49 protein-coding genes, 2 tRNA genes, 1 rRNA gene and 1 pseudogene are annotated in these 53,238 nt (G+C 63.1%); 19 read left to right on the forward strand and 34 right to left on the reverse strand.

Annotation, left to right across the window (positions count from 1 at the left end; translation table 11 throughout):
- Nucleotides 1–220: ribosomal RNA gene (locus HHL15_RS22215) — 16S ribosomal RNA — on the reverse strand; the annotation flags it as partial.
- 525 nt (nt 221–745) lie between these two features.
- Nucleotides 746–1,945, reverse strand: coding sequence for a tyrosine--tRNA ligase (gene tyrS, locus HHL15_RS22220; RefSeq protein ID WP_169148011.1), 1,200 nt, complete (start codon nt 1,943–1,945; stop codon nt 746–748).
- 73 nt (nt 1,946–2,018) lie between these two features.
- On the opposite strand from tyrS, the gene HHL15_RS22225 reads away from it, so the two are divergent.
- Entirely contained in the window at nt 2,019–3,344 is a 1,326-nt protein-coding gene (locus HHL15_RS22225; RefSeq protein ID WP_169148012.1) for a M23 family metallopeptidase, read from the forward strand.
- 78 nt (nt 3,345–3,422) lie between these two features.
- On the opposite strand, the gene erpA is transcribed toward HHL15_RS22225, so the two are convergent.
- The 4 genes from erpA to rplM all read right to left on the reverse strand — a co-directional run bounded on the left by erpA (nt 3,423) and on the right by rplM (nt 5,857).
- Nucleotides 3,423–3,773 carry an iron-sulfur cluster insertion protein ErpA gene (gene erpA, locus HHL15_RS22230; protein WP_169148013.1) on the reverse strand — a complete coding sequence of 117 codons (351 nt, stop codon included), beginning with the start codon at nt 3,771–3,773 and terminating at the stop codon, nt 3,423–3,425.
- A gap of 100 nt (nt 3,774–3,873) precedes the next feature.
- On the reverse strand, nt 3,874–4,902 hold the full coding sequence (gene argC / locus HHL15_RS22235; RefSeq protein WP_169148014.1) for an N-acetyl-gamma-glutamyl-phosphate reductase: 1,029 nt from the start codon (nt 4,900–4,902) through the stop codon (nt 3,874–3,876).
- A gap of 121 nt (nt 4,903–5,023) precedes the next feature.
- The gene (gene rpsI, locus HHL15_RS22240) at nt 5,024–5,416 is read right to left on the reverse strand and encodes a 30S ribosomal protein S9 (protein ID WP_169148056.1); all 393 of its coding nucleotides are present in this window, start codon (nt 5,414–5,416) and stop codon (nt 5,024–5,026) included.
- A gap of 12 nt (nt 5,417–5,428) precedes the next feature.
- On the reverse strand, nt 5,429–5,857 hold the full coding sequence (gene rplM, locus HHL15_RS22245) for a 50S ribosomal protein L13 (protein WP_169148015.1): 429 nt from the start codon (nt 5,855–5,857) through the stop codon (nt 5,429–5,431).
- A 521-nt stretch (nt 5,858–6,378) separates the two neighbouring features.
- On the opposite strand from rplM, the gene HHL15_RS22250 reads away from it, so the two are divergent.
- Nucleotides 6,379–6,795 (forward strand): OsmC family protein, encoded by a 417-nt coding sequence (locus tag HHL15_RS22250; protein WP_169148057.1) that lies wholly within the window; start codon nt 6,379–6,381, stop codon nt 6,793–6,795.
- 29 nt (nt 6,796–6,824) lie between these two features.
- On the opposite strand, the gene coq7 is transcribed toward HHL15_RS22250, so the two are convergent.
- The 4 genes from coq7 to HHL15_RS22270 all read right to left on the reverse strand — a co-directional run bounded on the left by coq7 (nt 6,825) and on the right by HHL15_RS22270 (nt 9,359).
- On the reverse strand, nt 6,825–7,445 hold the full coding sequence (gene coq7 / locus HHL15_RS22255; protein ID WP_169148016.1) for a 2-polyprenyl-3-methyl-6-methoxy-1,4-benzoquinone monooxygenase: 621 nt from the start codon (nt 7,443–7,445) through the stop codon (nt 6,825–6,827).
- A 29-nt stretch (nt 7,446–7,474) separates the two neighbouring features.
- Nucleotides 7,475–8,008, reverse strand: coding sequence for a CNP1-like family protein (locus HHL15_RS22260; RefSeq protein ID WP_169148017.1), 534 nt, complete (start codon nt 8,006–8,008; stop codon nt 7,475–7,477).
- Between the two features lie 72 nt (nt 8,009–8,080).
- Nucleotides 8,081–8,674, reverse strand: coding sequence for a CBS domain-containing protein (locus HHL15_RS22265; RefSeq protein ID WP_169148018.1), 594 nt, complete (start codon nt 8,672–8,674; stop codon nt 8,081–8,083).
- Nucleotides 8,675–8,804: 130 nt separating this feature from the next.
- On the reverse strand, nt 8,805–9,359 hold the full coding sequence (locus tag HHL15_RS22270) for an RNA pyrophosphohydrolase (RefSeq protein ID WP_169148019.1): 555 nt from the start codon (nt 9,357–9,359) through the stop codon (nt 8,805–8,807).
- 154 nt (nt 9,360–9,513) lie between these two features.
- On the opposite strand from HHL15_RS22270, the gene HHL15_RS22275 reads away from it, so the two are divergent.
- Nucleotides 9,514–11,232 carry a proline--tRNA ligase gene (locus tag HHL15_RS22275; RefSeq protein WP_169148020.1) on the forward strand — a complete coding sequence of 573 codons (1,719 nt, stop codon included), beginning with the start codon at nt 9,514–9,516 and terminating at the stop codon, nt 11,230–11,232.
- 5 nt (nt 11,233–11,237) lie between these two features.
- The gene (locus HHL15_RS22280) at nt 11,238–11,867 is read left to right on the forward strand and encodes a lytic transglycosylase domain-containing protein (protein ID WP_169148021.1); all 630 of its coding nucleotides are present in this window, start codon (nt 11,238–11,240) and stop codon (nt 11,865–11,867) included.
- A 70-nt stretch (nt 11,868–11,937) separates the two neighbouring features.
- Here HHL15_RS22280 and mnmA read toward each other — a convergent pair whose 3' ends face one another.
- Genes mnmA through HHL15_RS22295 form a run of 3 tightly spaced genes read right to left on the reverse strand, consistent with a single transcriptional unit; the run spans nt 11,938 to nt 14,065 of the window.
- Nucleotides 11,938–13,050: a tRNA 2-thiouridine(34) synthase MnmA gene (gene mnmA, locus HHL15_RS22285; protein WP_169148022.1), complete on the reverse strand. Its 1,113-nt coding sequence runs from the start codon at nt 13,048–13,050 to the stop codon at nt 11,938–11,940.
- Complete coding sequence (locus tag HHL15_RS22290) at nt 13,040–13,597, reverse strand: hypothetical protein (RefSeq protein WP_169148023.1); 558 nt, start codon at nt 13,595–13,597, stop codon at nt 13,040–13,042. The genes mnmA and HHL15_RS22290 overlap by 11 nt, the downstream gene beginning before the upstream one ends.
- Nucleotides 13,598–13,612: 15 nt before the next feature.
- On the reverse strand, nt 13,613–14,065 hold the full coding sequence (locus HHL15_RS22295; protein ID WP_169148024.1) for an NUDIX hydrolase: 453 nt from the start codon (nt 14,063–14,065) through the stop codon (nt 13,613–13,615).
- A gap of 117 nt (nt 14,066–14,182) precedes the next feature.
- On the opposite strand from HHL15_RS22295, the gene HHL15_RS22300 reads away from it, so the two are divergent.
- The 5 genes from HHL15_RS22300 (at nt 14,183) to HHL15_RS22320 (ending at nt 18,273) form a co-directional block, all read left to right on the forward strand.
- Entirely contained in the window at nt 14,183–15,103 is a 921-nt protein-coding gene (locus tag HHL15_RS22300) for a branched-chain amino acid transaminase (protein WP_169148025.1), read from the forward strand.
- 23 nt (nt 15,104–15,126) lie between these two features.
- Complete coding sequence (locus HHL15_RS22305; protein ID WP_169148026.1) at nt 15,127–15,327, forward strand: zinc-finger domain-containing protein; 201 nt, start codon at nt 15,127–15,129, stop codon at nt 15,325–15,327.
- Between the two features lie 78 nt (nt 15,328–15,405).
- Nucleotides 15,406–15,837, forward strand: coding sequence for a nuclear transport factor 2 family protein (locus HHL15_RS22310; RefSeq protein WP_169148027.1), 432 nt, complete (start codon nt 15,406–15,408; stop codon nt 15,835–15,837).
- On the forward strand, nt 15,834–16,808 hold the full coding sequence (locus HHL15_RS22315; RefSeq protein ID WP_169148028.1) for a hydrolase: 975 nt from the start codon (nt 15,834–15,836) through the stop codon (nt 16,806–16,808). The genes HHL15_RS22310 and HHL15_RS22315 overlap by 4 nt, the downstream gene beginning before the upstream one ends.
- Before the next feature lie 82 nt (nt 16,809–16,890).
- Nucleotides 16,891–18,273, forward strand: coding sequence for a phosphomannomutase/phosphoglucomutase (locus HHL15_RS22320; RefSeq protein WP_169148029.1), 1,383 nt, complete (start codon nt 16,891–16,893; stop codon nt 18,271–18,273).
- 69 nt (nt 18,274–18,342) lie between these two features.
- Here the strand turns inward: HHL15_RS22320 and HHL15_RS22325 are convergent, their stop codons facing one another.
- Both HHL15_RS22325 and alaS read right to left on the reverse strand, forming a co-directional pair.
- Nucleotides 18,343–18,894 (reverse strand): NUDIX domain-containing protein, encoded by a 552-nt coding sequence (locus HHL15_RS22325; RefSeq protein ID WP_169148030.1) that lies wholly within the window; start codon nt 18,892–18,894, stop codon nt 18,343–18,345.
- A gap of 5 nt (nt 18,895–18,899) precedes the next feature.
- Nucleotides 18,900–21,524, reverse strand: a complete 2,625-nt coding sequence (gene alaS, locus HHL15_RS22330; protein WP_169148031.1) for an alanine--tRNA ligase — start codon at nt 21,522–21,524, stop codon at nt 18,900–18,902.
- 147 nt (nt 21,525–21,671) lie between these two features.
- Here alaS and HHL15_RS22335 point away from each other — a divergent pair, with 147 nt between their 5' ends.
- Nucleotides 21,672–22,223 (forward strand): cob(I)yrinic acid a,c-diamide adenosyltransferase, encoded by a 552-nt coding sequence (locus tag HHL15_RS22335; RefSeq protein WP_169148032.1) that lies wholly within the window; start codon nt 21,672–21,674, stop codon nt 22,221–22,223.
- A 45-nt stretch (nt 22,224–22,268) separates the two neighbouring features.
- Here HHL15_RS22335 and murI read toward each other — a convergent pair whose 3' ends face one another.
- The 3 genes from murI to queG all read right to left on the reverse strand — a co-directional run bounded on the left by murI (nt 22,269) and on the right by queG (nt 25,023).
- Nucleotides 22,269–23,078, reverse strand: coding sequence for a glutamate racemase (murI, locus tag HHL15_RS22340; protein ID WP_169148033.1), 810 nt, complete (start codon nt 23,076–23,078; stop codon nt 22,269–22,271).
- Between the two features lie 63 nt (nt 23,079–23,141).
- Nucleotides 23,142–23,966 (reverse strand): N-acyl amino acid synthase FeeM domain-containing protein, encoded by an 825-nt coding sequence (locus tag HHL15_RS22345; protein ID WP_169148034.1) that lies wholly within the window; start codon nt 23,964–23,966, stop codon nt 23,142–23,144.
- Entirely contained in the window at nt 23,938–25,023 is a 1,086-nt protein-coding gene (gene queG / locus HHL15_RS22350) for a tRNA epoxyqueuosine(34) reductase QueG (protein ID WP_169148035.1), read from the reverse strand. The genes HHL15_RS22345 and queG overlap by 29 nt, the downstream gene beginning before the upstream one ends.
- On the opposite strand from queG, the gene tsaE reads away from it, so the two are divergent.
- Both tsaE and HHL15_RS22360 read left to right on the forward strand, forming a co-directional pair.
- Complete coding sequence (gene tsaE, locus HHL15_RS22355; RefSeq protein ID WP_328825076.1) at nt 25,006–25,512, forward strand: tRNA (adenosine(37)-N6)-threonylcarbamoyltransferase complex ATPase subunit type 1 TsaE; 507 nt, start codon at nt 25,006–25,008, stop codon at nt 25,510–25,512. The two genes, queG and tsaE, sit on opposite strands and share 18 nt — an antisense overlap.
- Complete coding sequence (locus tag HHL15_RS22360; RefSeq protein WP_169148036.1) at nt 25,479–26,849, forward strand: N-acetylmuramoyl-L-alanine amidase; 1,371 nt, start codon at nt 25,479–25,481, stop codon at nt 26,847–26,849. Before tsaE ends, HHL15_RS22360 begins: the two co-directional genes overlap by 34 nt.
- A 32-nt stretch (nt 26,850–26,881) precedes the next feature.
- Here HHL15_RS22360 and HHL15_RS22365 read toward each other — a convergent pair whose 3' ends face one another.
- Nucleotides 26,882–28,447 (reverse strand): diguanylate cyclase domain-containing protein, encoded by a 1,566-nt coding sequence (locus HHL15_RS22365; protein ID WP_169148037.1) that lies wholly within the window; start codon nt 28,445–28,447, stop codon nt 26,882–26,884.
- Nucleotides 28,448–28,678: 231 nt separating this feature from the next.
- Here HHL15_RS22365 and HHL15_RS22370 point away from each other — a divergent pair, with 231 nt between their 5' ends.
- Nucleotides 28,679–29,071: an MbcA/ParS/Xre antitoxin family protein gene (locus HHL15_RS22370; protein WP_169148038.1), complete on the forward strand. Its 393-nt coding sequence runs from the start codon at nt 28,679–28,681 to the stop codon at nt 29,069–29,071.
- Entirely contained in the window at nt 29,068–29,769 is a 702-nt protein-coding gene (locus HHL15_RS22375) for an RES family NAD+ phosphorylase (RefSeq protein ID WP_169148039.1), read from the forward strand. The genes HHL15_RS22370 and HHL15_RS22375 overlap by 4 nt, the downstream gene beginning before the upstream one ends.
- A 114-nt stretch (nt 29,770–29,883) precedes the next feature.
- Here HHL15_RS22375 and HHL15_RS22380 read toward each other — a convergent pair.
- The 8 genes from HHL15_RS22380 to HHL15_RS22415 all read right to left on the reverse strand — a co-directional run bounded on the left by HHL15_RS22380 (nt 29,884) and on the right by HHL15_RS22415 (nt 37,116).
- Nucleotides 29,884–29,968: transfer RNA gene (locus tag HHL15_RS22380), tRNA-Tyr, on the reverse strand.
- 60 nt (nt 29,969–30,028) lie between these two features.
- Nucleotides 30,029–30,104: transfer RNA gene (locus HHL15_RS22385), tRNA-Ala, on the reverse strand.
- A gap of 71 nt (nt 30,105–30,175) precedes the next feature.
- On the reverse strand, nt 30,176–31,156 hold the full coding sequence (locus HHL15_RS22390) for an L-threonylcarbamoyladenylate synthase (protein WP_169148040.1): 981 nt from the start codon (nt 31,154–31,156) through the stop codon (nt 30,176–30,178).
- Nucleotides 31,157–31,167: 11 nt separating this feature from the next.
- Complete coding sequence (locus HHL15_RS22395; protein ID WP_169148041.1) at nt 31,168–32,322, reverse strand: 5-(carboxyamino)imidazole ribonucleotide synthase; 1,155 nt, start codon at nt 32,320–32,322, stop codon at nt 31,168–31,170.
- Nucleotides 32,323–32,349: 27 nt separating this feature from the next.
- The gene (purE, locus tag HHL15_RS22400) at nt 32,350–32,847 is read right to left on the reverse strand and encodes a 5-(carboxyamino)imidazole ribonucleotide mutase (RefSeq protein ID WP_169148042.1); all 498 of its coding nucleotides are present in this window, start codon (nt 32,845–32,847) and stop codon (nt 32,350–32,352) included.
- Nucleotides 32,848–32,850: 3 nt separating this feature from the next.
- Nucleotides 32,851–33,720 carry a bifunctional methylenetetrahydrofolate dehydrogenase/methenyltetrahydrofolate cyclohydrolase FolD gene (gene folD / locus HHL15_RS22405; protein ID WP_169148043.1) on the reverse strand — a complete coding sequence of 290 codons (870 nt, stop codon included), beginning with the start codon at nt 33,718–33,720 and terminating at the stop codon, nt 32,851–32,853.
- 74 nt (nt 33,721–33,794) lie between these two features.
- The gene (locus tag HHL15_RS22410; RefSeq protein ID WP_235943610.1) at nt 33,795–34,427 is read right to left on the reverse strand and encodes a response regulator transcription factor; all 633 of its coding nucleotides are present in this window, start codon (nt 34,425–34,427) and stop codon (nt 33,795–33,797) included.
- Nucleotides 34,402–37,116, reverse strand: a complete 2,715-nt coding sequence (locus tag HHL15_RS22415; RefSeq protein ID WP_169148045.1) for a PAS domain-containing sensor histidine kinase — start codon at nt 37,114–37,116, stop codon at nt 34,402–34,404. The genes HHL15_RS22410 and HHL15_RS22415 overlap by 26 nt, the downstream gene beginning before the upstream one ends.
- A 211-nt stretch (nt 37,117–37,327) precedes the next feature.
- Here HHL15_RS22415 and HHL15_RS22420 point away from each other — a divergent pair, with 211 nt between their 5' ends.
- The 4 genes from HHL15_RS22420 to lpdA all read left to right on the forward strand — a co-directional run bounded on the left by HHL15_RS22420 (nt 37,328) and on the right by lpdA (nt 45,049).
- Nucleotides 37,328–38,521: an ABC transporter substrate-binding protein gene (locus HHL15_RS22420; RefSeq protein ID WP_169148046.1), complete on the forward strand. Its 1,194-nt coding sequence runs from the start codon at nt 37,328–37,330 to the stop codon at nt 38,519–38,521.
- A 387-nt stretch (nt 38,522–38,908) separates the two neighbouring features.
- Nucleotides 38,909–41,584 carry a pyruvate dehydrogenase (acetyl-transferring), homodimeric type gene (aceE, locus tag HHL15_RS22425; RefSeq protein ID WP_169148047.1) on the forward strand — a complete coding sequence of 892 codons (2,676 nt, stop codon included), beginning with the start codon at nt 38,909–38,911 and terminating at the stop codon, nt 41,582–41,584.
- A gap of 20 nt (nt 41,585–41,604) precedes the next feature.
- Nucleotides 41,605–43,257 carry a dihydrolipoyllysine-residue acetyltransferase gene (gene aceF, locus HHL15_RS22430; protein ID WP_169148048.1) on the forward strand — a complete coding sequence of 551 codons (1,653 nt, stop codon included), beginning with the start codon at nt 41,605–41,607 and terminating at the stop codon, nt 43,255–43,257.
- A gap of 10 nt (nt 43,258–43,267) precedes the next feature.
- Nucleotides 43,268–45,049: a dihydrolipoyl dehydrogenase gene (gene lpdA / locus HHL15_RS22435; protein ID WP_169148049.1), complete on the forward strand. Its 1,782-nt coding sequence runs from the start codon at nt 43,268–43,270 to the stop codon at nt 45,047–45,049.
- Between the two features lie 153 nt (nt 45,050–45,202).
- On the opposite strand, the gene HHL15_RS22440 is transcribed toward lpdA, so the two are convergent.
- From HHL15_RS22440 to HHL15_RS22450, 3 genes are all read right to left on the reverse strand, one after another.
- Nucleotides 45,203–46,069: an AraC family transcriptional regulator gene (locus HHL15_RS22440; protein WP_169148050.1), complete on the reverse strand. Its 867-nt coding sequence runs from the start codon at nt 46,067–46,069 to the stop codon at nt 45,203–45,205.
- 149 nt (nt 46,070–46,218) lie between these two features.
- Nucleotides 46,219–47,322: an amidohydrolase family protein gene (locus HHL15_RS22445; RefSeq protein ID WP_169148051.1), complete on the reverse strand. Its 1,104-nt coding sequence runs from the start codon at nt 47,320–47,322 to the stop codon at nt 46,219–46,221.
- A gap of 43 nt (nt 47,323–47,365) precedes the next feature.
- Nucleotides 47,366–48,520 carry an MFS transporter gene (locus HHL15_RS22450; protein WP_235943611.1) on the reverse strand — a complete coding sequence of 385 codons (1,155 nt, stop codon included), beginning with the start codon at nt 48,518–48,520 and terminating at the stop codon, nt 47,366–47,368.
- A 152-nt stretch (nt 48,521–48,672) separates the two neighbouring features.
- Between HHL15_RS22450 and HHL15_RS22455 the strand changes: the two genes are divergently transcribed.
- Nucleotides 48,673–49,620, forward strand: coding sequence for a LysR family transcriptional regulator (locus HHL15_RS22455; protein WP_169148053.1), 948 nt, complete (start codon nt 48,673–48,675; stop codon nt 49,618–49,620).
- Nucleotides 49,621–49,827: 207 nt separating this feature from the next.
- Here HHL15_RS22455 and HHL15_RS22460 read toward each other — a convergent pair whose 3' ends face one another.
- From HHL15_RS22460 to HHL15_RS22475, 4 genes and pseudogenes are all read right to left on the reverse strand, one after another.
- Entirely contained in the window at nt 49,828–50,160 is a 333-nt protein-coding gene (locus tag HHL15_RS22460) for a hypothetical protein (RefSeq protein WP_169148054.1), read from the reverse strand.
- A 617-nt stretch (nt 50,161–50,777) separates the two neighbouring features.
- Complete coding sequence (locus HHL15_RS22465; protein ID WP_169148055.1) at nt 50,778–51,533, reverse strand: HNH endonuclease; 756 nt, start codon at nt 51,531–51,533, stop codon at nt 50,778–50,780.
- A 285-nt stretch (nt 51,534–51,818) separates the two neighbouring features.
- Entirely contained in the window at nt 51,819–52,751 is a 933-nt protein-coding gene (locus HHL15_RS22470; protein ID WP_206198926.1) for a TIR domain-containing protein, read from the reverse strand.
- A 220-nt stretch (nt 52,752–52,971) separates the two neighbouring features.
- Nucleotides 52,972–53,238: pseudogene (locus HHL15_RS22475) on the reverse strand (IS3-like element ISAzo10 family transposase); the annotation flags it as partial.

Genomic DNA, 53,238 nt, shown 5'->3' on the forward strand with positions numbered 1-53,238 from the left:
ATATAGCGTGAGGCCTTGCGGTCCCCCACTTTCCCCCTCGGGGCGTATGCGGTATTAGCGTAACTTTCGCTACGTTATCCCCCACTACACGGTACGTTCCGATGCATTACTCACCCGTTCGCCACTCGTCAGCGGAGCAAGCTCCCTGTTACCGTTCGACTTGCATGTGTAAAGCATGCCGCCAGCGTTCAATCTGAGCCAGGATCAAACTCTTAAGTTCAATCCAAAAACTCCAGAAACTTGACGTTTCTGCAGATACTTCAATTTCTTCGTAGCTTCTGGTATAAAGCCCGAAAGCCCTACCAGACGCCCCTCAGAACCGAGTACCCACACCTATCGGTTGTTCATCTTTTTAAAGAACTGCTGCATCAGCAGCGAAGAGGTGCGCATTATACAGAGCTTTTTGTCTCCGTCAAGAACTTTGTTTTTCCAGGCATTTCGCCGAACAACAAAGCCTTGATTCGCAGGACCCGGAAACTTCTTCCAGAACCCCTCTCCACCACTCCAGCGCTACGTTTCCGTTTGCACTGCAGCGAAGAGGTGCGCATTCTACAGAGCTTTAAAACCCTGTCAAGCATTTGTTTCCAGCAGAAAACCGCTCAAAAACAAAACCGCTCAACGCAGATTCCAGATCACATCCGGAACCCCCTCACCGCCTCAGCACTACGTTGCCGTTTGTGCTGCAGCGAAGAGGCCGAATTATATACAGCTATCAAATGGCGTCAAGGGGATTGGAAAAATATATTCAATTCACCGTAACGCGAGCGAACTTGCGCTTGCCGACTTGCAGAACCACCACGGCGCCCGCCTTCACGATCGCCGCCCTGTCGGTGAGCTTCTCGCCATCAATGCGAACACCACCCTGATCGATCATCCGCAACGACTCAGACGTACTGGACGTAAGGCCTGCCTGCTTGAGCACCGCGGCAACGCCGAGCCCCCCATCGACCGCGGCCAGAACCACTTCCGGAATAACATCCGGGATTGCATTGCGCTGGAAGCGGGCCTCAAAGTCCTCCAGCGCAGCAACCGCGGCAGCCTGGCCATGAAAGCGGGCGACTAACTCCTGGGCGAGCAGCACCTTGATATCACGCGGATTCCGCCCCCCCTCAATGGACACCCGCAGAGCACGCACTTCGCTGATCGGCTTGAACGAAAGCAGATCGTAGTAGCGCCACATCAACTCGTCCGAAACGGACATCACCTTTCCAAAGATCTCGGTCGGCGGCTCGTAGATCCCGATGTAGTTCCCCAGGGACTTGGACATCTTGTTAACGCCATCCAGCCCTTCCAGCAAGGGCATGGTGAGAACACACTGGGGCGCCTGCCCGTAATGCTTCTGCAACTCGCGCCCGACAAGCAGATTGAAGCGCTGATCGGTACCACCCAGTTCGATATCCGCCTTCATGGCAACAGAGTCATAGCCTTGACAGAGCGGGTAAAGAAACTCATGGATGGCGATCGGCTGCTGGCCTGCATAGCGCTTGGCAAAATCATCGCGCTCAAGCATACGGGCCACGGTGTGCTGGGCAGCAAGCCGAATCATCCCAGAAGCCCCAAGCGCCTCCATCCAGGTCGAGTTGAAGCAGACCTCGGTCTTTGACGGGTCCAGAATCTTGAACACCTGTTCCTGATAGGTACGGGCATTCTCCAGAACCTGCTCGCGGGTCAGGGGCGGACGGGTCGTGTTCTTGCCCGACGGATCGCCAATCATCCCGGTGAAGTCACCAATCAGGAACAACACCTGATGACCCAGCTCCTGAAAATGGCGCAGCTTGTTGATGAGCACTGTATGCCCCAGATGCAGATCGGGCGCAGTCGGATCAAAGCCAGCCTTGACGCGCAGAGGCTGCCCCTTTTTAAGCTTCTCCACCAGCTCGGCTTCGATGAGGAGCTCGTCGGCCCCACGCTTGATCAGCTCGAGAGCCGCAGTGATATCGGTCATATTTGTCCTTGCACAAGTCCAGACTCGCATCGTTTTTGTTAGACTTCGCGGCTTATTTTGCTTGGAAAGTCCGATGCTTGGAGAAAAGTGGCTGATTCTAGCGCATCTGAAAATGCTGCGCGAAAGCACCCCCGCCAGGCGCTGGAGCCTGTCCGGGCTTGCCCTGGCCTCGGCAGCCGGCATGGCCACCGCCATTGCAGTCGTCCCCGGAGGCGACGAACGGTCCATCAAGACCGAGACAGTCGTCCAGGCTCTGGGCACGCCCGCAATTCAGATCGAACAAACAGACCCCCGCCCCTTCATCAGGGAAGATCGCATCAGACCCGGCGAGAGCCTTGCCGGCGCGTTACGACGACTCGGCGTCAGCAACACACTGCTCAGCTCCCAGATCAACGCCCTGGCGGCCAGCAACCAGCTTAAGGGCATCACCGCACCAGGAACGCTCATCACGGTCGCCACCAGTGCTGAAGGAAGCCTGCACTCCGCCTCGCTGCACCGCCCGGGATCGGAGATCATCCATACACTGGAAAGCACTGACGGCAAGCTGCGCATCACCCCACAGACGGCCAGCCTAGACGTACGCACACACATGCAGGGCGGCGTAGTGCAGTCATCCCTGTTCGCCGCCATGGACAACGCCGGCCTGCCTGACAGCATCGCGGAAGAACTATCGCGAATCTTCGGTGACGACATCGACTTTCATACGGACGTCCGCCGCGGCGATCGCTTCAACGTAATCTACGAAGTGCTCTACCACCAAGGCCGTGCCGTCAAGACGGGGCGCATTCTCGCCGCCGAATTCATCAACCAGGGCCAGCGCCACTCGGCCTTCCTGTTCACTCACCCCAACGGGGACACGGACTATTACAACACCGACGGACGCAGCCACAAGGCCGGCTTCCTGCGCTCACCACTCGAGTTTTCGCGGGTAAGCTCCGGCTTCTCGATGCGACTTCACCCAGTCTTCGGCACCTGGCGGGAGCACAAGGGAGTCGACTATGCCGCCCCCCACGGCACCGCGGTAAAGGCAACATCGGACGGCACCGTCGAATTTGTCGGACGCCAGAATGGCTACGGCAATTTCGTAGTCCTGCGCCACGGTGATCGCTACACGACCGCTTACGGGCACCTCAGCAGCTTTGCCGCAGGCCTCCGGCAAGGCAGCAAGATCAGTCAGGGCGAAACGATAGGACGGGTTGGCAGCACGGGCTGGGCCACCGGCCCCCATCTGCACTATGAGCTCCGGATCAACAACATCCACCAGGATCCGCTCACGGTACGCCTGCCCGACGCAATGCCGCTGTCGGGCAGTTCGTTGACGCGCTTCCGCAGCCAGATGGAGCCTCTCGCTGCCAGCCTGACGCGCATTCAGGCGATTCAAGCAGCCCAGCTCGACTGAGCCAGAATCCGCCAGGCAAAAGAAACGGGGGCCAAGGCCCCCGTTGTCCATTCAAAAACCTGCGGTCGCAGATTCCGATCAGGCAGAGAACGACGAACCGCAGCCACAGGTGCTGGTTGCATTCGGATTGCGGATGACGAACTGGGAGCCTTCAAGCCCCTCGGAGTAATCGATCTCGGCGCCCACCAAGTACTGGTAGCTCATCGGATCGATCAGCAGCATCACGCCATCCTTCTCCATCACCGTGTCGTCGTCGTTGCGGATCTCGTCAAAGGTGAAACCGTACTGGAAGCCGGAGCACCCACCACCGGTAACGAACACCCGGAGCTTCAGATCCGGATTGCCTTCTTCAATGATCAGGTCCTTGACTTTGCTTGCAGCGCTATCGGTAAAAACGAGCGGCACGGGCATCTCGGTCACGGCGTTCATTGGACTACTCCTTCAGATGTATCTCAAAATTATGGTCAGGGCCCCGACAGCGGTCAAGCCACCCCGATGCGTATAGTTGACTAAAATACTCGATTTTAGTTCAAGGCATCAAGGGGATCTGCTCAAGCCCGGTCGTTTCAGGCAAGCCGAACAGAATGTTCATGTTCTGTACGGCCTGACCAGCCGCGCCCTTGACGAGATTATCGATCACCGACAACACTACAACCACGTCCCCCCCCTGGGGACGATGCACTGCGATCCGGCACATATTCGCCGACCGCACAGAACGGGTGGAGGGATGCGCGCCCTTAGGCATCACATCGACAAACGCCTCGCCGGCATAGCGCTCTTCAAAGAGCGCCTGCAGATCCACATCCTTTGTCAGACGGCCGTAGAGCGTAGCATGAATGCCGCGGATCATCGGGGTCAGATGCGGAACGAAAGTCAGACCAACAGGCTGACCGGCCGCGCGTGACAACCCCTGGCGGATCTCGGGAAGATGGCGATGCCCCGCCACGCCGTAGGCCTGGAAGTTGTCGGCAGACTCGGAGAACAGGATATGGGTTTCGGCCTTCCGGCCAGCGCCCGACACGCCGGACTTTGCATCCGCAATCAGGCCGCCTGCATCAACGATCCCGGCTTCCACGAGCGGCAGAAAACCGAGTTGGACCGCGGTCGGATAGCACCCCGGATTCGCCACAACCCGCGCCGACTTCACCGCTTCGCGATTCACCTCAGGGAGGCCATAGACCGCTTCACCAACCAGATCGGGGCATGCATGCGTCATGCCATACCACTTTTCCCACTCGGCGATATCGGTGATACGGAAATCCGCCGCGAGATCGATCACCTTGACTCCGGCATCGACGAGAGCACGCGCCTGCTGCATAGCAATGCCATTCGGGGTCGCAAAGAAGACCACATCACAGGAGCCCAGATCTGCAGCCTGCGGCTCGACGAAGCGCAGATCAACGCGACGGCGCAGACTCGGGAACATGTCCGCCACAGGCAGACCTGCCTCACCGCGCGAGGTGATGGCCTTCAGTTCCACCTCCGGATGCTGAGCCAACAGGCGAAGTATCTCTACGCCGGTATATCCCGTACCACCAACCACACCAACCTTGATCATGCTCTCCCCCAGAGTTGAAGATTGCCGTCAGACGACAACCCAGAATGCGCACGAAAAGATATCACTTCAAGATGACAAAAAGCCGCCCGAAGGCGGCTTTTTGATACAACTGCCAAGCAGATTAACGCTTGGAGAACTGCTTGCGGCGACGCGCCTTGCGGAAGCCAACCTTCTTACGCTCGACTTCACGAGCGTCACGGGTAACGAGACCCGCCTTCTTGAGCGGCGACTTCAGCTCAGCATCGTAGTCGATCAGGGCGCGGGTGATGCCATGACGAACGGCACCAGCCTGACCAGATTCGCCACCGCCGGTGACGTTCACCAGGATGTCGAAGGAATCGACGAAGTTGGTCAGAACCAGCGGCTGACGCACGATCATGCGGCCGGTTTCGCGGGAGAAGAACTGGTCAACCGGCTTACCGTTCACAACGATATTGCCAGAGCCCTTCTTCATGAAGACGCGGGCAACAGCCGACTTGCGGCGACCGGTACCGTAGTTATAAGTCACAGCCATCATCGGCTCCTGTTAAATCGCGAGAACTTGGGGCTGCTGCGCAGAATGCGGGTGCTCGCCACCGGCGTAGCACTTGAGCTTCTTGAGCATGGCGTAGCCGAGCGGGCCCTTGGGCAGCATGCCCTTGACGGCCTTTTCCAGCACGCGAGCGGGGAAGCGCTGCTGCAGCTTGGTAAAGTTGGTTTCGTAGATGCCGCCCGGATAGCCGGAGTGACGATAGTACTTCTTGTCCTGAGCCTTGTTACCAGTCACACGCAGCTTTTCGACGTTAACGACGACAATGAAGTCACCGGTATCGACGTGCGGGGTGTAGATGGCTTTATGTTTGCCGCGCAAGCGACGAGCAATTTCGGAAGCAAGCCGACCAAGGACCAGATCCGTCGCATCCACGACGAACCAGTCGCGCTTGACCTCATGCGGCTTGGCAGAAAACGTTTTCATGAAGATCCCTCAGACTTTTCCCGACACCGGGAACGACCATAATTCGGAAAGCCGTGGATTCTACAGCGGAGCTTTCGACTATGTCAAACCCTGACGAGAGATAAAAAAAAGCGCAGATCGGGGAGATCTGCGCTAAATCCACACCAAAGGAGGAGGGTGGAGGAGACACTCTTCAGTCGCCCCAGACGACAAAAGCAACTGGACTGAGATAATTATCTCCACCCCCACCCCGGGATGCAAGTCTTTTTTGTGCGATGCACCACAAATCTTTAAATCTATCCATAAATGCTTTCTATACACATAAAATATGTTACAAGCCGCTGTTTTTATTGAAAATATCCATAGCGCAAAAAGAGATTCAATCCGACCTTCCCCACGAAGCCGGAGTGCACCATGATGCACTGCAACAAAAGAACGGATTTCTGCCCCCTCGGCCCCGGCTACAATCCGGGCTGAGCCCCTAGACAGGGATGGGCTCGCAGACCTATCTGCAGTCAGAACACGGAAAGGAAAACAAATTTATGGAATGCGTGGTGAAGTGGGTCGACGGCATGAGTTTCATGGCCGAAACCGGATCAGGGCACCTGGTCATGATGGATGGCGCCCCTGAAGCGGGCGGCCGCAACCTCGCCCCCCGTCCGATGGAAATGATGTTGGCTGGTGCCGGGGGCTGCACGGCCTTCGATGTCGTCCTGATCCTCAAGCGCAGCCGCCAGGACGTCACCGACTGCGCCGTGACCCTCAAGGCAGATCGCGCCGAGAGCGACCCCAAGGTATTCACCCGGATCGCCTTTCACTACAAGGTCACGGGCCGCAACCTGAAGGCGGACAGCGTCGAACGCGCCATCAAGCTCTCTTACGAGAAATACTGCTCCGCCACCATCATGCTGGGCAAGACGGCTGAAATCGAACACACCTGGGAAATCATCGAGGCCTGACCTGCCTGCACAGCGGGACAGACGCCCCGCTACACCCAGTAGGCCACCCCGGTCATCACGCGCGAACTGGCCTTCATGGCGGCCTTGACCACACCGGGCAGTTCGACAGCCCCAAGGCGCAAGGCCGTATCTGCGTGGGCCGCCTCGTCAACCTTCATCTGCACCACGATCTCCCGGGTACGGAGGTCGTGGTCGGGCAAACGGTCGAGGTGACTCTTGAGGTGCGCCTCAACCTGCCTCTCTGTTTCCGCCAGAAAGCCGAGATTGACGCCGTCACCGAATTTTGCGGCGAGCATGCCGATGGCCAGCGATCCCCCATACCAGAGGGGATTGAGGAGGCTTTTACGCCCCCCCAGCTCGGCAATCCGCCGCTCTGTCCAGGCCAAGTGCTCAGTTTCCTCCTGCGCCGCCCCCTCGAGGGCACGCTTGATGCCCTCGTCGCGCGACATCATGGCCTGCCCCTGATAGAGGGCCTGCGCACAAATCTCGCCACAGTGGTTCACCCGCATCAGGGATGCTGCCTGGCGCTTTTCCTCGTCGGAAAGCTCCGCTTCCGGCAAGTCGCCGCCCGGCACAGGGCGGACCGTCCCTGCAGGTGCAAAGACAGTGCGCAGCGCCTTGTCGAAACCGATGATGAGTTGGTCGAGCATGTACGTAAATCCTGAGAGTAAGCGGGTGTTCAGCGGAGCCGGGCGGCATTCCTGAGCTGGCGTACGATTGCCTCGCGATCCGGCAGCACACTGCCCGGCGGGCAAAAGAACTCCTTGGCCAGCACCGCATGCTGGCGGTTGAAGGCGTTATCCACGATGCGCTGCCAGGCATCATTGCGAGACAGGACCCACTCGGAGCTCCTCCCCAACGCATAAAGCCGCCGCTCGGCAGTGGCGCAACGGATCCCTTCGTAACTCAGGTTCTCAGCACCGCCGGCCGCCCTCACCAGCAAAGAGTAACGGACAATTCCGTCATCCCCCAGGGAAAGGGACTTCTCATCGATGAAAAAGGATGCGCTCGCATCAGGGCTGACCTGGAAGGGGATGAGGTTGCTAGACACCGGAAAGGCTGGCAACTGCAGGGGCAGCTCCTTCCACTCCGGCGCGGCCTCCTCTTCGAAGAGGGCCTTTCTCTCGGTGGAACACCCCCCCAGCAACAGGGCAAGAACACAACAGACGGCGAACCGCCGGCCAAGGGAAAACCCGGAAATCTTGTCTGGCATAAACACTTTCAAAGGCGCCGGTCGCAAGGCAGACGGCCTGCCCTGCGCTCCGGCCGGCGGAACACCCCGGGATTATCCAGCAATCGCCGCTTCAATCTCCGCAAAAGTACGCGCAACTTCGGCAGTCTGCAGGGGGATCCCCATCTGCCGGGCGATCTGGGATGCCGAGAAGATCCCTCGCACAGCGAGACCACCGTCCGCCCCCTCTTCCATCACCAGTGCGTGCTGACGCCCACAGGCCTTGAGCGTCGCCACCACATGCCCGACTTCCGAGCGAAGCACGTCTGAGAGATGCACGGCATCCAGCTCTTCAGTCGTCACCATGATATCGCGCACACTGAGTTCTTCATGGCGCATCATCCGCGCCCTCGCCACCCGCGTCGGCTTTTCGCCAAGCAGGTCGTTCGCCGTGACGATGCCGACGATGCGACGCGCCGCATCCGTCACAAACAGCAGACGGACCCCGCGCAGAATCATGCTTTGATTGGTTTCAGGCAGTGACAGTGCGTCGCTGATGGTTGCCGCAGGAATCCGTCGCAAGTCGGTCATCACCTCGATGGCCGGCGACGCTGCGGTCACTTTTGCCAGGCTCCAGGCATCTGCAACCTCGCATGCTCCGCTCTTGACCCGGAACTGCTTGATCGGCTGATAGTTAAGGCGCTCCATGGTGTCTCCTCCCGCTCAGGGCCTGCATGGGAAAACCCGCCCCCGCAAGGGGGCGGGCCGAACGCCGTGCGATGACGGCGAATCCAGGAATGACTCTCTGACACGGGCGCCTCTGCCGAGTTTCCGGAGCTCAGGCGTTCGGCGGCGGCGGCTCCAGGCGATCCTGCGGCCGGTCGAACAGCCTGTAACTCTCGGGCACCTCGAAAATCCGGTCCCGGAACAACAGGCGGGCCAGCTCCATGAGCGCGGACTGATACACCCCCCGCTTGAACTCGATCACCGCATCCAGCGGAACCCAATAGAAACTCCAGCGCCAGGCATCGAACTCCGGGTGATTGCTCGCTCGCAGGCAAACGTCGGAATCGCGCCCCACCAACCGGAGCAGAAACCAGATCTGTTTCTGCCCCCGATAGGTGTTGCGCCATTCCCGCTTGATCCAGTGCTTGGGCACCTCGTAACGCAACCAGCCGCGCGTGCGGCCGATGATGCGGACGTGCTCAGGCTTCAAGCCGACTTCTTCGAAGAGCTCACGGTACATGGCCTGTTCCGGCGACTCGCCGTGCTTGATTCCGCCTTGCGGAAACTGCCAGGAATGTTCTCGTATCCGTTTGCCCCAGAAAACCTCGTTGCGCGCATTCACCAGAATGATGCCGACGTTAGGCCGATAGCCTTCACGGTCGAGCATGGTGCAACCTTTAATTCATGAACTGTCCGGAATTCTTCCACATTTCCCCCTGTCGCGAAAGAACAACGCCCCGATTCGGTGCGCTGCAACAGAGGCACTGGCGGCTCACCGTGTGCACGGTAAAATCATGGACTGACTTATAACGGATTCCGCCATGCGAGCCTCCCAGTTCTTCCTCTCCACCCTCAAGGAAGCCCCCTCCGACGCCGAAGTCACCAGTCACAAGCTGATGATGCGTGCGGGGCTGATCAAGCGCCTTGCCGGCGGCATCTATACCTGGATGCCCCTCGGCCTGCGCGCCCTGCGCAAGGTGGAAGCCATCGTGAGGGAAGAAATGAACCGGGCCGGCGCCATTGAGGTCCTGATGCCTGCCGTCCAGCCTGCCGAACTGTGGCAGGAATCCGGCCGCTGGGACTTCTACGGCCCCGAGCTGCTGCGCTTCAAGGACCGCCATGACCGCGATTTCGTGATCGGCCCCACCCACGAGGAGGTCATCACCGACGTGGTTCGCCGTGAGCTCAAGAGCTATCGTCAGTTGCCCAAGCACTTCTACCAGGTGCAGATGAAGTTCCGCGACGAGATCCGCCCGCGCTTCGGCGTGATGCGTGGCCGCGAGTTCGTCATGAAGGACGGCTACTCCTTCCACAGCTCCTTCGAGGATCTGCAGCGGGAATACCGCAACATGTACGACACCTACCACCGCATTTTCCAGCGCCTCGGCCTGAAGTTCCGTGCGGTGGCGGCCGACACCGGCTCCATCGGCGGTACGGGCTCCCATGAGTTCCACGTGATCGCCGAAACCGGCGAGGACGACATCGCCTACTGCCCGGACTCCGACTACGCCGCCAACGTCGAACTGGCCGAGGCCCTGGCCCCCGCGACACCCCGCCCGGCAGTCTCGGCGCCGCTGACCAAGGTACATACGCCCGGCGCCAAGACCATCGACGAAGTGGCAGCCTTCCTGAAGGTGGCCGCCACCGCCACGGTCAAGGCCATCGTGGTGGACGGCGACGAAGCCTCCGGCAACAAGCCCGTGCTGCTGCTTCTGCGCGGCGACCACGAACTGAACGAAGTGAAGGCCCAGAAGATCGCCGGCGTGAAGAATCCGCTGACTTTCGCCTCGCCGGCCTCCCTGCTCGCCGCCTTCGGCGCCAATGCCGGCTCCCTCGGCCCGGTCGGCTTCCAGGGCCGCGTGGTGATGGACCGCAGCGTGGCCGCCATGGCCGACTTCGTCACCGGCGCCAACGAAGACGACTACCACTACACCGGCGTGAACATCGGGCGCGACTTCCCCGAGGCCGAAGTGGCCGACCTGCGCAACGTGGTGGCCGGCGACCCATCCCCCGACGGCAAGGGCACGCTTGAGATTTGCCGCGGCATCGAAGTCGGCCACATTTTCCAGCTTCGCACCAAGTACTCCGAAGCCCTCGCCTGCAAGTTCCTCAACGAACAGGGCAAGGAGCAGGTCATGGAGATGGGCTGCTACGGCATCGGCGTGTCGCGCATCCTCGGTGCGGCCATCGAACAGAACAACGACGCCCGCGGCATCATCTGGCCGGACGCCATCGCGCCTTTCCAGGTGGCCATCGTGCCGATGGGCTACGCCAAGTCCGAAGCCGTCCGCGAAGCCGCCAACGCGCTCTACGCCGAGCTCACCGCCGCCGGCATCGACGCCTTTCTGGATGACCGCGACGAACGTCCGGGCTCCCTGCTGGCCGACAACGAACTGATCGGCACCCCGCACCGGGTGGTGATCGGCGACCGCGGCCTGAAGGAAGGTGTGGTCGAATACCAGGGCCGTCGCGACGCTGAAGCGACCAAACTGACGGTGGCCGAAGTTGCCGCCACCGTCATCGCCAAACTCAAGGCCTGATGCAGATGACCGGCTTGCGCAAAAACCTGGGCTCCGTGGTGCTGGCCCTGCTGCTGGCAAGCGGAGTTCCGCTTGCCCAGGCCGGCAACCAGCTCTACGAACCGCTGGCTGCCAGCGCCCAGGCGGCCCTGCACGCGGCGGTCGCCGACCAGGCACCGCTCGATCCCAGCTTCCAGCGCAATCCGGAGCGGGCGCGCTGGCTCAACGAGATGTCCCAGCGGCTGGCCAGGCGCATCCCCGACGAAGCCTATCGTTCCGAGCTGCTGCGCGCCGTGCATTACGAGGCCACCCGCGCCGGTCTCGACCCACAGCTGGTGCTGGGTCTCGTCCAGGTCGAAAGCGGCTTCAAGAAATACGCGGTGTCGACGGCCGGCGCGCGCGGCTACATGCAGGTGATGCCCTTCTGGGTCAAGCTCATCGGCAACCAGGAAACCAACCTCTTCCACATGCGCACCAACCTGCGCTTCGGCTGCACCATCCTGCGCCACTACCTGGACATCGAAAAGGGCGACCTCTTCCGCGCCCTGGGCCGCTACAACGGCAGCCTGGGCAAGCCCGAGTACCCCAACCTGGTCCGGGCTGCGTGGGAGAACAACTGGTCCTATCCTTCCCTGCGTCTGGCCCAGAACCCCTGAACCGGACGATCCGGGCACAAACGAAACGGGCACCGCGAGGTGCCCGTTTTCAATCCGCTGAGCAATGGGCTCAGGCGACGATGATCCCGCCTCCCAGGCACACCCGGCTCTCGTAGATCACCACGCTCTGCCCCGGGGTCACCGCCCACTGCGGCTGGGCGAAGGCGATCTCGGCACGGCCATCCACCAGGCTGTCGATCTCGCATGGGGCATCGGGGGTGCGGTAGCGCGGCTTGGCCGTGTACACCCAGTGGGTACGGGGATCGCGCCCCGACACCCAGCTCAGGTCCGCGGCAATCATGCGGTCTTTGAGCAGGGCGGGATGATCGTGCCCCTGAACTACGTACAACACGTTCTTGGCCACATCCTTCACCGCCGCATACCAGGCATCGTGCTCACCGGCCTCATCCTGATTGCCCTTGATGCCGCCGATCTGCAGGCCCTTGCGCTGACCGATGGTGTGATGCATCAGCCCCTGGTGCTGGCCGATCACCTTGTCCCCCTCGAGGGTCCGGATCTCACCCGGGCGGGCGGGCAGATAGCGGGACAGGAACTCCCGGAAGGGCCGCTCGCCGATGAAACAGATGCCGGTCGAGTCCTTCTTGTCGAAAACATGCAAACCGGCCGCCTCGGCCAGCTTGCGGACGTCCCGTTTGTACAGATGACCGATGGGGAACAAGGTCCTGGAGAGCTGGGCCTGGTTGAGGCGGTACAGGAAGTAGCTCTGGTCCTTCGTTCCGTCCTCGGCCTTGAGCAGCTGGAATTCGGTCCGGCCGTCATTGGTCCATTCGCGCACCTGGGCGTAGTGCCCGGTGGCGATACGATCGGCCCCCAGGGCCATCGCGTGATCCAGGAAGGCCTTGAACTTGATTTCCGAGTTGCACAGGATGTCCGGGTTCGGCGTGCGCCCCGCCTCGTACTCCTTCAGGAAGTCGGCGAAGACGCGCTCCTTGTACTCCTTCGAGAAGTTGACCACCTCCAGCTCGATGCCCAGCACATCGGCCACCGATACCACGTCAACCAGGTCGGCCCGGGTCGAGCAGTACTCATCGTCATCGTCGTCCTCCCAGTTCTTCATGAACAGGCCGACCACGTCGTAGCCCTGCTGCTTGAGCAACAGGGCCGCCACCGACGAATCCACACCGCCGGACATGCCGACGACGACTTTTTCCTTACGAGACATTCGGTCCTTCTCCATCCAGCCAGTCTTCCAGGGGCAACACCACGGCCGGATCGCCGTGTTCCCCGAACCACGTATCCACAACGAACTGCTGACCCGGCGGCTCGCCGGCCACATCCCGGATCACCGCAGAAAAATGCTGGCTCACCAGCCAGCGCACCCGCCGCCGAATGGGCTCGACGGCATGAAAGTGCAGCAGCCCGCGCCCTTCCAGCAGATGCAGAAACCCCGTCGTGGTCTCCGCATGGTCAATGCAGTCCATCATTCCATGCACGGCATCATCGAGGAAATCCCCCGGTCGGTCGGCATGGATGGGCGATTGCTCACCCGCCCAGCGGTACATCTGCCCGACCACCTGGGCCAGGATCGCCCGCTCGGCAATCGGCGTGTCGGCCAAACCCAGGCGCTGCCCCAGTTCGGCAATCCGGGCTTCGGCAAAACTCACTTCCTGGCGCGCCATGCAGCCATAGTTGAAGCACACCACTGCCTGCTCGTCGGCGAGCGCCCGGCCGGCTCCGCACAGGCACAGCAGAATCAGAAACCAGCGCATCACCGTCGCTTCAGCCTAACTGTCGTAATGGCGGATCAAGTCCAGGGGATACTGCCTGCCCGCAAGGTAGTCCTCGCAGCATTGCAGGATCAGGGGGCTGCGATGGCGCGCCCGTGTCGCCCGCACTTCATCGAGGTCCATCCACACCGCGCGGACGATGCCCTCATCCAGGCTGCGCGCCGGATCAAAGCCGACGACATCGCCACCGAACGCAAACCGCAAATAGGTCACGTCATTGTCGGGACGTGGCCACTGGTAAACGCCCACCAGGAATCGTGGCACAAAGCTGTGAGCCGTTTCTTCCAGCGCTTCGCGGGCAGTCGCATCAACCAGCGACTCGCCCTGCTCCAGGTGCCCCGCAGGCTGATTGAAGCGCAAGCCACCCTCGGTCTCTTCCTCGACCAGCAGGAAGCGGCCATCGCGCTCGACGATCGCCGCCACTGTGACATTAGGTTTCCAGAGTCTCATGGGCGCCCCACACGCAAAGCCGGCATTCTAACCCCTTCCGGGCGGCGGTCCGCAGGTCCGCGGAATGCGCTAGAATCGGGGGTTTGAATTTACTGCATACAGCTGGAGATCCCCATAATGTCAATGGCAGACCGCGACGGTTTCATCTGGTACGACGGCAAGCTCGTGCCGTGGCGCGAAGCGACCACCCACGTGCTCACCCATTCCCTGCACTACGGCCTGTCCGTATTCGAGGGCGTCCGTGCGTACAACACCGTCAAGGGCACCGCGATCTTCCGCCTGGCCGAGCACACCCAGCGCCTGCTGAACTCCGGCAAGATCTACATGATGAGCATTCCTTACACCAAGGATGAACTCATGGAAGCCCAGCTGGAAGTGGTCCGTGCCAACAAGCTCGAGTCCTGCTATCTGCGCCCAATCGCCTTCTACGGCTCCGAAAAGATGGGCATCTCCACCAAGGGCGCCACCGTCCACGTGGCCATCGCCGCCTGGCCGTGGGGCGCCTACCTGGGTGAAGACGGCCTCGAGAAGGGCATTCGCGTCAAGACCTCGTCCTTCGCCCGTCACCACGTCAACGTGACCATGCCGCGCGCCAAGCTGGCCTCCACCTACGCCAACTCCATTCTGGCCAACCTGGAAGCCACCGAAGCCGGCTACGACGAAGCCCTGCTCCTCGACACCAACGGCTTCGTGGCCGAAGGCGCCGGCGAGAACCTCTTCGTGATCAAGGACGGCGCCATCTACGAACCCGAAATCGCTTCGGCCCTCACCGGCATCACCCGCTCTTCGGTGATCCAGGTGGCCAAGGAATTCGGTCTCGAAGTGATCTCCAAGCGCATCACCCGCGACGACATCTACATCGCCGACGAAGCCTTCTTCACCGGCACCGCCGCCGAAGTCACCCCGATTCGCGAACTCGACGGCCGTACCATCGGCGAAGGCCGCCGCGGCCCGATCACCGAGAAGCTGCAGACCCGCTTCTTCGAGATCGTGAACGGCAAGGCCCCCGAGTACGAACACTGGCTGTCATTCATCTAAGCTCAGAGATCCAGGAGAAATCCATGCCCGAGAACCAGGACAAGACCCAGCCGATCGCAGTCACGGCCAAGGAGCTGCCCCTTCACTGTCCGATGCCCGACGCCCCCCTGTGGGCCCGGCATCCCCGTGTCTTTCTCGACGTGACGGCAGAAGGCCAGGCCACCTGCCCCTACTGTGGCGCCAAGTACGTCTTCTCCGGCGAGTTGCCCAAAGGTCATCACTGACCCTTCGGCGCAGGTAACGGGACGGGGGCGGCAACGCCCCCGTCCCGCGTCCGGACCTTCCCTCCGAGAGGCATCCGCATGAGCAGTCCGATCTTCACCTCCCCGGAAGACGCCGAAGCCGCCTTCTATGCTGCCCTGGCCCAAGCCGACCTGGACCAGATGATGGCCGTCTGGTCGGAGGACGATGAAGTTGTCTGCATCCACCCCGGCAGCATCCGCCTGATCGGCCTCAACGCCATCCGTGAATCCTGGCGCCAATTGTTCGCCAGCGGCGCGCGCATCACCGTCAGCCCCACGCATCCGGTACGCTGGACCGACATGATGCTGGCCGTACACACCGTGCATCAGCATGTGCACGTGGAAGGTGACGATCGCCTGCATCCGCCGATCATCGCCACCAACGTCTTCGCCCGCGGCGCCCTCGGCTGGCGGATGATCATGCACCATGCCGCCCCCGCGCCGGACATGGACAACCTGCACAGCCACGACAGCCCGCACATCATCCATTGAGGCCCCACCGCCCTTCAGGCTACACCGCCCCACGCTGGCTGCCCGGCGGCCACGCCCAGACCATCTGGCCCCTCCTTTGCAAGGGGCCACTCCCCAGCTTCCAGAGAGAACGCTGGGCCACGCCCGACGGCGACTTCATCGACCTGGACTGGCTGCCCCACCAAGCTGGCAAGCCCCTCGTAATCCTCTTCCACGGACTGGAAGGCTCGAGCGACTCACCGTATGCCCGCAGCCTGATGCGCCTCGTCGCGGCCAGGGGCTGGAACGGAGTCGTGCCGCATTTCCGTGGCTGCTCCGGCGAACCCAACCTGCTTCCCCGCGCCTACCATTCGGGTGATGCCGAAGAGATCGGCTGGATTCTCGAACGCCTGGCAAGCCGCCACACCGGCGTCGCCCGCTACGCCGCCGGAGTCTCTCTGGGCGGAAATGCACTGCTGCTCTGGCTCGGCACCCGCGGTGAAGCCGCCCACCCCATCGTCAATGCCGCCGCCGCGATCTGCCCACCGCTGGACCTCAGCGCCGCCGGGCATCACCTCGGCAAGGGCTTCAACCGCCTGTACACCCGCCACTTCCTGGCCACGCTGAAGCACAACGCGGCCACCAAGCTCAGCCGCCACCCGGGCCTCTTCGACCGTGAGGCCATGCTGCGCAGCCGCAACCTCTATGAGTTCGACAACGTCGTCACCGCACCGCTGCATGGCTTCAAGAACACCGACGACTACTGGCAGCGCGCCTCCAGCAAGACCCATCTGCAGGGCATCCGGATCCCGACCCTGGTGATAAACCCGCTCAACGATCCCTTCCTGCCCGCCCGCCACCTACCCGGCAAGCAGGACGTCTCCGCCGCGGTCACCCTGGAGCAGCCTGCCGAGGGCGGCCATGTGGGTTTTGTGTGCGGCCCCTGGCCCGGCCACCTGGACTGGCTTCCGCAGCGACTCGTGAGCTTTTTCACGGACGCTCCGGAATGTTAAACAACATCACAAAGGCACACCGATGTGTCATTGTGCACCGCGTATAATCCGTTCATCATTAACCTCGCACCGGAGCTTCAGCATGTTCGTCCCCGCCCCAGAGATCTTCAAGGCCTATGACATTCGCGGCATCGTCGACAAGACCCTGACCGCCGAAGCCGTTCGCGCCATCGGCCACGCCCTGGGCTCCGAAGCCGTCGCACGCGGCCAGAAGGCCATCGCAGTGGGACGTGACGGCCGCCTGTCGGGCCCCGAACTGGCGGGCGCCCTCTCCGACGGCATCCGCGCTGCCGGCGTCGACGTGATCGACGTGGGCTGCGTCCCCACCCCGCTGACCTACTTCGCCGCCTACGAGCTGGGCACGAACTCCTGCGTCTCCGTCACCGGCAGCCACAATCCGCCGGACTACAACGGCCTCAAGATGGTCCTGGGCGGCCAGACCCTGTTCGGCGAACTGATCCAGGGCCTGCGCCAGCGTATCATCGACGGCGACCTGGTCACTGCGGCGGAGCCCGGCAAGCTGACCCAGGCCGACGTGGTCCCGGCCTACATCGAGAAGATCGTTGGCGACGTGAAGCTGTCCCGCCCCATGAAGGTGGTCATGGACTGCGGCAACGGCGTGGCCGGTGCCGTGGCGCCTGAGCTCTTCAAGCGCATGGGCTGCGAGCTGGTCGAACTGTTCTGTGAGGTGGACGGCAACTTCCCCAACCACCACCCGGACCCGTCCAAGCCCGAGAACCTGGCCGACGTGATCCGCGCTCTCAAGGAAACCGATGCCGAGATCGGCCTGGCCTTCGATGGCGACGGCGACCGCCTGGGCGTGGTGACCAAGGATGGCGAGATCATCTTCCCCGACCGCCAGCTGATGCTGTTTGCCGAGGACGTGCTGACCCGCGTGCCGGGCGGCGAGATCATCTACGACGTCAAATGCACCCGCAACCTGGCCGGCTGGATCAAGGCCCGCGGCGGCAAGCCCACCATGTGGAACACCGGCCACGCCCTGGTCAAGGCCAAGCTCAAGGAAACCGGCGCTCCGCTGGCCGGCGAGATGAGCGGTCACGTGTTCTTCAAGGAGCGCTGGTACGGCTTCGATGACGGCCTGTACACCGGCGCCCGGCTGCTCGAGATCGTCTCCCGTCAGCCCGACGCCAACCCCGTGCTCAAGGGCTTGCCCAACGCCACCAGCACCCCCGAGCTCAACATCAAGATGAACGAGGGCGAGCCCTTCACCCTGGTGGACAAGCTGAAGGCCGAAGCCACCTTTGAAGGCGCCGAGAGCCTGCTGACCATCGACGGCGTACGCGTCGAGTACGCCGACGGCTTCGGGCTGGCCCGCCCCTCCAACACCACCCCGGTGGTGGTCCTGCGTTTCGAAGCCGACAACGAGGCGGCCATCGCCCGCATCCAGGCCGACTTCCGCCGTGCCATCGAAGGCGTGTGGCCGGGCGTCAAGCTGCCGTTCTAATGCATGATCGCTGAATGAAAAGGGCCACCTTCGGGTGGCCCTTTTCACATCTCCGTCCGCTCAGGCGCGCTACAGGTCTGCGTGAGCGAAAAGGTTGCCCTCGACGATCTCGGGCAGCGCCATCCCCTGCGACAGCATCCAGTCGCGCACGGCCTGACCGGTGGCCTGCGGCCACGGCCGCAACTGCTCTGGCCGCAACAGCCGATACTCGGCCAGCTCCTCGTTGAGCACGATCTCGCCCCGCGCCTGCACGTGGTAGCCGATCAGGATCTCATTCTTGCGGAAGAAGGGGTAAGCCCCGAGCAGGCGCACCGACACCGCATCGAGATTGACCTCTTCCTTCACCTCGCGGGCTACGGCATCCTCGGGGGACTCCCCCTTTTCGAGGAAACCCGTGACAAGGGCGAACATCTTCTCTGGCCAGGCATGGTTGCGGGCCAGCAGGATGGCGCCATCCCGGTCCACGCACTCAATCACGGCCGCCACTACCGGCAGCGGGTTATCCCAGCGCACGAAGCCGCAGGAGGGGGTGTAGCAGGCCTGGCGCTCGGCGCCTGCCACTTCCCCCCACTCCAGCGGACTACCGCACTGGGGACAGAAACGCCAGGAAGGGCCGCTCATCGCCTTCAGCCCAGCTTGCCGCCGACCCAGCCGGCCACTCCGGCCAGCGCGGCCGGCAGGGCTGCTGCATCGGTACCACCGGCCTGGGCCATGTCGGGACGGCCGCCGCCCTTGCCACCGACCTGCTGGGCCACGAAGTTGACCAGCTCGCCGGCCTTGACCTTGCCGGTCAGGTCGGAGGTGACGCCGGCAATCAGGCTGACCTTGCCGTCGCTGACACTGGCCAGCACGATGGCCGCGCTCTTGAGCTTATCCTTGAGCTTGTCGAGGGTCTCGCGCAGGGTGGCCACATCGGCCCCGTCCAGGGTCGCCGCCAGCACCTTGGCACCGGCCACGTCGGCAGCCTGTCCCACCAGGTCATCCCCCTGGCTGGAGGCCAGCTTGCTCTTGAGGCGGGCCAGCTCCTTTTCGAGGGCCTTCACGTTGTCCATCACCTGGGCGACGCGGGCCAGCACCTCCTGGGGCTGTGCCTTGAGGGCACCGGTCACGCCGTCCAGCAGGGCCTGCTGCTCCTGCACCAGGGCCACCGCCACATCACCGCACACCGCCTCGATACGACGCACGCCTGCTGCGACGCCGCCTTCGAGGGTGATCTTGAACAGGCCGATGTCGCCGGTACGGGTCACGTGGGTGCCGCCGCACAGCTCCTTGGAGGAGCCGATGCTCAGCACCCGCACTTCGTCACCGTACTTCTCGCCGAAGAGCATCATCGCGCCGGTCTTCTGGGCCGACTCGATGTCCATCACGGCCGCCTCAGTGGCGGCATTGGCGAGGATCTCGTCATTGACGATGCGTTCGATGCGGGCGATCTCCGCGGCGGTCACGGGCTGGGTATGGGCGAAGTCGAAGCGGGTCTTGTCCGGATCCACCTGCGAGCCCTTCTGCTGCACATGCCCGCCCAGCACTTCGCGCAAGGCCTTGTGCATCAGGTGGGTGGCCGAGTGATGACGGGCGGTGCGGGCACGCGCCGCCACATCCACCCTGGCCGTCACGCCGTTGCCGACGGTGAGCTTGCCGGTGCTCACCACGCCGTGGTGGCCGAACACCGCGGCCTGGATCTTCTGGGTGTCTTCCACCGCGAAGATGCCATGCACGGACCGCAGCTCGCCACGGTCGCCCACCTGGCCGCCGGATTCGGCGTAGAAAGGCGTGTCGTCCAGCACGACAACGCCGATGTCGCCTTCGTTGAGTTCATTGACGGCCACGCCGTCCTTGTAGAGGGCCAGCACGTTGCCCTTGGCTTCCAGGTGCTCGTAGCCATGGAAGGTGGTGGCCGGACCGTCATATTCGAGGTTGGCGGCCATCTTGAACTTGCCGGCGGCGCGGGCCTGTTCCTTCTGGCGCGCCATGGCTGCGTCGAAGGCGGCGCTGTCCACGGTGACTTCGCGCTCACGGCACACGTCGGCGGTCAGGTCGAGAGGGAAGCCGAAGGTGTCGTGCAGCTTGAAGGCCGTCTCGCCATTGAAGACGGTATTGCCCGCCGCCGCCATGGCCGCGAGCTCGCCTTCGAGGATGGCCATGCCGTTCTCTATGGTGGCGAAGAAGCGATCTTCTTCCTGCTTGAGGATCTCGGTGACGCGCTGCTCCCCGGCCTTCAGCTCGGGATAGGCCTGGCCCATCTCGGCCACCAGGTCGGGCACCATCTTGTGGAAGAAGGCAGCACGGGCGCCCAGCTTGTAACCGTGGCGGATGGCGCGGCGGATGATCCGGCGCAGCACATAACCGCGACCTTCGTTGCCGGGGATCACGCCATCGGCTATCAGGAAGGAACAGGCGCGGATGTGGTCGGCCAGCACCTTGAGCGACGGGCTGTCCATGTCGGCATCGCTGGTCTCCCGGGCCGCCGCCTTGATCAGGGCCTGGAACAGGTCGATCTCGTAGTTGGCGTGCACGCCCTGCAGCACCGCGGAGACACGCTCCAGGCCCATGCCGGTATCCACGCTGGGCTTGGGCAGCGGATGCATCACGCCGGCCTCGTCCCGGTTGAACTGCATGAACACGTTGTTCCAGATCTCGATGAAACGGTCGCCGTCTTCTTCCGGGGATCCCGGGGGGCCGCCCCAGATGTGCTCGCCGTGATCGTAGAAGATCTCGGTGCAGGGGCCGCAGGGGCCGGTGTCGCCCATCATCCAGAAGTTGTCGGAGGCATAGCGGGCACCCTTGTTGTCGCCGATGCGGATCACGCGCTCGGCCGGAACGCCGATTTCCTTGGTCCAGATGTCGTAGGCCTCGTCGTCCTCCGCGTAGACGGTGACGGTGAGCTTGTCCTTGGGCAGCTTGAAGACGCCGGTGAGCAACTCCCACGCGTAGTTGATCGCGTCGCGCTTGAAGTAGTCGCCAAAGCTGAAGTTGCCCAGCATCTCGAAGAAGGTGTGATGGCGGGCGGTGTAGCCGACGTTCTCGAGGTCGTTGTGCTTGCCGCCGGCACGCACGCACTTCTGGGAGGTGGTGGCGCGGGTGTAAGGGCGCTTGTCGAAGCCGAGGAAGACGTCCTTGAACTGGTTCATACCCGCGTTGGTGAACAGCAGGGTCGGATCCTCGTGGGGCACCAGCGAACTGGAAGCCACGATCTGGTGGCCTTTGGAGGCAAAGAACTCAAGGAACTTCTGGCGGATTTCGGCGCTTTTCATCGGCGTGGGGTCTCCGGGTGACGTCGTCTGACGACGTTCAGGGGAACGCAATTATCAAAGCTGCAAATTGTAGCATCCAACCCTGCCACGTCCCGCTGGCTATAATCGCCCCTCCAATAACATCAACTCCTGCAGGAGACAGCGCTCATGGGCCACCGCCTTTCCAAGATCTACACCCGCACCGGCGACGCCGGCACCACCGGCCTCGGCAACGGCAACCGGGTTTCCAAGAACAGCCTACGCATCCACACCCTGGGTGAGGTTGACGAAGCCAATGCCGCAATCGGCGTACTGCTGTGCGAGGAATTGCCCGAGGAGGTACGCACCCTGCTCACCAATGTGCAGCACGACCTGTTCGACCTGGGTGGCGAGGTGTGCATCCCCGGCATGGAGATGATCACCGCCAAGCAGGTGCAATACCTGGAAGACGAGCTGGACCGGTTCAACGACGATCTGGAACCGCTGAAGGACTTCATCCTGCCCGGCGGCACCCGCGCCGCCGCGCTGGCCCACCAGTCCCGCACCATCTGCCGGCGGGCCGAGCGCATGATCGTCGCCCTGGCCCAGGAAGAGGCGGTGAATGACGCCCCGCGTCAGTACCTGAACCGTCTGTCGGACCTGCTCTTTGTGCTGGGTCGGGTACTCAACCGGGCCGGCGGCCGCGGTGACGTGCTGTGGCAGAAGCGCAAGAACGCCTGAGTCACGGGGGCCGCCTCACCATGGCGGCCGTTCCGCCACACAAACTTACCAATCGACCTTCTCCACGCTTCCCAGCGACCGGCCGAGAAAGCGCTCGCCGATGGTCTGGAAGCGCAGCGGGATATCGGTCACGGTATAGGCGTAGGTGGAAAGGCTGTCGCCCGGATTGGCGATCCCCAGCTCGTTCAGGGTACGCGCAGCCTGTTCGGCCACCGTGATGGCAGAGTCCACCAAGCGCACGTCGGGCCCCACCACTTCCTGCAGCAGCGGCTTGATCAGGGGGTAGTGGGTGCAGCCCAGCACCAGGGAATCCACGTTCTCCACCAACACCGGCTTGAGATACTCCTGGGCCGTCAGGCGGGTCACCTGGTGATCCAGCCAGCCCTCCTCGACCAGGGGCACGAACAGCGGACACGCCTGGGAGTACACCCGCACGTTCGGGTCGAGGGCATGCATGCGCCGGGCGTAGGCGTTGCTGTTGATGGTCGTCGGAGTACCAATCACGCCGATGGCACGCGACGGCGACTCGGCCACCGCGGCCCGGGCCCCGGCATCGATCACGTCCAGCACGGGAATTCCGCCAGCCTTCTGCTTGACCACATGGGATGCCACCGCTGCCATGGTATTGCAGGCGATGATCAGCATCTTCACCCCCTGGTTCAGCAGGTGATCGGTGATCTGCCCGGTGAAATGCTCGATGGTGGCCACCGACTTGACCCCGTAAGGGACCCGGGCGGTGTCGCCAAAATAGATGATGTTCTCGAGGGGCAGGCGCTCCATCAGCGCGCGCACCACGGTAAGGCCCCCCACGCCGGAATCGAAGACCCCGATGGGCAGCTTGCCAGTGTCAGACATGATCGAAGGGAAGGACAGGGGGAGGCGAATTCTACGCCACTCGGGCAGCCAATGCCCCCTCCCTCAATAGCCGAGGCGGGCCACCAGTTCGGCCTCTTCTTCCGGCGTGAAGGCGAACTTGTAGATGGATTTTTCATCGGACAGCTCCCGCCACCTGCCACCGATTTCCTTGAGACGCTGCTCGATGGTTGCGCAGGAGAGATGCATCAGCAGGGCTGGCGCCTTGACCCGCTCGCACATCCGTTCTCCACCCAGCTGCTTGAACTCAAGCAGATTCTCGTAAAAACTCCGATGCCGGGGGTTGATCTCGATGAGGATGTCGGTGCAGCCCTTGACCCGATAGGAATAGATGTACAGAAGATTGAACAGCGAGGCGATAAGCCGCTTGGAGCGGGCCGACGGATCAATGGCGAAGCGCCCGAACTCGCAGAGCTTGCGCCCCTGGGCTCTCAGGCGTGCAGCCTCAGGGCCGTAGGTCTTGTCGAGCGCCAGCCCCGCGGGAGAATCGACATTGACCGTCAAAGTCGCGTAAACCCGGCCGAACAGTTCTGCGTTCATCGTAAGCTGGTTCGGCTCATCCATCGAGCCAAGCTGCCCATAACCCCGCCAGGCATAGCGTTGCTCGATCAGCAGCTCCGTTTCACGCCGGCGATCGCCGTCACGCATGAGCATCTTGATACGGAACTTGCTGGGACGATCGCTCGGAGCGTCAACCTTGGGATCATCCTCCGCGATGCACAGAGGGTCAAAACGCCAAAGCTCCATGGCGGTCACCTCCGCGAGAGTCTGCGGAGGACGGCCATCGTCGGCGGGAGTTTTCGGCACTTTGCGTGACATCATTGCGTAAATATAACTTGCCTCAGCAAGCACGGGGATGATGTTGCCCAAGAGCCCAGGCGACATGCTCCCGGACCAGTGGCGACGGATCGTCCACACGGGCCTCCAGCGCCTCGATGACCCCGGGTTCACCCCGTGCATTTCCGAGGGCCACGGCCAGATTCCTGGACCAGCATTCAAAACCGATCCGGTAGATCGGACTACCTGCCATGCGCGCCTCGAAGGTCGACTTGTCCCAACTGAATAACTCTACCAGCCCTGCTGCGTCAAGCCCATTACGGGGCGTGAAATCCTGCACACTCGAGAGCCGGGCAAAGCGGTTCCAGGGACACACCAGCTGACAGTCGTCGCACCCGTAGATCCGGTTTCCGATCAAGGGCCTCAAATCCTCCGGAATGGCGTCCCGCAATTCGATGGTCAGGTAAGACACGCAACGCCGCGCATCGACACGGTAGGGGGCAACGATCGCCCCGGTCGGACAGGCATCGATACAGGCCGTGCATTGACCGCAATGGGCACTGACCGGTGGATCTGGCGGCAGAGGCAGGTCGGTGTAGATCTCCCCGAGAAAGAAGAACGATCCGGCCTCCCTGGACAACAGCAGGCTATGCTTGCCCCGCCAGCCCAGGCCCGCCTTCTCGGCCAGCGCCACCTCCATAACCGGCGCCGAATCCACGAACACCCGGGTCGCGACAGGCCCGGCTTCGGCGATCTGCCGGGCCAGGCCTTGCAGCCTGGCCCGCAGGACCTTGTGATAATCACGGCCGAGCGCATAGCGGGAAACATACGCCTTGCCCGCATCGGCCAGCACGGCGGCCGGGTCTTCGCCCTGTCCCAGGTAAGACATGCGCGCCGAGATCACGCGCAAAGTGCCCGGGATCAACTCGTCGGGGCGCGTCCGCTTGGCGCCGTGTTTGTACATATAATCCATCTGCCCATGGAAGCCCGCCTCCACCCAGGCAGCCAGACCGGCTTCGGAGGCGCTCAGGTCCACATCGGAAATACCGATCTCATCGAAGCCGAGCGCCTTGCCCCAAGCCTTGATTAGTATCGCCAGGGATGCCCAGTGCTCCCCATCGCCAGAAGGATTATCGTGTCCAACGTCCATTCCGCTGATGATAGCGGTCTCCCCGGCCCCATGCATCTCTCCGATGAAGCTGCCACCCTGAACGCCGGGGAAATCCTCGCCCGCAGCCTGCCGGACAGCCTCACCGCCTACCTTGTAGGCGATCTGGGCGCCGGCAAGACGACCCTCACACGCGGCCTGTTACGGGGCCTGGGTTACACCGGAAAGGTGAAGAGTCCGACATATACCTTGGTTGAACCATATAAAGATTCTAGAATAGTCGTATATCACTTTGATTTTTATCGATTCACTGATGCACATGAGTTTCTCGAAGCAGGTCTGGACGAGTATTTCGAAGGCCTTGGCGTACGGCTGGTGGAGTGGGCTGATCGCGCCCAGCCCTTCCTTCCTCCAGCCGACCTCGAAATCCGCCTCCAGGTGTCTGCCGCGGGCGGACGTGATCTCGCCCTACGGGCGCTGACTGGAGCCGGCCAACAATGTCTGCACGATTTCATGACGGCAAGTCGCTGACCCGCCGACGCTTCCTCGGCTCCGCCGGAGCCAGCCTGCTGCTTCTGGTCAGCCGCAGCGGCCAGGCCGCCGCCAGCACCGTGCTGGCCGTGCGGGTCTGGCCGGCCAAGGATTACACCCGGATCACCATCGAAAGCCGGGAATCCCTAGTGTTCACCCACCAGATGGTGCACAACCCCGAGCGCCTGGTCGTAGACCTCGAAGGCATCGAGCTGAACGAAGTCCTGCAATCACTGCCCGCCAAGATCACCGGCCAGGACCCCTACATCCAGCTGATCCGGGCAGGCCGCAACCGGCCGGGCGTCGTACGCTTGGTGATCGACCTGAAGAGCGAGGTCGTACCCCAGGTTTTCACCCTGAAGCCGGTCGGCGAATACGGCCACCGCCTGGTCCTCGACCTCTACCCGACGGAACCGGTCGATCCCCTGCTCGCCCTGCTGGAAAAGCTCTCCCCGGAGGAGGCGGCGGCAGGTGGCGCCACACCCCCGGCCAAGACCGACAGCAAGCCCGCCAGGAAGGTCGCCGAAGCGGAACGCAAGCCGGTCGAGGCCGCCCGCCGGGAAGCGCCTGCCGAGCCCCCCGCCGTACAGCCGGCAACCAAGGATGACCAGGGCGTGACCCGCCTGATCACCATCGCCATCGACCCGGGGCACGGCGGCGAAGACCCGGGCGCGGTCGGCGCCGCTGGCAGCTTCGAAAAGCACGTCACCCTCTCGGTCGGCCGCCGCCTGAAGGCCCGCATCGACGCCGAACCCAACATGCGCGCCATGCTGACCCGCGACGCCGACTACTTCGTCCCGCTGCAGCAGCGCGTCTCCAAGGCCCGCCGGGTCCAGGCCGACCTGTTCGTGTCGATCCACGCGGATGCCTTCATCAGCCCCACCGCACGCGGCAGCTCGGTCTTCGTGCTCTCGGACAAGGGCGCGTCCAGCACGGCAGCGCGCTGGCTGGCGCAAAAGGAGAACTCCGCCGACCTGATCGGCGGCATCAACCTCGGGATCAAGGACGACCACTTGGCCCGCACCCTTCTCGACCTGTCGCAAACGGCAGCCATCAACGACAGCCTGAAGGTGGGCAAGGCAGTGCTCGGCGAGCTGGGCGGCATCAACCGCCTGCACAAGGGCGAAGTGGAGCAGGCCAGCTTTGCCGTGCTCAAAGCCCCCGACATTCCCTCCATCCTCATCGAAACCGCTTTCATCTCCAACCCAGAAGAAGAAGCCCGGCTCAATGACGAGGCCTACCAGGACCGCATGGCCGACGCTATCCTGCGGGGGCTTAAACGCTATTTCGCGAAGAACCCGCCGCTCTCCAAGTCCAAGCTGGCCCGCCTGGATTGAGCCCTTCCAAGGCGGGGGGCCTGGCCTGACGGCTAGCCGCCCGCCGGCGAATACACCACGAAGCGGTCGCCCCCTTCCTTCTTGGCTTCATACATCGCCTGATCGGCATGCAGGAGCAGCTGCCCGGCATCCTCAGCATCCGAGGGAAAAAGGCTCACGCCGATGCTGGCAGTCACCCGACAGCCGGGGCACAAGTCCAGATCCAGGGCGATCGCGGCCAGCACCCGCTTCATGATCTCGAACAATTGCCAGTCAGCGGCAGCGCCCTCCAGCAGAAGCACGAACTCGTCCCCACCCCAGCGTGCCACGGTATCGCCATCCCTCAGGGCGGCGCTCAGGCGCCCGGCCACCTCACGCAGCACCGCATCCCCAACCTGGTGGCCCCAGCGATCATTGATCGGCTTGAAGCCGTCCAGATCAAGCAGGCACACGGCGATACGCATTCCACTGCGTTGCGCCTTGGCAAGCATGAAGGCCAGTCGGTCGTCGAGCAGGTTCCGGTTGGGCAGCCCCGTCAACGCGTCGCTGTGGGCCATCTCACTGAGCTTCTCCCGCGAACGCTTCAACGCGACATTGAGGCGACGGGTCCGGACATACAGCACCACCAGCACCAGGGACAAGACCAGCACCCCGGCAAGGATGGGGACCGAGTAAGCCCGCAGGACATCCGCCAACGGGATGGGCTCTCTCTGATCGTAGGGATACACCCCGTGCCGACGCATCAGTGCTTGCACCCGCTGATACTCCAGCGGCGTCGACCAACGATGGTAGCGGGCGCTGCGGGCGGCCGGCCCGTCGGGTGGCATCAGCAGAAGGGCCGCCACAACCTTGTTGGTGATGTCGATGGACACGTGCGGCGCAGCCGCCAACGGCCATTCAGGGTAAAGCTCGGTACTGATCAGGAAAGGAAAATCCGGCGTGGGAACCGCATTGATGACCGAGAGGCGGGACAGATCGATCTTTCCCTCCCGAGCCATTGCCTCCAGCACCCCGGTCCTTACGAAACCCACGTCCGCGCGTCGCTCCAGAACCGCATTGACCACGAGATCCTGCGGAAAGCCCAGGAAATCCAGCTTGCAATCCTGCTCAATATCCACGCCGGCCCGCATCAGCAGGTCGTACTGGAGCAGAAAGCCCGCAAAGGACGTCCGGTCAACCGCAGCAATCCGGCGCCCCTTGATGTCCTCCAGGCCCCGGATGTCATGGCGATCACTGCGGGCAAAGACAAGCCCGCCAAACTGCTTGACCACCTTTCCGTTCTCCCGCTTGACCAGCGTCGCCACGCGCGACACACCGAAGCGCACCTCCACGACGATGTAGTGCTGGGGATTGGTCAGCACGAAATCCAGCTCCCGGCGAGCCAGCGCAGCCTCGAACTCCGGAAGGGTCAGCGGCACCACCTCGAAGCGGGCATCGGCAATCTGCGCCGACAGGAAGGCCATGGTCGGCCCCCACTCCTCGAGTGTGACCGCCTTGTCACGAAAGGATGTGACCCCAACCCGATAGACCTGTCCGGCGCACACCACGGAAGCCACTAGACACAACAGCATCCCGGCCAAGCCACGCCACACGGCCATCGAGCACCTGCAGACGCTCATCCGACGCATCATCGACCTCAAGCCCCTGCAGACCTGCAGGCAAGCTCCATCGAATATGGACACAAAAAGTCACGAAACTCATGCATGCAGGCCTTATCGGCCATCCCGCCGGAATCTGGATGGCAAAGCCCGACCATGGCACCGCGACACCACCTGCCCAGGCGCCGTTGAGTGAGTTTCAAAGAAAACAAATAGAGTTACAATGAAAACAAACCTCAAAAGGAAAAGACCATGCTCACAGCCCCGGCCCAGCCCGGCGAAGCCATTGACCGCAAGGCAATTGCCAGCATGCTGATGAAGCTCTTCGACCACTGGCAACTCAGCACCGAAGAACAACTCGACGCGCTTGGATTCGCCATCAGCAATCGGGCCGTGCTGGCCCGCTACCGGCGCGGCGAAGCTATTTCCGGCAGCCGGGACACCCTGGAGCGCGCCGGACACCTGCTGGGCATCCACAAGAACCTGCGCCTGCTCTTCCCCCACGACCGGGACCTCGCCTACCGCTGGATCAAGACCCGCAACCTGGCCTTTGAAAACCGCAGCCCGATCGAGGTGATCCGGGAATTCGGCTTCGCCGGACTGCTGATGGTTCTGGCCTATCTCGACCGGGCGCGCGGCCAATGAAACAGGTCTTCGAGCACGTGGGGCTCGCTGATACCCACACCGACCTGATGCGCAACATCGTCTCCCTGCGCATCTCGCAGGATCTCTTCGACGACCTCAGCGACAATCCCGCGGAGCGCGATGCCGCCGTCGCTCTGGAACTGACCACCAAACCCCGCCTGTTCGCGTCCCCACAACCCGTGATCCAGCGCCCCTTCGAGGAAGCCGCCTGGAACGAGGCTGTCCGCTACCCCTTCACGCACTGGATGCTCAGCCGCTACTCGGACGGCAGCTTCGGCGTCTGGTATGGCGCAGACAGCGTGGAGACCAGCATCCACGAGACCGTGCATCACTGGCGTACCGGCCTGCTCGCCGACGCCGGCTTCCAGCGCCCCGACATCCGCCTGGAAAGAAAGGTCTACCGGGTCCGCTGCGATGCGGCCCTGGTGGACCTGCGTCCGGCCATTACCCACGAAGCCGCACTGCTCGATCCCGACGACTACACGCTCACCCACCAGATAGGCACAAAACTGCAGCGGGAAGGACACCCCGGCCTGGTCACCCGATCCGCCCGCTGCAACGGGGATGTCTATGCCATCCTCAACCCCGGGGTTTTATCGTCACCCAGACAAGCCTGCCTGCTGACTTACGTAACCACCGCAGACGGCGGCGTGAGGGTGGAGCGGGAGCCTGACTCAACCTGGATGCGCCTTCCATGACCAAGGGCTGCCTACGCAACTCCGGATGGCACCAGCCACGCGCATACACGCGAACGCTACGGCAAGGCATTGAGCCTCGCGCAGAAAACGCAATTCAGGGAAAACAGGAAAGGATGGTGGAGGGGGAAGGATTCGAACCTTCGAAGGCAGTGCCGTCAGATTTACAGTCTGATCCCTTTGACCGCTCGGGAACCCCTCCACGGGGTACTGCAGATTAAAAGTGCCAACACACAAACTGCTGGCACTTTTACAAATTGATTGGTGGACCGAATGAGGATCGAACTCACGACCTCCGCATTGCGAACGCGGCGCTCTCCCAGCTGAGCTATCGGCCCACGTAAGCCGCGCATTATAGCGGCGTTTTTTTTGGATGCAAAGCCCGAATGCTTCGAATACCCAGAGGCCTTCAGGTTTCGTCGTCTTCCCCCGAGCCCACCGCCGCACGCCCGAGGCGATCGGCGACCGCGGCCCACTCCGGCGTGACAGGCGGCTCCTCGACGAGGATGCGCCGGCTGGGCGATTCGTCGAGCTCCCGCAGGCGGGCATAGAGATCGTGACCATAAGCCGCAGGGTCGGTCTGCGCCACCACCCAAAGGACACCAGCCCCCAGGCCGGCAGGCGCCGCGCTCCGAGCCAGCACCACATCGCCGTCGCGCAACCGGGGGACGATCCCGTCAAGCGGCAACAATTCGAGCGGAGTGCGCGGCGCATAGTGGGCCGCCAGCGAGCCGGACACCCTCGGCACAGCGCCCCGCCCCACGGCCTGCTCCATTTCATCCCGCAGACGCGGGCGCCGGCCGATCACCCGGGCGATCTCATCAACGCCAATAGCCCCGGGGCGCAGGATCACCGGCACATCCCGAGACAGATCGAGGATGGTGGACTCCAGGCCGACCTGGCAGGCACCCCCTTCGAGGATCAGCGGCACCCTGTCGCCCAGCTCCTGGCGCACATGCTCGGCCGTCGTCGGGCTGATCCGGCCGAAGCGGTTGGCGGACGGGGCCGCCACCCCCCCACCGAAGGCACGCAGCAGCTCCAGCGCGACAGGATGGTTCGGCACCCGTAGACCAACGGTATCCTGCCCGCCGGTGACCAGATCGGGGACCCCCTCTTCCTTGCGCAGGATGAGGGTCAGCGGACCCGGCCAGAAAGCCCGGGCCAGGGCGATCGCCTCGCGCGGCACGTCCCTCGCCCAGTCGAGCAGCCGTTCGGCATCAGACAGATGCACGATCAGCGGATGGTCGGACGGACGCCCCTTGGCTGCGAATATCTTTGCCACCGCAGCAGGGTTGAGCGCATCGGCCCCCAGGCCATAGACGGTCTCGGTGGGCAGCGCCACCAGTTCACCCTGGCGCAGAAGCGCAACCGCGCGCTGGATGTCGTTCATCCCTGGCTTCTTTACTCGTCGCGGATGCCGATGGCCGCGCGCGCCGCCATGGCCTTGGCCAGCACCTCAGCGGGGTCTTCACCAACCACCGTGAAGTGCCCCATCTTGCGACCATGGCGGGCATGGTGCTTGGCATACAGATGCAGGCGCAGGCCCGGCACCGCATGCAACACCGACCAGTCCGGCTCGCGGTAGCGGCCATGGGGGTCGCCGCCCTCGAACCACAGCTCGCCGAGCAGGTTCACCATCACCGAGGCGCTGTGCTGGCGCGGCTCGCCCAGCGGGATGCCGCACAGGGCACGGACCTGCTGGTCGTACTGGCTGACCGCGCAGGCATCGATGGTGTGGTGACCGCTGTTGTGGGGACGCGGCGCCATCTCATTAACATAAAGCTGCCCCCGGCTCACAAAGAACTCGACCGCCAGGGTGCCGATGAAGCCCAGCCGCTCGGCGATCCGCTCGGCGTACTCCTGGGCCGCATCGCGCTGGCAGGCCGAGGTGCGCGCCGGCGCGATGGACACATCGAGGATGCCGCGGCTATGCTGGTTCTCCACCGCCGGGAAACACTTCACCTTGCCGCTCTCGTCACGGGCCAACACCACCGACACCTCGTAGTCGAGGCTCAGCATCTGCTCCAGCACGCAAGGCTCGCCCTTGAACTGACGGAAGGCATGCAGGGCCTCGGCCACATTGGCGACACGGGCCTGGCCCTTGCCGTCGTAGCCGAAGCGGGCCACCTTGAGGATGGCCGGATAGAGGCTGGCATCTGCGGCGGCAATGTCGGCCTCCGACTGGATGACCGCAAACGGGCCATGCGGCAGGCCGTTGTCGCGCAGGAAGGACTTTTCAACGATGCGGTTCTGGCACACCGCCACGGCCGGAGCGCCGGGGCGGACCGGAATGAACTTGGCCAGGTAGTCCAGGGTGGCAGCCGGCACGTTCTCGAACTCGGTGGTGACCGCGGCACACGCCTCAGCCATCGCATCCAGCGCAGCAAAATCCTCGTAGCCCGCCTGCAGGTGACGATCGGCGATGAGGCCGGCCGGGCTGTGGGGGTCTGGATCGAGCACCCAGACCTTGAAGCCCATTTCGTGGGCTGCGGCGACGAAGAAGCGGCCAAGCTGGCCGCCGCCGAGCATGCCGAGGGTAGCGGGCGGGAGAATCATCGCTTCAGTCCTGCAGAATCAGTGGGTTCAGACCGGATCGAGGGTCATGGCCAGCACGCTGGCGGTCTGCTCAGCGCGGAAGGTCTCGAGCCTCTCGGCCAGAGCGGCATCGGTGCCGGCCAGCAGGGCCACGGCGAACAGGCCCGCATTGGCGGCACCGGCCTCGCCGATGGCAAAGGTGGCCACCGGGATGCCCTTGGGCATCTGCACGATCGACAGCAGGGAGTCCTTGCCGGACAGCGCCTTGGACTGGACCGGCACGCCCAGCACCGGCACGGTGGTCTTGGCGGCGATCATGCCCGGTAGATGGGCGGCCCCGCCGGCACCGGCGATGATGGCGCGCAGGCCGCGTCCACGGGCCTGCTCGGCGTACTCGAACATCAGGTCGGGGGTACGGTGCGCCGACACCACGCGGGCCTCGAAGGGCACGCCGAAATCCTTCAGCACCCTGGCCGCAGCCTGCATGGTGGGCCAGTCGGAGTTAGACCCCATGACAATGCCGATGACGGGTTGTTGCTCGCTCATGATTCAGGCCTTCCGGGCAGCGCGGGTTGCCGACTCAACGGTATTGGCAAGCAGCATGGTGATGGTCATGGGGCCGACGCCGCCGGGCACCGGAGTGATGGCACCCGCCACTTCCTTGGCGGATTCGAAATCCACGTCGCCGCACAGCTTGCCCGCATCGGGGCCGCTCGACAGGCGGTTGATACCCACGTCAATGACGATGGCGCCCGGGCGGACCATGTCGCCGGTGACGAACTTCGGCTTGCCGATGGCGGCCACCAGGATGTCGGCGCGGCGGGTGTGGAAATTGAGGTCACGGGTGCCGGAGTGGCAGACGGTCACGGTGGCGCCCGCCGCCGTGAGCAGCATGGCCATGGGCTTGCCGACGATGTTGGAACGGCCGATCACCACGGCCTCGGCGCCACGCAGGGGAGCCTCGATGCTCTTGAGCATTTCCATGACGCCGTTCGGCGTGCAGGGCACGAAGGCTTCCTGCCCCTGGGACAGGCGCCCGACGTTCTCGGCGTGAAAGCCGTCCACGTCCTTCTCGACGGAGATCGCTTCCAGCACGGCCTTTTCATCGAAGTGTTTCGGCAGCGGCAACTGCACCAGAATGCCATGCACCGACGGATCGGCGTTCAGCTCGGCGATCCTGCCCAGCACATCGGCGGGCGAAGCATCCTGCGCATACTCGAACTTGAGCGACTTGATGCCGGCTTTCTCGCAGCCCGCCACCTTGTTGCGCACGTAAACAGCGGAGGCCGGGTCGCCCCCCACCAAGATCACCGCGAGGCAGGGCTGGGTGCCCCGGGCGGTCAGTTCAGCCGCCTTCGCGGCGAGTTCTCCGCGCAGTTTCGCGGAAAGCGCGTTGCCATCGATGATGCGAGCCGTCATGTTGCTGCCCCTCGGGAAAAACCCGTGAGTTTACCACGGCTTGCAGCCCCACGCCGTGCCCGCAGCGGCAAAGCTCAGTTACGGCCGTTTTCGATTGCAATGACGTTCTGGACAAGCTCGGCCAGGGACTGGGCCGCCATCTTCTCCATGACCCGGGCGCGATGGACTTCCACGGTCTTGATGCTGATGCCGAGCACGTCGGCGATCTGCTTGTTGAGCTTGCCGACGATGATCAGATCGAGCACCTCCCGCTCCCGCTGGGTCAGCTGGTCGAGGCGCCGCGACACCTCGGCGTCCTGCCGGCGCCGGGCACGGCTGTCCTGCTCCTTGGCCAGGCACTGGGTGACCAGGCGCAGCAGCTCGGTATCGTCGAAAGGCTTCTCGATGAAATCCACCGCCCCCTTCTTGAGGGCCGCCACCGCCATCGGCACATCGCCATGGCCGGTGATGAAGATGATCGGCAGCGTGCAGTAGCGCGCCCGCAGGCGCTCATGCAGCTCCAGCCCGCTGAGGCCGGGCATCCGCACATCAAGCAGCAGGCAGCCGTTGAAGTCCGGCCGCCAGGCCTTCAGGAAATCTTCGGCGGAGGCGAAGGCCTCCACCCGGAAGCCCTGGGACTCAAGCAGCCAGACCAGGGAGTCGCGGAGGGCTTCGTCATCATCGACGAGATAGACGGTCTGTTCAGACGTCGAGGCTTGCGGTTTCAACGGCGGTCTCCAGGGGCAGGGTGAAGCGGAAGATACATCCTCCGGCCGGATTGGGGTCCACCCAAAGATGGCCTTCATGGAATTCCACGATCGAACGGCAGATGTTCAGACCCATCCCCATGCCCTCCGACTTGGTGGTGTAGAAGGGGGAAAAGAGCCTTTCCCTTGCCTCGTCCGACAGCCCATGGCCACGATCGGCGATCGACACCTCCACCCGGTTCCCCTCGGCCAGGCGGGCGGACACGGTCACGAAACGGTCGTCGGCCGGCGTCTCGGCCATGGCCTCGATGCCGTTCTTGACCAGGTTGAGCACCACCTGCTCGACCATCACCGCATCGGCAAAGACCGGCGGCAGGTCGTCCGGCAACTGGCTCAGCACCTGGGCGCCATGACGCCGGGCATCGATCTCGACAAAGCCGATGGCATCATCCACGATGCCCGCCAGAGACACCGGATGGCGGCGCGGCTCGCTCTTCTTCACAAACTGCCGCACCCGGCGGATGATCTTCCCCGCCCGCTCGGCCTGGGCGCTGGCCTTGAGCATGGCGGCCAGGATGTCCTCCTGCCGGTAATCGCCGGACTGCATTCGATTGACGCAGCCCTTTGAATAATTGGCGATGGCCGCCAGGGGCTGATTGAGCTCATGAGCCAGGGTCGACGCCATCTCGCCCATGGTGATCAGGCGCGAGGTGCGCTGCAGGCGCTCCTGCTGGGCCCGGTTCTCCTCGTCGACCCGCTTGCGGTCGGTGATGTCGGTGGCGATCGCCATGCGCACCACCCGACCATCCACCCAGCGCGTCGCGCGCTCGCGGATGTGATACCAGCGGCCCGACATGGCGTTGCGCAGCTCGCCGTCGTAGAGTTCCCGCGGCACCTGCTCGGGCGACAGGCGGCGCGGATCGACGTCGTACCACAGGGTGTCCGGTGGTGTCGGCAGGGCGTAGATCCCCACCCGCTGCCCCACCGCATCAAAACCGTAGATGCTCTTGAAGGCCCGGTTAGCGAAGAGGATCTCGTCGGTTGCGGCATCCGCCACATACACCGCGGCGTCGAGACCATCGAGGATGGCCACGAAGCGCTCGTGGGCGGCCTCCAGTTCGGCGCGCACCCGCTTGGGTTCGGTGATGTCGGTGATCGACGCCATCCAGCCGGTCTGCCGGCCCTCCCCGTCGATCAGTGGCGACAGGTAGAAGCGCGCGTCCAGCCGCTCGCCGTTCTTGCGCCGGATGCTCATCTCGAAGCCGGTGGCAGGCGCCTCGCCCAACAGGGTCAGCTCCAGGTTGTGCTGCAGGGTTTCATAATTGTCCAGCGGCCAATAGGGGAAAGGCGCCCTCACCCCGACCAGCTCCTCCCGCGACCAGCCGGTCATGCGGCAGAAGGCCGGGTTCACATAGATGATCTGGCCACTCAGGTCGATGGCCCGCAGGCCGGTGATCAGGGACTCCTCCATGGCCTTGCGGAAGGCGTACTCGGCCCGCAGCGCCTCCTCGGCCGCCTTGCGTCCGGTGATGTCGTGGGCCACCGCATACATCAGACGCTCCTCCGGCACCGAATTGACGCTCCACGCCAGCCACTTGTAGCTGCCATCCCTGCAGCGGCAGCGGTTCTCGAAGGCCCCCGGCGTGCCCGAAGCCAGGCTGCGTAGCTGGTCGATGGTGGGCGCCACGTCCTCGGCGTGGATGAAGTCGATCATCGGCCGCCCCGGCAGATCATCCGGCGCATGCCCGAGGATCCGCTCGAAGGCCGGATTGCAGCGCCGGAACACCCCGTCGAGCCCGAGGATGGCCAGCATGTCGAGGGACAGGTTGAACAGCCGGTCGCGCTCCTTCTCCACCCGCACCCGCCGCTGGGTATGCGCCCGCAGCAGCCACAGGCTCCACAGCACGAAGAAGCTCAGCCCGACGATGACCACGATCGGAAACGCCCGCGGCAGGTCGCTCTCGGTGTGATACGCGGTGGCCTCCAGGGTCAGGCCGTTGCCCGGCGGATCGAGAGGCACCGAGAAGGCCAGACTCTCGTCGAGCGGGCGCGCTGCCGAATTGGTCGCCAGCACATCGCCCCGCCCGCCAACAAAGGCCAGCCGGTATTTCTCGCCGAACCAGCTGGGCACCAGGTAGGCCACCATGCGCTCGATCGAATACACCGCCACCACCGCGCCCAGCGGGTTGCGCCCCTGCTGCACCGGCACATACACCTCCAGCACCGACATGTTGCGGGTGTTCACATAGGCGTCCCCGTAAACCGGACGCCCCAGCTCCCGGGCCCGGCTCAGCACCACCGCCTGGATGCCGGACAAGGCATCTCCCACCAGCCAGTCGGTGGTGTCGAAAGGCGCCGTCCATTTGACGCGCTGCTCAGCCACCCACACCACGTTGACCAGCTCCGGATTATTGGCGATGTGCTGGTTGGCCCGCACCTGGAAGCCGTCCGCATCGAGCGTGCCCGCCGCCAGTTCGCGGGACAACTGCCCGAGGAACTCCTCAGTGCCCTGCATGTGCAGGCGCATGGTCTGCTCCGCCCACTGCACGTCACGGGCCAGGGCGTTGCGCTGGGTCTCACCCTCCTGGCGCTGCAGGATCCACACCAGGGTCAGCATGACCAGGGCAAACACCAGGACAGCAAGGTAAGGCACCGTCCAGTACCAATTGGCACGGACGCGAGGAGAGGAAAGAGAGCTTTCGTTCGGCATTTGCTTCCATCCTGCTAGCGTCGCCCCCCAGCCGGCATCGGGAGATACCCTTACTCGTCCCTCATCAAGGCTTTCCGGCACGCAGCACCTCGCCTACGGGTTCATACGGGATTGACGCCGTTTGCCCGGCGGGCGTAGGGTAGGCCCGGCATTGCGAAGGAACGACCGAGAGCCGACTCACGAGCGGCCCGCCACTGATGGAGAAGACACCTTGCTTCGACTCCTGCGCGTCGCGACAGCGGCGGCAATCACCCTTTTCGCGGCGGGCAGCGGAGCCATCGAGCCGATCCGCGTGGGCGTTTCCGGCCCCTTCACGGGCGGCTCCAACCCCATGGGGATTGCCATGCGCGACGGCATCCGGCTGGCAGCGCGGGAAATCAACGAAGCCGGTGGCATCCTCGGCCGCCCCATCCTGCTGATCGAGCGCGACGACGAAGCCCGGCCCGAGCGCGGCGCCCAAGTCATACAGGAGCTGATCAACCAGGAAAAGGTCATCGCCGGCCTGGGCATCGTCAACACCGGCGTGGCCCTGGCCAGCCAGCGCTTCTACCAGCAGGCCCACATCCCGATGATCACCTCGGTGGCCACCGGCACCGTGATCACCCGCCAGTTCCTGCCGCCCCAATACCCGGACAACTACATCTTCCGCGTCTCCGCCCCCGACTCGATCCAGGCGGCGATGATCGTCGAAGAGGCCGTGGTGCGCCGTCGCCTGCGCAAGCTGGCGATCCTCCACGACAGCACCAACTACGGCCAGCTCGGCCGGGAAGACCTGGAGCGCGCCCTCGAACGCCACAGCCTCAAGCCGGTGGCCATCGAGCGCTTCAACATCCGCGACGTGGACATGACCCCGCAGCTAACCCGCGCCCGGGCGGCCGGCGCCGAGGCCATCCTCACCTACGGGCTCGGCCCCGAACTGGCCCACCTGGCCAACGGCATGGTGCGCATCGGCTGGAAGGTGCCACTGATGGGCAGCTGGGCCCTGGCGATGTCCAACTTCATCGACAACGCCGGCCCCAATGCGGAAGGCACGCGCATGCCCCAGACCTTCATCCAGGACGGCAACACCCCCCGACGCAAAGCCTTCATCGACAAGTACCGGCAGACCTTCGGCGTCGAACGCATCCCAGTGGCGCCCGCCGCCGCCCAGGGTTACGACTCCATGCTGCTGCTGGCGACCGCCATCCGCCAGGCCCGCAGCACCGACGGCCCCCGCCTCAAGGACGCCCTGGAGTCCCTCAGCGAAAAGGTCGAAGGCATCGTGATGGTATATGATCGCCCCTTCTCCAAAACCGACCACGAGGCGATCGACACGCCCCGCATCCCGGTCATCGGAGAGGTACGCAACAGTCAAGTGGTCTTCGCCTATGACGAAGACCGAAAGCGGGACGCGCAGTCCAAATGATCCCGCAACGCGGAACTCACATTTCCGCACACGGCCGGGGGTTTTCTCCCTCCCTCCCTCGCCCCCGGCCGTTTTTTTTCCCATTCCCCTCGAACGCAAACGCGCCGGCCCGTGCCCCGGGCCGGGCCGGCGCGCCTGCTCTGCCCCGCACCGTCCCGTTCCATCTTCAGCCCCTGCACGTGCGTCGCACACCCGGGTCGGCCAAGCCACGTCCACCGACCTGAAACGCATAGATTGCGGGAACCCCGTATTGCACGATACGAGATTTGGTTTTATATTGCGAAATATCAGGACCGCGATCCGGTCCACGCAGGTTTTGCAGTGACCCCCCGCCGCCGTTACCCACGGTGGTCATCCACAACCCGCAAGTCATGAGGAGACAAGACCATGGCCGCGAATACGCAGAACACCCGGGCAGACATCGACGCTCAGGAAACCAAGGAATGGCTGGACGCTCTCGAAGGCGTCGTCGCGCAGGAGGGTGCCGAACGCGCCCACTTCCTGATCGAAAAGCTGATCGAGGCTGGCCGTGAGGAAGGGATCGACATCCCCTACTCCGCCAACACCCAGTACATCAACACCATTCCGGCCGACCAGCAGCCCAAGTACCCGGGCGATCCGGACATGGAGATCAAGCTCCATTCGTACATCCGCTGGAACGCCATGGCCATGGTCGTGCGCGCCAACAAGCACACCAACGTCGGCGGCCACATTGCCTCCTTCGCCTCCGCCGCTGCCCTCTATGACGTGGGCTTTTCGCATTTCTGGAAGAGCATCAACCACGACACCGGCGGCGACCTGATCTTCTTCCAGGGCCACTCCGTGCCCGGCGTATATTCGCGCGCCTACATGCTCGGCCGCCTCACCGACGACCAGATGGACAGCTTCCGTCAGGAGTCCGAGGGCCAGGGCATCTCCTCCTACCCGCACCCCTGGCTGATGCCGGACTTCTGGCAGTTCCCGACCGTGTCCATGGGCCTCGGCCCCCTGTGCGCGATCTACTCCGCCCGCTTCATGAAGTACCTTGCCAGCCGTGGCCTGATCGACGCCGCCAAGGCCGAGCAGCGCAAGGTCTGGGCCTTCCTGGGCGACGGCGAGACCGACGAGGTCGAATCCCTCGGCGCCATCGGCATGGCCGGCCGCGAGAAGCTGGACAACCTGATCTTCGTGATCAACTGCAACCTGCAGCGCCTGGACGGCCCGGTGCGCGGCAACGGCAAGATCATCCAGGAACTCGAAGCCGAGTTCCGCGGCGCCGGCTGGAACGTCATCAAGCTGATCTGGGGCACCCACTGGGACGCCCTGTTCAACCGTGACAAGAAGGGCATCATGAAGAAACGCATGATGGAACTCTGTGACGGCGAATATCAGACCTTCAAGGCCAAGAACGGCGCCTACGTGCGCGAGCACTTCTTCAACACGCCCGAGCTGCGCGAGCTGGTGGCCGACTGGACCGACGACGAGGTGTGGAACCTCAACCGCGGCGGCCACGACATCTTCAAGATCTTCACCGCCTACAACGCCGCCGTTAACCACAAGGGCGCCCCGACCCTGATCCTGGCCAAGACCATCAAGGGCTTCGGCATGGGCCAGTCCGGCGAGGCCATGAACATCTCCCACCAGCAGAAGAAGCTGGACATCGACTCGATCCGCCGCTTCCGCGACCGCTTCGGCATCCCGGTGCCCGACGACAAGCTGGCCGAGCTGCCCTACCTGCGCTTCCCGGAAGACTCCCCGGAATACAAGTACATGATGCAGCGCCGCGTCGACCTGGGCGGCTTCCTGCCCCAGCGCCGCCGCAAGGCCGAACCCCTGGCCGTACCGGGCCTGGACACCTTCGGTGCCCTGCTCAAGGCTTCCGGCGAAGGCCGTGAGCTGTCCACCACGATGGCCATCGTGCGCATCATGAACACCCTGCTCAAGGACAAGCAGATCGGCAAGAACATCGTCCCGATCGTGCCCGACGAGTCCCGCACCTTCGGCATGGAAGGCATGTTCCGCCAGTACGGCATCTGGAACCAGGAAGGCCAGAAGTACGTTCCCGAAGACCATGACCAGCTCATGTTCTACAAGGAAAGCCAGACCGGCCAGGTCCTGCAGGAAGGCATCAACGAAGCCGGCGCCATGGCCGACTGGATCGCTGCCGGCACCGCCTACAGCGTGCACGGCGTGCAGATGGTGCCCTTCTACATCTTCTATTCGATGTTCGGCATGCAGCGCACCATGGACCTGTGCTGGGCGGCAGCCGACCAGCGCACCCGCGGCTTCCTGATCGGTGGCACCGCCGGCCGCACCACGCTGAACGGCGAAGGCCTGCAGCACGAGGACGGCCACAGCCAGGTCATGGCCAACATGATCCCCAACTGCATCAGCTACGACCCGACCTTCCAGTACGAAGTCGCCGTCATCGTGCAGGACGGCATGCGCCGCATGTTCGCCGAGCAGGAAGACGTCTACTACTACCTCACCGTGATGAACGAGAACTACGAGCACCCGGAAATGCCCGCCGGTGCCGAGTCCGACATCATCAAGGGGATGTACGCCTTCCGTAAGGGCGGCGAAGGTGCGCTGCGCGTCCAACTGCTGGGCTCCGGCACCATCTTCAACGAAGTCATCGCTGCCGCCGACCTGCTCAAGAACGACTGGGGTGTCGAAGCCGACATCTGGGGCTGCCCGAGCTTCAACGAACTGGCCCGCGACGGTCAGGACGCCTCCCGCTGGAACCTGCTGCATCCGCTCGAAGCCCCGCGCAAGAGCCACGTGGAGCAGAAGCTCGAAGGCGCCGTCGGCCCGGTGGTTGCCGCCACCGACTACATCCGCCTGTTCTCCGAGCAGATCCGCCCCTACGTCAAGAACACCTACGTCACGCTGGGCACCGACGGCTTCGGCCGCTCCGACACCCGCGAAAAGCTGCGCCACTTCTTCGAAGTGGATCGCCACTGGGTCACCCTGGCCGCCCTCAAGGCGCTGGCTGACGAAGGCAAGATCGAACGCGACAAGGTTGCCGCCGCACTGGTCAAGTACAAGCTCGACCCGTCCAAGCCCAACCCCATGTCCGTCTGATTGCCCAGGAGACTGCAAACATGAGCCAACTCATCGAAGTAAAGGTTCCGGACATCGGCGATTTCGACCAGGTGCCGGTGATCGAACTGTTCGTCAAGGTCGGTGACACCATCAAGGTGGACGACGCCATCGCCACCCTCGAGTCCGACAAGGCCACCATGGACGTGCCCTCCTCGGCCGCCGGCGTGGTCAAGGAAGTGCTGATCAACCTCGGCGACAAGGTTGCCGAAGGCACCGTGCTGATCCGCGTCGAAGCCGCTGGTGCCGCCGCCGCGGCCCCTGCTCCGGCAGCGGCTGCCCCCGCGCCCGCTGCAGCCGCACCGGCGCCGGCTCCGGCCGCTCCCGCAGCAGCCCCGGCCGCTGCCGGTGGTGGCATCGTCGAAGTGAAGGTGCCGGACATCGGCGACTTCTCCGACGTGCCCGTCATCGAGCTGTTCGTGAAGGTCGGCGACAGCATCAAGGCCGAAGACGCCATCGCCACGCTCGAATCCGACAAGGCCACCATGGACGTCCCGTCCTCGGCCACCGGCATCGTCAAGGAAGTGCTGGTCCAGCTGGGCAGCAAAGTGTCCGAAGGCGCCGTGCTGATCCGCGTCGAGACCGGTGCCGGCGCAGCTGCCGCGCCCGCCCCGGCCGCCAGCGCTCCCGCCCCCGCTGCAGCCGCCCCCGTCGCGGCTCCGGCAGCGGCTCCGGTCGCTGCCGCACCGGCCGCGGCCGCTGCGCCCTCCGCCGTCACCCTCGGCGGCAAGGTGCACGCCAGCCCCTCGGTGCGCGCCTTTGCCCGCGAGCTCGGCGTCGATCTCGCCCAGGTCAAGGCCACCGGCCCGAAGAACCGCATCGTCCAGGCCGACGTCTCCGCCTTCGTCAAGGGCGCCATGAGCACCGGCGTCGTGCCGGGCAAGACCGTCGCCGCCGCGGCCGTCGGCAGCCTGGGTGGCGGGCTCGACCTGCTGCCGTGGCCGAAGGTCGACTTCTCCAAGTTCGGCGAAGTCGAAGTCAAGCCGCTGTCCCGCATCAAGAAGATCTCCGGCCAGAACCTCGCCCGCAACTGGGCGATGATCCCGGCGGTCACCTACCACGAAGACGCCGACATCACCGATCTGGAAGCCTTCCGCGTCCAGATGAACAAGGAGTTCGAGAAGTCCGGCAAGAAGCTCACCATGCTCGCCTTCATCATCAAGGCCTCGGTGCGCGCCCTGCAGGAATTCCCCGAGTTCAACACCTCGCTCGACGGTGACAACCTGGTCTACAAGAAGTACTTCAACATCGCCTTCGCGGCCGACACCCCCAATGGCCTGGTCGTCCCGGTCATCAAGGATGCCGACAAGAAGAGCGTGTTCGAGATCGCCGCAGAATCCGGCAACCTGGCCAAGCTGGCCCGTGACGGCAAGCTCAAGCCGGCCGACATGTCCGGCGCCTGCTTCACCATCTCCAGCCTTGGCGGCATCGGCGGCACCTACTTCGCGCCCATCGTCAATGCACCGGAAGTGGCCATCCTGGGTGTCAACAAGTCGGTGATGAAGCCGGTGTGGGACGGCAAGCAGTTTGTGCCGCGCCTCACCCTGCCCATGTCGCTGACCGCCGACCACCGCGTCATCGACGGCGCCCTGGCGACCCGCTTCAACGTGTACCTCGCCCAACTGCTGGCCGACTTCCGTCGGGTCATGCTCTAAGGAGATCGCCATGAGCCTCGTAGAAGTCAAGGTTCCGGACATCGGCGATTTTTCCGACGTGCCCGTCATCGAGCTGTTCGTGAAGGTCGGCGACACCATCAAGGTGGACGACGCCATCGCCACCCTCGAATCCGACAAGGCCACCATGGACGTGCCGTCCTCGGCCGCCGGCGTGATCAAGGAAGTCAGGGTCGCCCTGGGTGACCGCGTCGGCGAAGGCAAGGTGCTGATCGTCGTCGAAGCGGACGGCGCGGGCGCCAGCCCCGCTCCCGCAGCGGCCGCAGCACCCGCCGCTGCAGCCGCACCCGCAGCAGCTGCGGTGGCCGCGCCGGCTGCCGCCAGCCATGGCGGTGCGGCCGATGTCGAGTACGACATGGTCGTCCTCGGTGCCGGCCCCGGCGGTTACTCCGCAGCCTTCCGCGCAGCCGATCTCGGTCTCAAGACCGCCATCATCGAGCGCTACGCCACCCTTGGCGGCGTGTGCCTCAACGTGGGCTGCATCCCGTCCAAGGCCCTGCTGCACGTGGCTGCGGTGGTTGAAGAGGCCGAACACGTCTCCGTGGCCGGTGTCAGTTTCGCCAAGCCCAGCGTCGACGTGGACGCCCTGCGCGCCCACAAGGACAAGGTTGTCGGCAAGCTCACCGGCGGCCTCTCCGGCATGGCCAAGGGCCGCAAGGTGGACGTCATCCGCGGCTACGGCAGCTTCCTCGACCCGAACCACATCGAAGTCGAAGAAACCACCGGCTCCGCCCAGGACAAGACCGGCGTCAAGAAGGTGGTGAAGTTCAAGCAGTGCATCATTGCCGCAGGCAGTGCCGCGGTGCACCTGCCCTTCATCCCGCGTGATCCGCGCATCGTCGACTCCACCGGCGCGCTCGAGCTGCGCTTCGTGCCGGCCAAGATGCTCGTCATCGGCGGCGGCATCATCGGCCTGGAAATGGCCACCGTCTATTCCACCCTCGGCGCCCGCGTCGACGTGGTGGAAATGATGGACGGCCTGATGCAAGGCCCCGACCGCGACGCCGTCAAGGTCTGGGAAAAGCAGAACGCCAGCCGCTTCGACAAGATCATGCTCAAGACCAAGACGGTCGGCGTCGAGGCCAAGGAAGACGGCCTCTACGTCACCTTCGAAGGTGAAGGCGTCTCGCCGGAGCCGGTCAAGTACGACATGATCCTGCAGTCTGCGGGCCGCGCGCCCAACGGCAAGAAGATCGGCGCCGAGAAGGCCGGCGTCATCGTCGGCGACCGCGGCTTCATCCCCGTGGATGCCCAGATGCGCACCAACGTGCCCCACATCTTCGCCATCGGCGACGTGGTCGGCCAGCCCATGCTCGCCCACAAGGCGGTGCATGAAGCCCACGTGGCGGCCGAAGTCGCGGCAGGTCACAAGGCCGCGTTTGATGCCACCGTGATCCCCGGCGTCGCCTACACCCATCCGGAAGTGGCATGGGTCGGCTACACCGAAGCCCAGGCCAAGGCCGAAGGCAAGAAGGTGGAAACCGCCAAGTTCCCGTGGGCAGCCAGCGGCCGCGCCATCGCCAACGGCGCCGACTACGGCTTCACCAAGCTGATCTTCGACGCAGAGACCCACCGGGTCATCGGCGGCACCATCGTCGGCCCCTCCGCCGGCGACATGATCGGCGAAGTGTGCCTGGCCATCGAGATGGGCGCCGACGCAGTGGATATCGGCAAGACCATCCACCCCCACCCCACCCTCGGCGAGACGGTCGGCATGGCAGCAGAAGTCGCCCACGGCTCCTGCACCGACGTGCCCCCCGCCCGCAAGAAGTAAAAAACGTACCGAACCCTGTTGCAGCGTTGTTTCGGCGGCCGATTGGCCGCCGTTTTTTTTGCCCCGCGATGCACCGAGGCGACTTGCAGGAGGGGCGGCCTTTATGGACGACTTCAGTCGCCCACAAAGGCCGGGCAAAGCCCCCCACGCGATCTACCTCAAGGGCAAATAGACATCCGTCACCAGCTCACCCTCCGGCGTATCCGGCAACAGGTTCACATAGTGGAAGAACAGCGGAAAATCCCGCAGCTCCTCACCGCTCTGCGGCAGCCAGTCCCGGTACAAGGGGTAGATGCTCTCCCCGATGCGCTGATGCGAACCCAGGTGGCGCACCCGCGCGCAACGCCCACCGGCCAGGCGCTTCGTCACCACGCCCTGCGGGTTGGCCGGCACCTCCGTCGCCACCTCGCCGCAGATATCAAAGCGGAACGAGGCCGGCTCGGTGGTATCGGGGTTGTCGTAGGCAATGCCAAAGGTCCGCACGCTACCCTTGGGCGACAGCCCGCTCGCCTTGCGCCACTCGATGAACTCCGCCACCGACCCATTCACGCCCTCCACCGGGCCACGGTGCTCCAGCACCGCCACCAGGGTGGATTCAAAATCGACAATCTCGACCTGCACTTTCAGTTTCCTTTCCGGTAAGCGGAAACGGTAACGCGTATGCCAGTCCTCCCAGTCCGGACTCCGCCGGAACGCCGACGGAGTACAACCAAAGGTATTGCGGAAGGCCCGCGAAAACGATTCCGGATTCTCAAAACCGGCCTCCAGCGCAATATCGATCACCTTGACGTCCCGACTGAAGACGAGCTGATGACTCGCCCGCCGCAAACGCAACAACAGGATGTAACGCGCCACGCTGACGCCGATGTAATCGGCAAACTGCCGATGAAAATGGAACCGGGAGAAATTGGCCACCTGGCTCAGCCGCTCCACGCTGAGCACCTCGCCAAGGTTCGCCTCGATATGGTCCAGCACCTTGTCGAATCGTGCCGCATAAGCCTGTGCCCGGGTATCTGCCATCATGTCTCCTGAGTTCCGGGGCGCATCATGGCGGATACAGCCGGCCGGATCCTGACCGGAATTGCTCAATCATGGCGGAGGAACAGCCAGACCAGGGCCCGGCGCCCCATCACCGCAGCGCAGGCCCCGCGCCAGCCCCGCACAAGCCCCTATCTCGCCGCCAGCCCGGGCAACAGCGCCAGCGCATTGTCGCGCCGGATGGCCCGCAGGTCTGCCGGGCTCAAGCCCAGCGTGGTGAGGTCTTGCGCCGTCTCGGCCAACGGCACGAAGGGATTGTCGCTTCCCATCAGGATCTGCGACACCGGCACGATACTCGTGATCGCCGCCACCGCCGGCCTGTTGGCCGTACCCGCCAGATCAAAATGATGCCGCCGCAGCTCCCCCTCGATGCCCAGGGGCGCCAGCGCCGCAAGATTGGCCGGCCCATATTGCCTCATGCGCCCGATGATCATCGGCGTATTGCCGCCCGCATGGGTAAAGATGAAGCGGATCCTGCGATAACGGACAAAAGTGCCCGTGAACAGCATATTGGTGATCGCCCGGGCCGTATCCTGCGGAATCTCCGCCACCACCGGCACCACATCCGGCATCAAATTCCGGCAGCACAGCGGTGCCGTCGGGTGCACAAAGACCACCGCGCCGCGCCGGTTCAATTCGGCGAACACCGCATCGTAATCCGGGTTGCCCAACCACTTGTCCCCGTAGCTGGTCATCAAACCGATGCCATCCGCCTTCAACACATCCAGCGAATACTCGATCTCCCGCAGGCTCGCCTCCTGATCCGGCAGCGGCAAGGCCGCAAACAAGCCAAAACGCCCCTTGAACCTGCGCCCCAGGTCGGCCGCATACTCATTTACCTGACGCGCCGTGCGGGCCGCAGCGACGCGGTCGCCAAACCACACCCCGGGCGTCGTCAATGACAGCACCGCCGTTGCCACATTGCTCGCATCCATCGCCGCGATCGCCTTCTCCGGCGACCAACTGAGCCAGGCCGGGCTTATCGCGCCCCCCCTCGCCCCCGCAATCCGGTCCCGGTACGCCTCCAGGTAAAACGGCGGGATGTGATGATGATGCACATCGATCAGCCCATCCCCCGCCGGCCCGGCCGCAAGCGGTGCCGACGTACACGCCGGCAACATCCCGGCCACTCCCAGGCCTGCCGCTCCGGCCAAAAAGCGGCGCCGGTGCAGGCCCTCCGGCCCCAGCCCACATGAACACGGCGCAAACGCGATCTGCGGTGCATTGTCTTGCATGGCGCTCCCTCCAGCGATGATGACGACCCACTGGGAATATAGGTTATGCCGATCGACACCTCACCCCGAACGCCGCCCCCGCCATCAGCGTGCAGAAGCCCACCACCGCCAGCCAACCGCCCTGCGCAAAGGCCAGGCTGCCGAGGGCCGAGCCGCTGGCCATGCCGATGAACATGGCGGTGAGCAGAATCGCATTGAGCCGGCTGCGGGCCGCAGGCTCCAGGCTGTAGATCAAGGATTGGTGAGCCACCAGCGTCGCCTGCACGCCAAAGTCAAAACCCACCGTGGCAACGATCAGCAAACCCAGCCGGAAGGCCTCCGGCAGCTGGGCATCAAGGGCCATCGCGGCAAAGCTCAATGCCGTCAAGGCAGCGCCTGCACGCGTCACCCAGGCCGGGCCATGGCGATCGCTCAGGCGGCCAGCCAGCGGCGCGGCAAGCGCACCGGCTGCGCCGGCCAGGCCAAAGGCTCCGGCCGCAGCGCTACCCATCTGGTAACGCTGGAACAACATCACCGCCAGGGTGGACCAGAACGCGCTGAAGGCCACCGACAGCAAAGCCTGCGCCCAAGCCGCCCGGCGCAACGCCGGATAGCGCCGCCACAAACCCGCCATCGACTTCAGCAGCGCCGCATAGCCCAGCGTGGTGGTCGGTGCGAAGCCGGGCAGGCCGCGCCACACCGCCAGCCCTATCGCCGCCACCGCCACCGCAGCCATAACGAAGACCGCACGCCAGTCAAACTGCTCGGCCACCCAACCACTCACCACGCGGGACAACAAAATCCCCAGCAGCAAACCCGTCATCACCGTACCGATGATGCGCCCGCGTTGCGCATCCGGCGCCAGCGTGGCCGCGGCCGGCACAATGTCCTGCGCCAGGGTCGCCGCGATGCCCACAAACAGGCTGGCCAGCATCAGCGTGCCGATACCGGGCGCCAGCCCGCAGGCCAGCAGGGCCAGGCTCAACACCACCGCCTTGATGGCGATGAGCCTGCGTCGATCATGCCTGTCCCCCAGCGGCGCCAGGAACAAAATGCCCAGCGCGTAGCCCAGCTGCGTCAAAGTCGGGATCAGCCCCACTTGTGCCGTGCTCACCCGCAGGCTCCCGGCGAGATTGCCCAGCAAAGGCTGGCTGTAATAGATCGACGCCACCGACAGACCGGCTCCCGTCGCCAGCAACAGGACCAAAGAAGCGGGCATAGGGCCTGCCGGAGCGTGTGTTGCAGGGTGCGTCAGGCTTGGGGATGACATGAAAGGCCTCCAAAAGAATCAAATTACCCAGGCCTTCATTCTCCGGATACATGAAACACGTTGTAGTAGCCCCTCACGCACAACTGCTATACGCTCAACGCATGCAAAAACCTTCAAACGGCACCGACAGACTCGATCTGCTCGAAACCTTCGTCCGTATCGTCGAAGCGGGCAGCCTTTCGGCCGCCGCACAACAGCAAGCCACCACCCAGCCCACCATCAGCCGGCGCCTGCAGCAGCTTGAGCGGCTCATGGGCCTGCACCTGCTGCAACGCTCCACCCACGTGATGAAACTCACCGAAGATGGCGAGCGCTGCTACGGCCATGCCAAGGAGCTGCTGGAACGCTGGCAGGCCATCGAGGCCGATCTGCGCGGCGTGCAGGACGAACCCCGCGGCAAGCTGCGCGTCCTCGTGCCCTCGGTGTTCGGCCAGCAACAACTCATCCCCCCGCTGGTCCAGTTCCTCCAGCAACACCCCCACGTCTCCGTCGAATGGCTGCTCCACGACCGCATGCCCGACTTCATCGCCGAAGGCATCGACTGCGCAATCAGAATAGGCAGCGTCGACACCCCCAACCTGGTCGCCATCCGCCTCGCCATGCTCCCCCGCATCGTCGTCGCCGCCCCCGGCATCTGGGGCAGCGGCCCCGCCCCCGCAGATCCCGCCGCCCTCGCCACCCTGCCCTGGCTCGCGCTCAACACCTTCTACCGCGACGAAGTCGTCCTCCACCACGCCCAAAGCAAAGAGACCCGACACATCAACATCCGCCCCCGCCTGTCCACCGACCACCTCCGCGCCCTCTGCAACGCCGCCCTCTCCGGGCTCGGCGTTTGCATCGCATCCACATGGTCGGTTGCGGAAGCACTGAAAGAAGGACGGCTGGTGCAATTGGCACCGGAATGGACAGCGCCATCGCTGCCGATATCGCTGGTGTATCCCCCGGCGCGGCTGCACCCGGCGCGCTTGAGGGCGTTTGTGCAGGTGATGAGGGAGTATTTGCCGGGGGTGGAGGGGGTGTCGGTGGCAGGAGATCTGAGAGCAGAGTGACGCCGCCACGTAGGGCTCATGTGGCTATTGCGGGTGTGATGGGTGCATTGTCGGTGGGAGCCGAGTCTTTACGTGTGCAAGCTTGGACGTCCGCTGCCGACCCAATGTCACCGTTGAGCTCTTGAGGAAAGCAGCCGTTCAACGCGGGATCTATGCCTCCCGTAGCGGGTCAGCTTGAGCGCAAAGGGTAGGCAGACAATGAATATGTCACGGAGCATCAGGAGGTTGAGTGAAGGCTTTAGTTAGCACATGTTTAAAGTCTTCGGTCAGAAACGCCAGTTCATAAATTCCGTCGATCATCTGTCTCGCGTGTATTGGTGAGTCGGCTATCTGAGTTATTGGATCAGTACAAGCATCGACTGTGGTGAGTGGAATGTAGAGCGTGAGCAACTGAGAGTTGTGCATACCTTGCAACCGAACATGATTTGAGCCGACAGAATCGACGACCAGCTCAGTAATAGGCAGCCAGCCCGCCTTTTGCCAAGAGTAACGTCTGGTTGGTAAAGACTGATCCGCAGCTACCGATGCTGTCAGCCGCACGGCTCTGGCTCCGTCAGAGCAAGAGTGCTTGGGCCATGGCGGACCCAATTCGTCAAAGATAGCTCTTCCCCCATGTTTAGATTGGTAGAGGAACACAGAGTTTCCGCATGCAGAGCAGACCATAGGAGCCGTGTAGCTGTGGCGGGTATTTTCCGTCGAAAAGAGATCTGCGGTAACATGACTCTCTTTGGAGAGTTTGCTTGGCTGACAGAATTCGCACATGCAATACGGCGGATGATTATGACCTCGAGGAGACATGGGTTAGGCTATCTAATTTGTTTTAGCTCAAAACCAGCAAATTAATCGGTACGAATCGGGGTAAGTCTGGCTTGCATAGCGCAACCAGACATCACATGATGGGTCTCGCTAGTGCTCAAACACATCGGCAATGATTCGTGTAAAAGTGGCAATGACACCACCGAGGTTTATGGCTTGTTGATTGTAATTAGGGAATATCGGGTTGCGCTGCGCTAACCCGACCTACTTGGCTGCTGGACTCCAATAATGGATATTGTGTGAGGCTTAATCCTGGATATAACCGGTCAACGGAGCCCGAAGCGAGGAGGTAACTCGCAAGCGCAGCTTGTGGGTGGGCCGGCTGACCGAAGGGTTGGGCATCACGGCTGGGTATTCACAATTTCGATCAGCTCCTCAATCGTAAGTGGTGGATCGCTAATATGCAGCATCGCGTGACAGTTAGGGCAAACTGGCCTGAGATCAGCAATAGGATCGACTGCATGTTCGCCGGATTGCTTCGCTATCGGTTTGAGGTGATGTACATGGATGAATCCTTTGCCAATGGGACCGTAGCGGGCTCGAAAATCGAACTGACAGACTGAGCATGTGGCGCCGTAGTGTTTGATGCATGCCGCGCGGGCTTTGGGATTACGTTCGTAGGCGTTCACGACTACCTGTTTGGTTGCCCCTTCAAGATGCTCTTCTGTCTCGTCTGGGAAACCGGACTCCCCACCCCCCAATATCTCTTTCGGTACCGTTGCAGAGACACCAATAGTCCAGTAGGTGCGGCCTTTCTCGGAAGGTTGGATGTTTAGCTGGCGGCACAATTCAAGGTACTTTGCTTCAGCGGCTCCATCTGCTGAGTGCTCGCCAAGAAGTCGATTGATTCGCGGCGTTGTAATGGAACCGTTCTTTCGGGGAAATGCAACATGCTTCTGCGCTGTGCAATTTACATAGCCGACGAAACGGCTTGGGCAGAAGACATGTCTCCCGTCAATGATTCCGTGCACAAAAATCTTTCCAAGTCGTAGTCGATCAGCGAAAAAGCTGCGATGTTGCGAGCTGGTACTGGTTCTATACCGATCGAAGCGAACCAAGTTGTCAGTAATTTCGTCGATCGTCGTTACTAACTCCATGCGTATCCTCCAGGATGATCGGATCTATGTAGAACGTAGGCCGACAACACAGCGCTTCGCCCGGATGGCCGCTATTCGGATCGGATGGCGACTGGCCGCTTCTGGCCGACTACAGCCCATCGGACAGGCAAGTTCCGACCCGTTGCCGCCGTTGAGCTTTTAGGGAAGCTGTCATTCAACGCCAAGGTTAGCCGGCGCCGGAGAGCGAAGCGCGCAGGGCACCAACACTGGCCATAAAAAAGGCGAAGCCATGGCCAGCGTTGGCGTCCGCGTTGAACCGTCCAGTTAGCTTGGTGCACTACCTGCAGGAGTTTTTAGTTCATCTTGAAATCTTGTTTCGGCAATTTTGCTTGCCAAGGTTTCGGAAATTTTCCTCGCCTGCTCAGGGATTGGCAAAGAATGATCAACGCTCATACCACCGACGCCAGATGTAGTATCAAAAAACCCAGGGAAGCACTCTGGATACCAAATGGGAATGACCGAGTTGTTTCCGAATCGCCCCTTGAATTGTTCGGACTCAAATTTGCACCAAATCCGTTGCGGATAATCAGGGCTGAGCAGTGCAACGACAAATCTTGATTCGCTCCCATATATGGGGGAAAGGTATGACTCAACGCTCTCTGCGATTATCCTGTGCTGTTCATTTAAATCGTAGAATACAGTAATTTCGTTGGCGGAGAGTTGCTTAAATAGTTCTTCGGCCAACTCGCGTTGAGTGCCCGCAAAAGATAGCGCAAAGTCATATTTGAACTTGAACTCAATGCTTGGGAATCCAATGTTTCTTGCAAAATTGCTCCATGAGATATTTTTGATATAGTAGTAAAATTTTGGGTCTTCAATGGAGAGAATTGTCGATACGTCGTCGTAATACACGATCTCTTCGAGATCTGGGTTTGCGTTCAGGTGGCCCCGTAAATGTCCGCGGTCAATAATTTGCCCGACACTTTGCTTGTGATTCGGGTTGCGTGAAAGCGCATCTCGAATATTTATTGCCCAATCCTGCTCTTGCGACAGCCAGTTTAGTACGTGAAGGTACGGCGCTCGACTGCCTTTCTTTACGCGCTGTCCAGTGCAAAATAGTTTTGCGAGGTCGTAAAAGCTCAGCGATAACTCGTCAATAATCGCTCCCTTTACAGTTTCGAAGCTGGTTTTTATCTCTGTAGTTTGCGCCTGCTGAATCGAGAAACTGTCCAGAATGCATGCCCTGTGCGCGAGCATTTGTGCAATATGAAAGCTCCCTTCTGACTTTTCGGATATTTCATTTTTTATTTTCAGTGAAATATCAAGCGCCTGTTCGCCTAAGTTGAGTAGTTCTTCTATTTTTTCTTCTGGATTGGATTCGAATTTTATTAACTCAATCCTGTTCCGAAGATCTCTGGCGATCGTTAGAAGAGGTTGCCCTGTCTTGCGGCGCGCGTCAAGGTAGTTGTCGCCTCGGTCATGCAGCCAACTGTTGAGTATTCACGTCAGGCAAATGCGTCTTTATGACGGACTCACGTTCCGGGTTGAGCGTGACTGCGCCAATGGGCGACCAGTTGCGCGTATTGCCGGACCAACGCGCCGGGTTGAGTTCGCGAGCCTCGGTGTAAAGAGCATGCCTGGCAGCCAGAATCGCCTGATCCTCACCGGCATGGCGCTGGGCCGGACTGACGTAGCGGATACCGCTGTGACGATGATCGACGTTGTACCACTGGACGAAGCCGGC

Origin of the sequence: Zoogloea dura, assembly GCF_012927165.1 — a bacterium.
Taxonomy (GTDB): Bacteria; Pseudomonadota; Gammaproteobacteria; order Burkholderiales; family Rhodocyclaceae; genus Zoogloea; species Zoogloea dura.

Excerpts from the sequence above, each read along its gene's own strand:
- alaS (WP_169148031.1), bottom strand. The coding sequence starts at position 21,524 with ATGAAAAGCGCCGAAATCCGCCAGAAGTTCCTTGAGTTCTTTGCCTCC.
- HHL15_RS22310 (WP_169148027.1), top strand. The coding sequence starts at position 15,406 with ATGAGCAGTCCGATCTTCACCTCCCCGGAAGACGCCGAAGCCGCCTTC.
- HHL15_RS22360 (WP_169148036.1), top strand. The coding sequence starts at position 25,479 with ATGTCTGCACGATTTCATGACGGCAAGTCGCTGACCCGCCGACGCTTC.
- HHL15_RS22370 (WP_169148038.1), top strand. The coding sequence starts at position 28,679 with ATGCTCACAGCCCCGGCCCAGCCCGGCGAAGCCATTGACCGCAAGGCA.
- HHL15_RS22455 (WP_169148053.1), top strand. The coding sequence starts at position 48,673 with ATGCAAAAACCTTCAAACGGCACCGACAGACTCGATCTGCTCGAAACC.
- HHL15_RS22395 (WP_169148041.1), bottom strand. The coding sequence starts at position 32,322 with ATGATTCTCCCGCCCGCTACCCTCGGCATGCTCGGCGGCGGCCAGCTT.
- HHL15_RS22390 (WP_169148040.1), bottom strand. The coding sequence starts at position 31,156 with ATGAACGACATCCAGCGCGCGGTTGCGCTTCTGCGCCAGGGTGAACTG.
- HHL15_RS22250 (WP_169148057.1), top strand. The coding sequence starts at position 6,379 with ATGGAATGCGTGGTGAAGTGGGTCGACGGCATGAGTTTCATGGCCGAA.
- HHL15_RS22320 (WP_169148029.1), top strand. The coding sequence starts at position 16,891 with ATGTTCGTCCCCGCCCCAGAGATCTTCAAGGCCTATGACATTCGCGGC.
- lpdA (WP_169148049.1), top strand. The coding sequence starts at position 43,268 with ATGAGCCTCGTAGAAGTCAAGGTTCCGGACATCGGCGATTTTTCCGAC.
- HHL15_RS22365 (WP_169148037.1), bottom strand. The coding sequence starts at position 28,447 with ATGAGCGTCTGCAGGTGCTCGATGGCCGTGTGGCGTGGCTTGGCCGGG.
- aceE (WP_169148047.1), top strand. The coding sequence starts at position 38,909 with ATGGCCGCGAATACGCAGAACACCCGGGCAGACATCGACGCTCAGGAA.
- HHL15_RS22295 (WP_169148024.1), bottom strand. The coding sequence starts at position 14,065 with ATGAGACTCTGGAAACCTAATGTCACAGTGGCGGCGATCGTCGAGCGC.
- rplM (WP_169148015.1), bottom strand. The coding sequence starts at position 5,857 with ATGAAAACGTTTTCTGCCAAGCCGCATGAGGTCAAGCGCGACTGGTTC.
- HHL15_RS22280 (WP_169148021.1), top strand. The coding sequence starts at position 11,238 with ATGACCGGCTTGCGCAAAAACCTGGGCTCCGTGGTGCTGGCCCTGCTG.
- erpA (WP_169148013.1), bottom strand. The coding sequence starts at position 3,773 with ATGAACGCCGTGACCGAGATGCCCGTGCCGCTCGTTTTTACCGATAGC.
- purE (WP_169148042.1), bottom strand. The coding sequence starts at position 32,847 with ATGAGCGAGCAACAACCCGTCATCGGCATTGTCATGGGGTCTAACTCC.
- HHL15_RS22470 (WP_206198926.1), bottom strand. The coding sequence starts at position 52,751 with ATGCTCGCGCACAGGGCATGCATTCTGGACAGTTTCTCGATTCAGCAG.
- HHL15_RS22465 (WP_169148055.1), bottom strand. The coding sequence starts at position 51,533 with ATGGAGTTAGTAACGACGATCGACGAAATTACTGACAACTTGGTTCGC.
- folD (WP_169148043.1), bottom strand. The coding sequence starts at position 33,720 with ATGACGGCTCGCATCATCGATGGCAACGCGCTTTCCGCGAAACTGCGC.
- argC (WP_169148014.1), bottom strand. The coding sequence starts at position 4,902 with ATGATCAAGGTTGGTGTGGTTGGTGGTACGGGATATACCGGCGTAGAG.
- HHL15_RS22445 (WP_169148051.1), bottom strand. The coding sequence starts at position 47,322 with ATGCAAGACAATGCACCGCAGATCGCGTTTGCGCCGTGTTCATGTGGG.
- HHL15_RS22450 (WP_235943611.1), bottom strand. The coding sequence starts at position 48,520 with ATGCCCGCTTCTTTGGTCCTGTTGCTGGCGACGGGAGCCGGTCTGTCG.
- HHL15_RS22325 (WP_169148030.1), bottom strand. The coding sequence starts at position 18,894 with ATGAGCGGCCCTTCCTGGCGTTTCTGTCCCCAGTGCGGTAGTCCGCTG.
- HHL15_RS22260 (WP_169148017.1), bottom strand. The coding sequence starts at position 8,008 with ATGCCAGACAAGATTTCCGGGTTTTCCCTTGGCCGGCGGTTCGCCGTC.
- queG (WP_169148035.1), bottom strand. The coding sequence starts at position 25,023 with ATGGACGTTGGACACGATAATCCTTCTGGCGATGGGGAGCACTGGGCA.
- HHL15_RS22270 (WP_169148019.1), bottom strand. The coding sequence starts at position 9,359 with ATGCTCGACCGTGAAGGCTATCGGCCTAACGTCGGCATCATTCTGGTG.
- rpsI (WP_169148056.1), bottom strand. The coding sequence starts at position 5,416 with ATGGCTGTGACTTATAACTACGGTACCGGTCGCCGCAAGTCGGCTGTT.
- HHL15_RS22375 (WP_169148039.1), top strand. The coding sequence starts at position 29,068 with ATGAAACAGGTCTTCGAGCACGTGGGGCTCGCTGATACCCACACCGAC.
- HHL15_RS22290 (WP_169148023.1), bottom strand. The coding sequence starts at position 13,597 with ATGCGCTGGTTTCTGATTCTGCTGTGCCTGTGCGGAGCCGGCCGGGCG.
- HHL15_RS22335 (WP_169148032.1), top strand. The coding sequence starts at position 21,672 with ATGGGCCACCGCCTTTCCAAGATCTACACCCGCACCGGCGACGCCGGC.
- aceF (WP_169148048.1), top strand. The coding sequence starts at position 41,605 with ATGAGCCAACTCATCGAAGTAAAGGTTCCGGACATCGGCGATTTCGAC.
- mnmA (WP_169148022.1), bottom strand. The coding sequence starts at position 13,050 with ATGTCTCGTAAGGAAAAAGTCGTCGTCGGCATGTCCGGCGGTGTGGAT.
- HHL15_RS22305 (WP_169148026.1), top strand. The coding sequence starts at position 15,127 with ATGCCCGAGAACCAGGACAAGACCCAGCCGATCGCAGTCACGGCCAAG.
- tyrS (WP_169148011.1), bottom strand. The coding sequence starts at position 1,945 with ATGACCGATATCACTGCGGCTCTCGAGCTGATCAAGCGTGGGGCCGAC.
- HHL15_RS22300 (WP_169148025.1), top strand. The coding sequence starts at position 14,183 with ATGTCAATGGCAGACCGCGACGGTTTCATCTGGTACGACGGCAAGCTC.
- HHL15_RS22275 (WP_169148020.1), top strand. The coding sequence starts at position 9,514 with ATGCGAGCCTCCCAGTTCTTCCTCTCCACCCTCAAGGAAGCCCCCTCC.
- HHL15_RS22440 (WP_169148050.1), bottom strand. The coding sequence starts at position 46,069 with ATGGCAGATACCCGGGCACAGGCTTATGCGGCACGATTCGACAAGGTG.
- coq7 (WP_169148016.1), bottom strand. The coding sequence starts at position 7,445 with ATGCTCGACCAACTCATCATCGGTTTCGACAAGGCGCTGCGCACTGTC.
- HHL15_RS22415 (WP_169148045.1), bottom strand. The coding sequence starts at position 37,116 with ATGCCGAACGAAAGCTCTCTTTCCTCTCCTCGCGTCCGTGCCAATTGG.
- HHL15_RS22225 (WP_169148012.1), top strand. The coding sequence starts at position 2,019 with ATGCTTGGAGAAAAGTGGCTGATTCTAGCGCATCTGAAAATGCTGCGC.
- HHL15_RS22265 (WP_169148018.1), bottom strand. The coding sequence starts at position 8,674 with ATGGAGCGCCTTAACTATCAGCCGATCAAGCAGTTCCGGGTCAAGAGC.
- murI (WP_169148033.1), bottom strand. The coding sequence starts at position 23,078 with ATGTCTGACACTGGCAAGCTGCCCATCGGGGTCTTCGATTCCGGCGTG.